Below are 56,917 nucleotides of genomic sequence, written 5' to 3'. Positions count from 1 at the left end.
CCGGGTGCGCCCGAAATGGGATCGCGGTTGAGATCGTCAGGATGAAGGGATGAGCGGTCTTTTGCCATGGTGGCTCCTTTGGAAATGAGGTTGAAGTTGAACGAACAGACTTCATCCTGGAGGTCACGGCAGACCCGGCCGTGGGGCTTCGGCGCGGCTGCTTGTAGGCGCAGTCGGGCCTTGCGCGGATCACTTGCCCGGCGATGTCCAGCGCGCCAGGTAAGGCGCCGTGCGGCTCCCCGCGGCGTTCGCCACGTCCTGCGGCGTGCCGCTCGCCACGATGCGCCCGCCCTCCTCGCCCGCGCCCGGTCCCATGTCGATCACCCAGTCGCAGGCGGAGACCAGCCGCATCTCGTGCTCGACGACGATGACGGTGTTGCCGGCATCGACCAGGCCGCCCAGCTGCGTCATGAGCTTGTCCACGTCGGATGGATGCAGGCCCGTGGTCGGCTCGTCCAGCACATAGAGCGCATCGCCGCGCTGCGAGCGCTGCAGCTCCGTCGCCAGCTTGATGCGCTGCGCCTCCCCGCCCGACAGCTCGGTGGCCGGCTGGCCCAGCCGCAGGTAACCCAGGCCGATGGCCGCGAGCAGCCGCAACGGCCGTTCGATGGCGCCGTCGTCCGCGAAGAAGGTATGCGCCTCTTCCACCGTCATGGCCAGCACATCGGCGATGGTGCGCTCGCGCAGCGTCACCTTCAGCGTCTGCTCGTTGAAGCGCGATCCGTGGCAGGTGGGGCACGGCGCATACACGCTGGGCATGAAGAGCAGCTCGACGCTCACGAAGCCTTCGCCCTCGCAGGTCGGGCACCGGCCTTTCGCCACGTTGAACGAGAACCGGCCGGCATCGAAGCGGCGCGCGCGGGCGGCCTTGGTGTCGGCGAAGCGCTTGCGCACGTGGTCGAAGAGGCCCGTGTACGTGGCCAGGTTGGAGCGCGGTGTGCGGCCGATGGGCTTCTGGTCCACGCGCACCAGCCGGCGGATGCGGTCCATGCCGCCGGCGATGTGGCCGCCGGTGCGGCCCGCGAGGCTGGGCTCGGCATCGGGTTCGTCGTCGGGCGGCGGCGCCTCGTGGCCCAGGTGCGCGGCCACCAGCTCGACCAGCGCCTGGCTCACCAGGCTGGATTTGCCCGAGCCGGAAACGCCGGTCACCGCCGTCATCACCCCGAGCGGAAACGCCACCGAGAGGGCCTGCAGGTTGTTGCGCGTGACGCCTTCCAGCTTCAGCCATTCGGCCATCCCCCGCACCGGCCGCGAAGATGCCGCGTGCGGCGCAAACAGGTACCGCGCGGTGTGCGACGCCTTCACATGGCGCAGTCCCTCGGGCGGGCCGCTGTAGAGAACGAGGCCGCCCTTCTCGCCGGCATCGGGGCCCACGTCCACCAGCCAGTCGGCACGCCGCATCAGGTCCAGGTCGTGCTCCACCACGAACAGCGAATTGCCCGAGCGCTTGAGCGTGTCGAGCGCCACGACCAGCGCTTCGCCGTCCGCGGGATGCAGCCCGGCCGAGGGCTCGTCGAGCACGTAGACCACGCCGAACAGGTTCGAGCGGATCTGCGTGGCGAGCCGCAGGCGCTGCAATTCGCCCGGCGACAGCGTGGGTGTGCTGCGGTCCAGCGAGAGATAGCCCAGGCCCAGCTCGGTCAGCACCGTGACGCGCTCCAGCAGGTCGTGCGCAATGCGCTGCGCGGCGATGCGCTTTTCCGCCGATTGATTGGGCGTGCGGCGCACGTCGGGCGCCGCCGCATGCGCGCCCCCTTTTTCGCGCAAGGCGCTGCGGCTCGTCCCGAGGCTGGACGACGCCGGCGCCTCGCCCGCCGCCACCGGCCGCAACACCTGCGCGAACTGCCCCAGTGGCATGCGCGCGATCTCGCCGATGTCGTGCCCCGCGAAGCGCACCGACAAAGCCTCGGGCTTGAGCCGCTTGCCCTTGCAGGCCGGGCAGTCGCCGCCCACCATGAAGCGCGCGACGCGGTTCTTCATGAGCGCGCTCTGCGTGGTCGCGAAGGTGTGCAGCACGTACTTGCGCGCGCCCATGAAGGTGCCCTGGTAGCTCGGCTCCGTCTTGCTGCGCACCGCTGCGCGCGTCTCGGCGGGCGTGAAGCCGGCGTACACGGGCACCGTGGGCTGCTCTTCGGTGAAGAGGATCCAGTCGCGCGTTTTCTTCGGCAAGTCGCGCCAGGGCCTGTCGACGTCGATGCCCATGGTGACGAGGATGTCGCGCAGGTTCTGGCCGTGCCATGCGGGCGGCCAGGAGGCGATGGCGCGTTCGCGGATGCTGAGGGTGTCGTCCGGCACCATCGAGCGCTCGGTCACCTCGAAGATGCGGCCCAGGCCGTGGCATGTCGGGCATGCGCCCTGCGGCGTGTTGGGCGAAAAATCTTCCGCATAGAGCATCGGCTGGCGCGGCGGATAGTCGCCGGCGCGCGAATAGAGCATGCGCAGCAGGCTGGACAGCGTGGTGACGCTGCCCACCGAGGAGCGCGTGCTCGGCGTGCCGCGCTGCTGCTGCAGGGCCACGGCGGGCGGCAGCCCGTCGATGGCATCGACCGCGGGCACGCCCACCTGGTCGATCAGCCGGCGCGCATACGGCGCGACCGATTCGAAATAGCGCCGCTGCGCCTCGGCATACAGCGTGCCGAAGGCCAGCGAGGACTTGCCCGAGCCGGAGATGCCGCTGAACACCACCAGTGCGTCGCGCGGGATGTCGACGTCGACGTTGCGCAGGTTGTGTTCGCGTGCGCCGCGAACGCGCACGAAGTGGTCGATGTCGTGGGCGGGAGTGCTGGTGGGTTTGCCGGTGGATTTGCTGGCAGGTTTGCGCGCCATGATTTCTTCTTTCTGTCTTCTGCTGTGCACACGTCGGAAGCCTGCAGGTTACGACGGGTCCCGGCTGTGAGAACCGGGCCACCCCGGGCGTCGGACGCCCGCGCACCGCATCTCATACGATCCACGCCATGACGACGATGCCCGATTCCGATTCGCTCGCGCTGATCGACGCCTGCTCAGAGGCCTCGCTCGCGCTCCTGGAAAGCAACCTGACACCGCACGGCATCCTGGCCGCCAGCCGCACCGAGGCGGCCGTGGCGCGCCGCTACACGCGCATCTTCGGGCGCGATGCCGCGATCTGCGTGATGGCCATGTGCGGCAGCGGCGTGCCCGCGCTGGAGCAAGGCGCGGTCGCCAGCCTCGATGCGCTCGCGGCGCAGCAGGCGGCCAATGGCCAGATTCCCAAGTACGTCGACCCCGAGGGCCAGGATGCGGACTTCTGGTACCTGGGCTGCATCGACGCCACGCTGTGGTGGCTGATCGCGGTGGACCACGTGCGCCGCCACGGCAAGGTCGGCCCATCGCATTGGGAAGACGGCGTGGCCCGCGCGATCGGCTGGCTGCTCGCGCAGGAGCACCAGCACTTCCGGCTGCTGCAGCAGAACGAGGCGAGCGACTGGGCCGACATCATGCCGCGCTCGGGCTACGTGCTGTACAGCAACGCGCTCTGGTACGACGTCAAGCGCCGCTTTGCGCTCGACCATGCCGAGGAAACGCAGCACCACTTCAACCACATGTTCAACCCGTTCCAGCGCGACCTGCCCGAGTACCACCGGGCGCGGCTGCTGCGGCACTACGCGCGGCGCGGGCGGCGCGACCCGGGCCTGTACCTGAGCTTCGTCAACTTCGCGGTCGTCGGCGACGAGGGCGACGTGTTCGGCAACGTGCTCGCGCTGCAGGCCGGGCTGGCCGACCCCGCGATGGCCAGCCGCATCGTGGACACCATCGCCACGGCGCGCGCCAGCGACCCGTACCCGGTGCGGGTCGTGCTGCATCCGCTGTCGCGCCAGCACGAACTCTGGCGGCCCTACATGGGGCGCCACCAGCAGAACGACGTGCACCAGTACCACAACGGCGGCATCTGGCCCTTCGTCGGCGGCTTCTGGGTGATGGCGCTGGCCGGGCTCGGGCAGGATGCGCTCGCCTGGGCCGAACTCGCACGGCTTGCGAAGGTGAATGCCCTGGACGACTGGCGTTTCACCGAGTGGTTCCACGGCAGGACGCTGGTGCCGATGGGCATGGCCGGCCAGAGCTGGAATGCGGCGACCTTCCTGCTCGCCCGTCGCGCGCTGCAGGGGCGCGCGGACGCGTGGTGACTCAGCCCTTCGCCACTTCCAGCGTTTCCACTTCACGCGCCAGTACTCGCCCTGGCCGCGCGCCCGTCGGGCCGCCGCCCTGCCACACGACCGCGCCGTTGACGATCACCGCCTCGATGCCGCGCGCAGGTGCCATCGGCGATTCGTAGGTGGCGGCTTCGTCCACGGTGTCGGCATCGAACAGGGTCAGGTCGGCGTAGGCGCCTTCCTTCAGCACGCCGCGGTCCTTCAGGCCGAAATTCTTCGCGGTAAGGCCGGTCATCTTGTAGATGGCGGTCTCCAGCGGAAACAGCCCCAGCAGCCGGCCGTAGTGGCCCAGCACGCGCGGAAAGCTGCCCCACAGCCGCGGATGCGGCGAGGCGTCGTGCGGCAGGCCGTCGGAGCCGATCATGGTCTGGTCGAACTTCAGGATGCGCTGCACGTCGGCCTCGTCCAGCCGGAAGTAGATGCCGCCCGCGGGGCTGAGCTGGCGGATCGCCTCGTCCTGGCTCACGCCCAGCTTCTTCGCGATGACGTCCAGGTCCTGGCCCGCGTACTCGGGCATCGGCTTGGACCAGCTCACGATCACGCGCGACGAGCTCGCGGCGCGGTCGGACGAGAGGATGGTCGATCCGGCCGTGTAGGGGTAGCAGTCCAGGCAGATGGGCTGCGTGGCCATGTTCTTCTCGATGAAGGAGAGCGCCTCCTGCGAGCGGCCGTGGTTCTCGGGCCCGACCACCTTCATGTGCGAGATCACCACCTGCACGCCCACCTCGCGGCCGACGCGGAAGGTTTCCTTGAGCGAGTCGATCACGCGGTCGGCCTCGTTGCGCATGTGGGTGCAGTAGACGCCGTTGAAGTCCTTCAGCGGGCGGCAGGTCTCGATGACCTCCTCGGTCGGCGCGGCGACCGCAGGCTCGTAGTAGAGGCCGGTGGAAACGCCGATGGCACCGGCCTCCAGCGCTTCCTGCACCAGCGCGCGCATGCGCACGATCTGTTCAGCGGTGGCCGGCAGGCCCAGGTCGTCCAGCGTCGCGACGCGCAAGGTGGTGTGTCCCACGAGCAGCGCGCAGTTGGTGGCCGCGGGCTTGGCGCGCAGCTCGGCGATGTACGAGGCGAAGGTCGGAAAGGAGAACCAGCCGCCCTCTTCGTCCAAGAGGTTCAGCGGCGGCGTGACCGGCTGCGTGATGCCGCCCGGCATCGGCGCGAGCGAGATGCCGCAGTTGCCCGCGACCACGGTGGTGATGCCCTGGCTCACCTTGGGCGCCATGTCGGGGTTGGACAGCATGAGGCGGTCGTCGTGCGTGTGCGCGTCGATGAAGCCGGGTGCCGCGATGCGCCCTGCCCGGTCGATTTCCACTTCGCCATGCGAGGCGGAGAGATCGCCGATGCGGGCGATGCGGTCGCCGCGGATGCCGATGTCGCCCGCAAAACGCGGTGCACCGGTGCCATCGACGATGCTGGCGTTGCGGATGAGAAGGTCGAATTTTTCCTGCATCGGATACCTTGAATGCCTTGGATTGAAAGAGAGTTAAAGCAGCGCGCCGCGCGCGGCAATGGGCCACAGGGCCTCCACCCGCTCGCCGCGCACGCAGACCAGTTCGTCGTAGAGATTGACGGTCGGGTCGCAATGGCCGGGCACCAGCATCAACTGGTCGCCCAGGGACAGCGCGGCGGCATCGGACGTGGCCAGCGCGCCGTGTTCGTCGGCGGCTTTCACGTAGCGCAGGTCGGGGCGCTGCCACACGGTGGGCAGGCCCGAATCGACGCTGGAGGCCTTCAGGCCCGCGTCGACCACGGCGCGCTGGGGCGTGGCGCGGCTCATGACGGTGGTGCGCACGAACAGCGCGTGTTCGAACGCGATGTCGTCTTCGCCGCGCCGGTTGTCGCCGTAGTCGCGGTCCATGAAGACGTAGGAGCCGGCCTGGATCTCGTTGAACACGCCCGAGTCACGCTCGTGCTGGAAGCTGCCGGTGCCCGCGCCCGTCACGCGCTCGACTGCGATGCCGCAAGCCTCGATGGCGGCGCGGGTCGTGCGCGCGGCCTCCACGGCACCGGCGATGGCCGCGGCGCGCTCCTCGGGGGCGCGCAGGTGCTGGGCCGGCCCGTGGTAGCAGTGCAGGCCCATGAAGCGAAGCTGCGGCGCGGCGTCCGCGACCTGCAGCGCGAGCCGCACCGCCTCTTCGCCGGGCGCCACGCCGCAGCGGTTGGCGCCGACGTTGACCTCCACGTACACATCCAGCGTCACGCCCTCCTCTTGAGCGACGGCGCGCAGCGCTTCGACCTGCTGCGGATGATCGACCAGCACGCCCATGCGCGCCTCGCGGGCCAGCGCAGCGAGGTGGCGCAGCTTGGTCTGGCCCATCACCTGGTTGGTGACCAGAACATCCTGGATGCCGGCTGCCACGAAAACCGCCGCTTCGCTGACCTTCTGGCAGCAGATGCCAGCCGCGCCCAGGGCCATTTGCCGCAAGGCGATTTCCGGTGTCTTGTGGCACTTGGCATGGGCGCGCAGGCGCACGCCGCTGCCGCGCAACGCCTCGGCCATGCGCGCGAGGTTGCGCTCGAACGCATCGAGGTCGAGCACGAGCGCGGGGGTGTCGATGGCGCCGACGAGGTCGCCTGGCCTTGCGGCTTTCCAGGGGGTCATTGGGAGCGTGCTTTCAGCCGGTTCAATCGATCTTGGCGCCGGAGTCCTTGATGATCTTTGCCCACTTGACCGTCTCGCGCCGCGACAACTCGAGGAACTGCTCGGCCGTGCCGAAATCGGTCTCGGCGCCCAGCAGCCTGAAGCGCTCGCGCAGGCCCGGGTTGGCCAGCGCGGTGCGGATCTCGGCATTGAGCCGCGTCACCACGTCCTTGGGCATGCGCGCCGGCCCGATGATCCCGCCCCAGGCCTCGACCTCGAAGCCCGGCACGCCGGCCTCGGCGATGGTGGGAACGTCCGGGTAGGTGGGCGAGCGCTGGCGCGAGGAGATGCCCAGCGCCCTCACCTTGCCCGACTGCGCGAGCGGGCCGGAGACGGGCGTGTTGACCATCATCAGTTGCACGCCGCCGCCGATGAGGTCGGTCACCGCCGCCGTCGCGGCCTTGTAGGGCACGTGCAGCATGTCCGTGCCGGTCATCGACTTGAAGAGCTCCACGCCCAGGTGCGCGGTGGTGCCGTTGCCGTCCGACGCGAAGGCCAGCTTGCCCGGGTTCTTCTTCGCGTAGGCGACCAGCTCGGTCACGTTCTTCACCGGCAGGTCGTTGTTGACGATCATCAGGTTCGACAGGCGCAGCGTGTTGGCGACCAGCGTCAGGTCTTTCTCCACGTCGTACGGCACGTTGGGCAGCAGCGACCGGTTGGTGGCCAGCGAGACGATGTTGCCGTAGGCCAGCGTGTAGCCATCGGGCGCGGCATGCACCAGGTCCATGGTGCCGATCGTGTAGGAGCCGCCGGGCTTGTTGTCGATCACGATGGGCACGCCCATCTGCTGCGACAGCTGCGCGCCCAGGGCGCGCATCAGCGAATCGGGCGCGCCGCCGGGGGCCGAAGGCACGATCAGGCGGATCGCCTTGTCGGGATAGGCCGCCAGGGCCGGCAGCGAGACCACCGCCATCGCGGCAGCGACGAAGGCACAAAGCAAGGCACGTGGACGCATGGCAGAGAACTCCGGCAGTGAAGAATCGGTGCGCCGATGATCAGTTCGCATGCCGCATTGGACAAGCCACGTTTTCTGGGATTAGCATGAGCTTTCCTCATGCACGGTGGAGGTGCGCCCAGGCAGCACCAACAGGTGCATGCACCAGACTTGTTCTTTTCTCATGACCCAGCACGTTCGCGCCCCTTCGACGATGTCCTTGATGTGCCTGGAGGCCAGCGCGCGGCTGCGCTCCTTCACCGCGGCCGCGCAGGAACTGCGCCTCACGCAGGGCGCCGTGAGCCGGCAGGTACAGACGCTGGAAGACCGGCTCGGCGTGAAGCTCTTCACGCGCCGGCGCGAGGCCCTGGCGCTGACGGACGCGGGCCGCTACTACCTGGGCGAAGTCGCACCGCTGCTGCAGCGGCTGGAGCGCGCCACGGCCAACGTGATGGCGCTCAAGGGGCGCGGCGGCGAACTGTCGCTGTCGTGCGGCGCCTCGGTCGGCAGCTACTGGCTGATTCCGCGCCTGCCGGGATTCACCCGCGACCACGGCGAGATCACGCTGAACCTGGGCACCCGCGTGGGACCGGTGGATTTCGCCGCCACGCCGGTCGATGCGTCGCTCGAATTCGGCGACGGCAAGCGCCCGGGCCTGCACAGCGAGTTCGTGCTGGCGCTGGACCTCTCGCCCTACGCGGCGCCCGCATGGATCGCCGCGCACGGCAAGACGGTCGATGCGAACACGCCGCGCTCGGCGCTGATCCACCACCAGACGCTGCCGGGTGCCTGGGACGAGTGGTTCGCGCGCGAAGGCATCGTGGGCGAAGCAGGACGCGAAGGGCCGCGCTACGACATCATGTCCATGGCCCTCAACGCGTCATTGGCCGGCATGGGCGTGGCGCTGCTGCCGCCCTACATGAGCGACGAGTCGGTGGCATCGGGGCGCCTGAGGCGGCTGTCGCGGCGCAAGTGGCGCTATGCCAAGGGCTATTACCTCGTGTACCCGGAGGAGTCGGCGCAGATGCAGTCGCTGCAGGTCTTCAGGCAGTGGCTCTTGGCGCAGGCGAACGACGCCTGACGGTCACAGCATCTGCACCGTCACCTGCGACATGCCGCGCAGATGGCGCGGGCCCAGGCGCGCATCGTTGGCGGAGATCAGGCACAGCGTGCCCAGGTGCGCCTCGAGCGGCCCCGCGTTCTTCTCGTACAGCACCAGCACCTTCTCGCCGATCGTGCCGTTGTAGAGCTCGTTCCAGCTGAAGACGGCTTCGTAGCCGTCGTCTCCGCGCACGCGGACGATGCAGCGCTTGAGCTCGGGGCGCGGCCTTTCCGAGAGGCCGCAGTGGTCGAGCACGTCGATGAGCCGGGCTCCCGCGTAGCTGTCCACCTGCGCGACGGGACGGCCTGAAAAGCACAGGACCTGCGTGGGCCCCAGTTCGTGCCGGCCCAGCTTCACGAGGTCTTCGATGGTGAAGATGCGCGGCCGGGGAACGCCGCCCAGGATCTTCAGCGGCTCGGTGTCTGCAATGGCAACAACGATGTTCATGGTCGCTCCCGGTCTTGAACAAATGCGACGGCAATCGCGACATCCATCTGCCGCGGTGGCTTCTCGAAAGGCGCGCCGGCGAGCGCGGCGCGCATCGCGCTCTCGTCGAGCACGGGGTACCCGCTGCTTTTCTGCACGGCGAGCGACCCGGAGAGGATGTCGCCGTTCTCGGTCAGGACGAAGCGGATGGTCGGCGCGCCGACATAGCCCGCTTCGCGCGCCTCGGCCGGATAGACCAGCCTGTTCTGGATCGCCCGCTTCAGGCTCGCGAGGTATTTGCGAAGGGCGTCGGCGTCGGCATTGCGCGGGCGCACGGTCTGCTGCACGCGCTCTTCCTCGGCACCGTTCGCCGCGGGCGGCGCGGCGGCCAATGGCGCAGGCAGGTCGGGCGTGCGCTGCGCGGGCGCCTCGGCGGGAACTTCCACCTGGACCGGGCTCGGCGCGGCCTGGCGCATTGCAGTCGGCCGTTCGCGCGCTTCCTTCCTGGTTGCGGACTTCGGCAATGCCGATGCCGGCGGCGCGGGCGCCACCCGCTGCTCCCGCGGTGGCTCGGCCACGGCGGACGCCGTGGGCCGCCCGGCGAGCTGCTGTTCGCTCTGGCGATTGCTCACCATCCCCAGGAGATCGACCCGCAGCTGCTCGTGCCGCGGCGGGCGCGCGGGCGCCCAATCGTTCATCAACCACGGCAACACCAGCCCCGCATGCAGCAGCACCGAAATGCCGAGCCCGACCGCGAACACCAGGCGCAGTCGCCGCTCGGGCAAGGCGCCTACGGCAGTCACTTCGTGCCCACCTCGGTCTGCACGGCCACCCTGGCGAAGCCGAGTTGCTTCAGCACATCGGCCACGTCGATGAAGCGCTGCAGCTGCACCGTCCTGTCGGCGCGCAGCAGGAAGGCGGTCTGCCTGTCCACGGCGGCGAGCCTTGCCTTCAGCCCGTCGGCATTCACGGTCTCCCCGCCGAAATGGATGACGCCCGCCGCATCGATGACGATCGTCTGCGTCTGCGAGGTGTCGGACCGGCTCGCGCTGGCCTGCGGCAGGTTCACCGGAATGCGCCCGCTCGCGATGAAGCTCGAGGTCGTCAGCACGATGGTGAGCAGCACCAGCATGATGTCCACGAACGGGAGCATGTTCATGCTGTCAATCGGCTTTTCGGTCACGCGCGATCTCCCATTCGAGGATCAACACCTGCACCTTGCGCAGCAGCGTGTTGTAGAGCACCACTGAGACCAGCGCCACCGCCAGCCCCACCGCGGTGGCCTTCAGCGCGAGCGCCAGGCCCACCATGATCTTGCCGGTGTCGATGGAGGCGTCCTGCCCCATGTTGTAGAAGGTCAGCATGATGCCGAACACGGTGCCCAGGAGGCCCAGGTACGGCGCGTTGCTCGCCACCGAGGCGATGACGAAGAGCTTGCGCGTCAGCGTCAGCTCCAGCGACTTGATGTCGCGGATGGCGTGCGTGTCGATGCGGCAAAAGAGCCAGGCGCGCTCGATGCCGATGGCCACGACGACCACGCTCAGCACCACCAGGAGGCCGATGACGCCGTAGTCGATGGCGCCGGCGAGCCAGTTCGTGTTCATTGAATTTCTCCTCTCTCGGTTCTTCAGAAAACCACGCCGGCCTGCACCAGCACGCGGGTGCGGCCGTCGCGCGCGATCTCCTGCGGCCGCGACCCGATGGCGCGCGCGACCTGCACGCGCCCGAACAACGAACCGTAGCGCGCCTGGTATCCCACGCCCACGTCCGACAGGCGCACGCCGTGGCTCGTGGCGGTGTAGGCGGCGTTCTGCAGCCAGGCGCGTCCGAGGTCGGCGAACACACCCACCGAATGCGTGAGCCCTTCCGGTGCGGGCAAGGCGTAGCGCACTTCCGCATTGAGCAGGTAGCCGTTGTCGCCGCTCACCCATTCGCGGTACGCCCGCACGCCGTTGGGGCCCGAGATGCTCATCTGCTCGCTGCCGTCCAGGTTCTTGTTGCGCAGCGCCTTCTGCAGGCTCAGTGCGGCGCTTGCGGTCCAGCCCTTGGCGACTTCCATGTTCGCGGCGAGCCGCAGGTTCAGGTGGGCGAAGTCGCCGGCCGTGTCGGCGCCGGCCTTGTTGATCGCCTGCTGCGCGGGGTCGGCGATGTCCAGATGGCCGTAGCTCACCCCGGCGCTGAGGTTCGTGTAGCCCGGCCGGCCCAGCAGGTCGCCCCAGCGTTCGTGCTGCACGCCGAAGGTGGCGACCTTCGCGGTCTTGTTGTCGATGCTCTCAGCCACGCCCACCTCGTCGCGCAAGTGCCGGGACGCGAGATTCAGGCTCAAGGAAAGGTTCTGCTCGCGGCTGCGCAGCAAGGGATAGCTGAAGGTGGCCTCCACGGTGCGCGCCCTGCCCTTCGCCTCGAGGTCGCTGTAGTCGCCGCCCAGGTGATAGGTCGTGCGTGCGGCGGCGAGCTCCAGGCGCAGGCCGCTGACGGTCAATGGAAAGCTGTAGGCCAGCCTGCCGTTGTCCAGGCCCCCGCCTTCGGTGCCCATGAGGTTGAGGCTCAGCTTGTCGGCGACGCCGAAGGGCGAATTGATGTCCAGCCCTGCGCTCAGCCGGTTCCTGCCTGTGTAACTGGAGCCCTGGTTGTCGCCCAGCACATAGCCGGTGAAGCGCTTGCTTTCTCCCACTTCGACATCGAAGTCCGAGGTGCCCGGTGCGTCGCCCGGAGAGATGGTGAGGCGCGGCAAGGCGGCGCCGGGCATGTCGCCGACGAGCAGCATCGCGCGCTCCAGGTCTTCGCGAGAGACGGCCTTGCCGGCCTGCAGCGGTGCGAACACGCCGCCTATCGTGCCGTCGCGCACCAGCGACCGGTTCTTGAACGCGAGCTTTCCGTAGGTGCCCACGAGGACACGGATCACCAGCGTGCCCGCGCTTGCGTCCTGTCTCGGCACATAGGCGCGCGCCACGAGGTAGCCGCGGCTGCGGTACAGCGCCGTGATCTTGCCGGCGGCCTGCTCGATCTCGGCCATCGACAGCGCGCGGCCGCGGTAGGGATCGAGCACGGCCTGCAGCTCGGCGGGCGGAATGGTTTCGGCACCTTCGACCCTGAATTCGCGGACCGCGAGCGTTTCGCCGGCGGGCAGGTTCATCGGCCGCTCGGGCTGCTCGACGATCACCGGCGCAGGCGGCTGGCTCGGGGCCGGTGGACGCGGAGGCTGGGCTTCCCTGAGCGCATCGCCGATGCCGTAGCTGGGCACAGGCTGAACCTGGGCATGGCTTGCGGCTGCGAATGTGCAGAGCACGGAGAAAGCGGCAAGCGCTGGATGCACTCGGCGTGAAGACGAGGCGGGACGGGCTGGGTTCATGTCGCAACGGAACGAAGAAAAGGAATGGAAGGCGGCGTCGGCGAAGGCGTCCCGCATGGGGATGGCGACCTCACCGCGGCGTCGATGGCTGCGCGGCAGGTGCTGCCTTGTTTTCTTCGTCTTCCAGTTCGAAGACCTTGCCGTCGATCTCGATGCGCTGGATGTTGGCGGAGAAGTTGCGCTTGTCGGCCAAGACGATGTTGTCCGCCAGCAAGGCCGCCCGTTGCGCGAGGCCTGCGGTCGCTTCGGCGGCGGGACGCTCCTGTTGTCTCTGTGTCTGGGCGGCGGCGTTCGACGCGAGACGGGTGCCGGTCTCGGCACGGGCCTGCAGCGCCGCAGCCTGGGCGGCGGCTTGGGTTGCGGCCTGTGCAGCGGCGTTGGCCGCAGCCTGTGCAGCAGCGGCGGCCGCGGCCTGTTCCTGCGCCGCCGCCTCGCTCGATGCCTGCGCCGCCGCCGCTGCGGCCGCTTGTGCCGCTTGTGCCGCTTGTGCCGCTTGTGCCGCTTGTGCCGCTTGTGCCGCTTGTGCCGCTTGTGCCGCGGCCTGCGCCGCCGCAGCAGCACGGGCGGCAGCCTCTGCCGCAGCTTGTGCCGCCGCCTCGGCTGCCGCGTCGCGATACGTGCTGTTGGTGATGGCGCCTGTGCCCGTGCCCCCTCCGACCAGGCGGCCCGTGCTGTCGTTCCCCTGCGTGACCGTTCCGGTCGCGTGCGAGTTGTCGATGTTGCCGCCCTCATTGCGGCCCACCAGTCCGCCGGCGAAGCCGGAGTCGGCGCCACCTGTCACGTTGCCGCTGGCTCGCGAGTTGGAGATGCTGCCGCCAGCCGTCTGCCCCACCAGGCCGCCGGCCGCATAGGAGCCAGACACGTTGCCGGTCGCATAGGAGTCCGTGATGACGCCTTGGTTGCCGCCCACCAGGCCGCCCGCGCTTTCGCCCGAGGCATTGCCGGAGGCATACGAGCCGGAGATGGCGCCGCTGTTCGAGCCGACCAGGCCGCCCACGCCGCTGCCGACCCCGCCCTTCACGTCACCGGTCGCGTAGGAGTCGGTGATGCTTGCGCCGTTGCCGCCGCTGTTCCCCACCAGGCCGCCGGCAATTCCGCTGGAAGTCGTCACCGTGCCGCTTGCATGCGAGCCTGAAATGCTGCCGCCGCTGTTGAAGCCCACCAGCCCGCCGTAGCTCTCGGCGCCAGGCAAGACGACCGGCCCACCGGTCACGTTGCCGGTGGCGTAGGAGTTGACGATGCGACCGCCCATGTTGCTGCCTGCCAGTCCACCCACGTTGCCCTGCCCGCCCGCGACGTCGCCCGTGGCATGGCTGTTGACGATGAGGCTGGTGGGGCCGTTGTTGATCCCGGTCAGGCCGCCGACGGAACTCGAGTTGTCCGATACCGTCACCTTGCCCGTGGCGTAGGAGTCGGCGATGGTGCCGCTGACGTTGCCGCCGACCAATCCGCCGATGTTCTGGTTGGTCTGGCCGGAGCTGGGATCACTCAAGGCCGCGACGTTGCCGGTAGCGTTGGAGCGAAGGACCTGGTAGGTGGCACCGAAGTTCCTGCCCAGCAGTCCGCCGATGTATTGGTAGGCCCCTGCGTAGCGGGAAGTTCCCGTCACCGTGGCGGTGGAATAAGAGTCCGAGATGATGCCGTCGCCAACGAAAAACTCGCCCGTCGGGATGTCGAACTTGCTCCCGTTGTAGCCCACCAGGCCGCCCACGTTGGTGAAGCCCTGCACCGCCCCCGTAACGTAGGCGTGGCTGATGCTGCCGCCGATGTTCTCCCCGACCAGTCCACCGACCCGGCCGTAGCCGCTCACGTTGACGTTGAGCAAACCGATGTCGCGGATCACACTGCCGATCTGGGCCGTGCCGACCAGGCCGGTCGGCGTCTGCATGGCGTCGTTGTGTATCGGCTCCAGGATCGTCAGGTTGCTGATCGTGTGGCCGAGCCCCGCCAGCGTTCCCGAAAGGGTGGACACCACCGTATTGCCGTAGGTCTTGCCCGATGCATCGAGGTCGCCCGCGAGTGCATAGCGCCCCGCCGCAACGCCGCCCGTGTCGTCGATAGCCTCCAGGTCGCTCATGCTGTGGATCAGCGTATAGGCCTGTCCATTCATCGCCAGGGTCGCATTGGCACCACTCAGCGTGACCGATGCGCCTTGCGCCGTGTTGATGCTGTAGTCCCTCGTGGAGCCGAAATTCAGGTTCAGCCCTGCGCTCAGTCCCGTCGCGGCGATTGGCGCATTGATGAGGATGTCGTTGGCCGCGGTCAGCGTGAGCGCGGTGCCGGCCGACCAGTTCACGGCCTGGTCAACGTGGATGTGGCCGTCGGCGCCGCTTGCCCCCGTCGAGGCGATCGTCACGTTGTTGTTGCCCAGTTGCGTGCCGAGTTGGGCGCCGCCGATGTTCGCACCCGCGCCAACGGTGAATCCGTCGGAGGTCAGCGTCCACGTGCCCGTGCTGCCGCTCGCCGCCTTGGTGGTGACGGCCGCGTCGTCCATCACCCTGACGCTGCGGCCCGAGGTCTCGATGGTTCCGCCGTCGCCGCCCAGGGGCGCCGATGCATCCAGCGTTCCGCCCACGTTGGCCGTGCCGCGATCCGCGCGCACGACGATGCCGCCCTTCAGGTCGTCCACCGTGCGCGCCTGCACGATGCCGGTGTTGTTCACCTGGCTGCTCAGCAGGTCGTAGGCCGCCTTCGCGGTGAGGATCACCTTGCCGCCGTCGGCATAGATCGCGCCCTTGTTCTCGACCAGCGCGCTCAGCGTGCCCTGGTCGATGCTCACGTTCACCAGTGAATCGCCGTTGAAGTTGAGGCTGATCTTCTCGCCGCTGCCCAGTGCCACCGTGCCCTTGGTCGCGACGATCACGCCCTGGTTCGACACAAGACTGCCCAGCAGCGCCACGTAGCCGCCGTTGACCGCGGTGAGCGTGCCCATGTTGATGACCGAGTTGCTGCCGCCGTTGCCGTTGAACACGTAGCGCCCGGCGTTGAAGTCGGCGTCGCTGATGTCCAGCGTGCTGGCCACGAGACCGGAGGTGTTCACGCTGCTGCCCCGGGTGAACAGCACGCCGTTCGAATTGATCAGGAAGACCTTGCCGTTGGCGTTCAGCACGCCGTCGATCACGCTGCGTTCGTTGCCGACGACGCGGTTGAGCGTGATCGCCGATGCATTGGGCTGACTGAAGTTGACGGTCTCGCCGGCGCCGATGCCAAAGCCCTGCCAGTTGATGGTCGCGCGCTGCGTGCTCTGGTCGATGCGGGTCACGCTGCCCGCCTGGCCGATGGTGGCACCGCCGCTGGTGACCACGCCGCCTTGCGGTGCGGCCATTCCCATCGATGAACAAAGAAGCGCGCAGATGGCTGCGCATACTTTTGAATTCAATCGGGGACGACGGCTTCTGGATTTCTTCGCGACCTGCGTCATTCGTTCACCTGTCTCGTTATATTTCTGAGAGTATAGCGACCGTGATTTTTCATGCGCTATCCGGATGAATCTTGAATCGCATTACCCTGCAATTCAATGCCGATGCATTACCTACATGCGATGCAATCTATATACAAACCTATATAGCGCTAAAGACTCACGCCCAATGCTTCATCCAATTCATCCAGGAGATACCGTGAGAAAACTTTCGATCAAGAAAATTGCGCTGGGCGTTTCCGCGTCCGCGCTGATGCTGGGTTCGTCCGCTACGTGGGCGCAGTCCATCAACGTGGCCGTGGCGGCGAATTTCCAGGGGGCGATGGTCCAGCTGGTCAATGCCTTCGGGGCCTCGGGCCTGCCGTTCTCGAGCAGCAGCTTCACCGTGACTTACGGCGCGACGGGCGATTTCCAGACGGCCATCGGCACCGCGCTGTCGGCACCCGGCGGCACCACGCCGTATGACCTGTTCTTTGCGGCGGACGACACCACGCCGGCCGCTCTGCGCGCGGCTTATTCCAGCGTGGTGCAGGTGCCGTTCCGCTATGCCGAAGGCAAATTGATCCTGTGGTCGAAATTCGGCCCGAACGTGAGCGCCAGCGGCTCGGCCGGTTTCCCCAACCCTGCGAGCTACGCCTATGCGAACGGCCAGGTTGCGATCGCCAACACGGTCACTGCACCGTATGGCACCGCGGCCAAGCAGGTGCTCAGCCGGGTCAACGGCATTGCCTATCCTGGCGGTGCCTATGACGCCAAGTTCAGCCAGTACACCACCATCGGTACCACCTATACGGCGGTGAATGCGAGCAGCAGCGCCACCACGTATCCCAACATGGGGTTCGTCGCCAAATCGCAGGTGTGCAATGGCTCCGGTGCAATCAACCCGCTGCTCACCGGCACGTACTTCGAGTACACGCCCGCCACGGTGAACGGCAATCCGCCGCATGACCGCCTGCTGCAGGATGCAGCGGCGATCCGCGGCCGGCCCGGCTCGACCAATGCCGCGGTCGATGCTTTCATTGCCTACGTGGGCAGCACGGCCGGCCGCACGATCATCCAGAACAACTGCTACATCCTCTGAGGACACGGAGGCAGGCAGCGTCATAAGCCACACCTATCAAGCCATCCGATCAAACGATTGGCACTGAAAAGCCCGTTCGGAAACCATCTCTCCCGGTGCAGCGTTTTGCTGCCACCTCACAACCAGGAGATGAAATTGGCAAAGACAGTGTGTGTGCTTTACGACGACCCGGTCACCGGCTACCCCAAGACCTGCGCCCGCGACGACCTGCCGCATCTGGAGCGCTATCCCGACGGGCAGACGCTCCCCACGCCCAGGCGCATCGACTTCAAGCCCGGCACCCTGCTGGGCAGCGTCTCTGGCGAACTGGGCCTTCGCTCGCGCGCCAGTGCGACGACGCAGTTCAGTTGCCTGATGAACATCGGCGCACCGGCGAGCCGGCCGCGCCGGGGAGGGAGATCAGTCGGTGCCGACCATCACGCTCGATGCCTTGATCACCGCATAGGCCGAGCCGCCCTCGGTGAGGTTGAGCGACTGCGCGGAGCTGCTGGTGATGGTGGAGACGACCTGCACGCCGGGTGCGATTTCCAGTGTGACTTCGGTCGTCACCGGACCGCGGACGATGGAGATGACCTTGCCGGACAGGACATTGCGGGCGCTGATCTTCATGGGGACTCCTTCGGGTTGAAGACCCGAGTCTATCGAGCGCACTCATCCGTGCCGGGGGCAGATCGGGCTGCTGGAGGCACCGGCCTGGCCCGCGTCTTCGACCGGCGGACTCGAGAATGCCGCGGCAAACGACGCGATGCCGGCGCTGCGCAGCGGCAGGTAGCGCACCTGCTGGCGCGTGCACAGGCGCTTGAGGTTGTCGACCGATTCGTGGTCGATGCAATCGACCGGGAAAACCACCACTTCCGCCCACGAGACCGCGGCCGCCAGGAGGCCGCTGCGGTCTTCGAGCGCACCGCCGTGCCGCCGGAGTTCGCCGCCGTGCCGCTGCACCAGGTCGCGGATCGCCGGCGCGGAACTGGGCCGGCCGCCGACGTAGAGAATGCGCCGGCCCTGCAGTTGCTGGTCGAGGCAGGCGTTGGACACGCCCTCGCCCGCATGCATCTTCAGCTGGGTCTCGGCCGCGCCGAGTTCGCGGCCCAGCGCCACCGCGTGCGCGCGAAGGTGCTCGAGCTCCTCGGTGAGCCGTGCCACTTCGGTGGCGGCAAACGCCGAGGCCTGCTCGGCGCGTTCCCGGCGTTCGGTTTGCACCGCGATCAGGACCGCGGCTCTTTCGGACTCCTCGAGACGGGTGCGCGCTGAAACGTCGCCCGGCGCGGAGGCCGGCGCCATTGCGCGGGCTTTCGCGGCGTCGATCAGCTCCTGCTTCAGGTGCAGGATGCTCTTGTCGCGCTCCTCGATCAGTTCCTGCGAGCGAAGCTGGTGGCGGTCCAGCCGGTCGCGCAACTCGACGTTGTCGCGCTCCAGGGCCGCGAGACGGCGGATGTCGGCGCGGTTGGCGGCGCCCACCAGGTGCGACAGCATGTGGATGTCGCCGAAGGCGCGGTTGCGCAACTCGGCCGTGCCCTTGCGGTGCATGAGCACGGCCCAGTACGCGCCCGGAATCTCGCCCTGGTGCAGCGCTTCTTCCCAGTACGCGGTGAGCGCCTGGGTGTCGTGCAGGGTCGACAGGCGCTGGATGGCGGCGGCATGCCGGTGGTCCAGCGCCTTCTGCAGCGCCTTGGTGACGACGGCGTTCTGCGTGGCCAGCCGGACCGCCTCATGGTGGATGTGCAGGTCGCTCGCGCCCTGCACGTCCGCGAAACGTGCGATGAGCTTGCGCAGCTCGGCGGTGGTGAGGCACGTGCCGATCACCGAGCAATAGAAGTTCGTGTCCAGGTCCGAGAGACGGATGCGGCCGTTCGGCGTTTCGTCGCCGCCTTCCGGGGGTTCGCAACAGCCCGCGGCGTGCTGCAGCGCGGGTGCGTCGAGCGTCGCGGGGGCCGTGTTGGCCGAGGCCAGGCGTCTGAAAGGCGGGTTTAGCATCACCGCAATATACGACGCGACATAGCGTGTGCCAAGTCACCTACATACTCAGGCAGATAATCCCCAAGGCAAATCAAGAATCGGCAATACGCTATATTTTTCAGGATATTGCGAAATGCAACTTGAGATCAGCCATGACACCATCTGAAGCCGGCCGCTCCGAAGCCACCGGCGCGAAATTCTCCCTGGCCGCCATGCGGCACGCGCGATCGCTCTCGCAACTCGCCGTCCGGCAGATCGCCTCGGGCATCCGCCCGGGCATGACGCACGCGCAGGCAACCCATCTCGCCATGGCCACGCTGCAGAAGCTGGAGATGGAGCGCAACTGGCACCCGGTCATCGTCCGTTTCGGCGAGGACACGCTCAATACGTTCAGGCAAACCTCCGATCCGGAGCGCGTGCTCGGCGCAGAGGACATCTTCTTCGTCGACATCGGCCCCGTCTGGGAAGGCCACGAAGGCGATGCCGGCGACACTTTCGTGGTCGGCGAAGACGCGCAGATGCAGGCTTGCGCCGAAGCCGCGCGCACGCTCTGGCACGCGGTCGGCGAACGCTGGCGCGCCGATGGCCTGAGCGGCCAGGCGCTGTATGCCTATGCGGCCGAGCGCGCGCAGGCCATGGGGTGGCGCCTGAACCTGGACATCAAGGGGCACCGGGTCTGCGACTTCCCGCATGCGATCTACCGGGCCGGAAACCTGGGCGACTTCGGGCTGTGCCCGGCCACCGGACTCTGGGTGCTGGAGATCCAGATCGCGCATCCCACGCGGCCATTCGGCGCGTTCTACGAAGACCTGCTCATCGCCGACGACGTGGTGCACGACGCCACCGAGCAGCTCTTTTCCTACGGCACGCTGCAGCTGCAGTCGGTGCAGATCGCGACCCTCGGACGAAAGCTCGGCGGCCAGCTCGACCGCCTGCCCGGCTATCGCCTCGACCAGCTGAAGATCGAGGATGCCGGCGTGGTCGCCACCAGCGGCAAGACGCATCACCCGATCATCGCGCCCACCGGCCGCGCCGAAGACGGCGTGGAAGGCGCGGTGTTCGCCCTCACGCCGGCCGAGCTGGCGCAGGCCGACGTCTACGAGGTCAAGGAATACCGGCGCGAGCGCGTGACGCTGGCCTCGGGGCTCCAGGCCTGGGCGTACGTCGATGCGCGTTCCGAATGAAAGGCCTCCTTGCCGGATGCGCAGCGCGGCGCCACGGCGGGCACCCGCAAGGACCTGTTCTCGCGTGCTTGCTTTTTGAAACAAAAGTTAATACTATTGTTTCAAATGATGAACTACGAACACATCCGAGCCAGGTACAACGTGCCCGCCAGGCGAGGTGCACGCGTCGAGTTCCAAGGGCAGCTGGGCACTGTCACATCGACCAGCTCCGCTGCCGTGAGGGTCCGCATGGACGGAATGACGCGCTCCCAGCCTTTCGCGCCGGACGAGCTCCATTGGCTCGACGTGGGCCTCATCCGGCCCGACATCCCTGCCAGCGGATCGGACCGGCTGGCGCGCTGAAACCGGTCAGCCGGCGAGCGTCTCCACCCGCAGCGTCGTCACCGCGCCGGCCACCGCCGCGCTCGCCTGCAGCGCATGCACGGCCAGGTCGATCGCGCCTTGCGCCGCCGGCCCTGTCAGCACCAGCACCTGCGGCGCTGTCTCCGGCTGCCCTGCCGCCAGCACCACCTGCTGCACCGGCACCCGATGGCCCGCCAGCAAGGCCGCGACCGATTCGATATCGCTCGCCGCGCGCACGGGGACCCGCAGGTAGTGCGATGTGTGCACCGCGGCGCGTGGCAGCGCCTTCAGCTCGTTCATCGCATGCGCATGGAAACCCAGGTGCGGCACGCGCTGCGCGGCATGGGTGCCATCGAGCCGCGCCACGTCCACCAGATCGGCGATCACCGCCGATGCCGTCTGCTCCGAGCCGGCGCCGGCACCGTAGTACATCGTCACGCCCGACGCGTCGCCCTTGACCATGATCCCGTTCATCGAGCCGTTCACATGCGCCATCAAGTGCGCGGCGGGCACGAGCGCGGGCTGCACGCGCAGCTCGACGCCCTCTTCCCTTCGGCGCGCGATGCCCAGCAGCTTGATGCGGTAGCCCAACTGCTCGGCGCAGGCCACGTCCGCGCCCTGCAGCGCGGTGATGCCCTCCACCTGCACATCGGCGAAGCGCACCGGCGTGCCGAACGCATTGGCCGCGAGCAGCGTCAGCTTGTGCGCGGCGTCGATGCCCTCGATGTCGAAGGCGGGGTCGGCCTCGGCGTAGCCCAGGGCTTGTGCCTGCGCGAGCGCGGCGGCGAAGTCCAGGCCCTCGTCGCGCATCTTGCTCAGGATGAAATTGGTGGTGCCGTTGATGATGCCCGCCACCCATTCGATGCGGTTCGCCGTGAGCCCTTCGCGCAGCGCCTTGACGATGGGAATGCTGACCGCCACCGCGCCTTCGTACGCCACCGCCACGCCATGCTGCCGGGCCGCCGCGAAGATCTCGGCGCCGTGCTCGGCCAGCAGCGCCTTGTTGGCCGTGACCACGTGCTTGCCATGCGCGATGGCCGCCAGCACCCAGCCGCGCGCCGGGCCGGTGCCGCCGGCCGCTTCGACCAGCACGTCGACGTCGGGGTGCGTGGCGACGCGCATCGGGTCATCGGTCAGCGGGACGCCATCGCCCACGATGCCGGCCGCCCGCGGCAGGTTGCGCGCGGCCACCATCACCACCTCGATCCCTCGCCCTGCCCGGCCGGCAATCTCGGCCTGGTTGCGGGCCAGCACGCGGAAGGTGCCCGAGCCCACGGTGCCGATGCCGATCATGCCCACGCGCAGCGGGCGCATGGCCGCGGGAACACCGGCAAGGGGCTGGAGGGACAGGACTGGATCGCGGTACATGGAGCTTCTCCGAACGAAAGAACAAACAAAAAACCCAGCTGCCAGAGCTGGGTTTCATTCGTTCGGGGAGAAGAGCGATTCACCAGGTGGCTGCCGGAACGGCCACCTGCGCGTGCTCAGGTGGCCGCGGAGGTAATGGAGGTAATCATTCGTGCACCCATTGCCTGCGGGAATGCAGGCGGCATCATCCGGCCCATGCGGGCGGCGGCGGATGCGGTGTGGAGTGGGAGGCACGACATGGAGCGCGGAGTGTACAGGAGCCATGCGGGCACTGACGACAGGGCCCGGGGATCGGGGCACACTAAGCCATGGACAAGCACTTCCTGACCCCGCTCTTCGCGCCCGCCTCCGCCGTGGCCTTCGTCGGCAACGCCAGTGATCCCGGCGGCCAGACCGCATCGGGCCGCCTGCTGCGCGAGGCCTTTCGCGCCGACCGCTTCGACGGCACGCTGCGCTTTCTCGATGTGCGCACCAAGGGCACGCTCGAAGAACTTTCGCAGACGCATGCCGACCTCGCCCTCATCGCACTCGCGCCGCAGGACGTGGCGGCCGCCCTGGAGATCGCCGGGCGCATCGGCTGCAAGGCCGCGGTGGTCATCTCCAACGGCATCGCGCCGGAGCAGGCAGACCAGTGGCGCAAGATCGCGCGCCGCGAAGGCGTGCACCTGCTCGGACCGAATTCGCTGGGTTTCCAGCGCCCGCTGCTGCATCTGAACGCCAGCGTCGCGGGGCCGCTGGCCAAGGCCGGGCCGCTCGCGCTGGTGTCGCAATCGGGCGCGCTCACTGCCTCGATGCTCGACTGGGCGCGGCAGAACGGCGTCGGTTTTTCGAGCGTGGTGTCGCTCGGCCCGCACACCTCGGTGGACATTCCGCAGGTGCTCGACTTCCTCGCCAACGACCAGGCCACGCACAGCATCATCGTGTACCTGGAAGGCATCTCGGACGCGCGCCGCTTCATGAGCGCGCTGCGTTCGGCCTCGCATGCCAAGCCCGTGGTGGTGCTCAAGGCCGGGCGCAAGCCGGCCGGCAACGCGGCGGCGCAGACGCACAGCGCGGCCATCGTCGGCAGCGACGACGTGTTCGATGCCGCCCTGCGCCGCGCGGGCGCCGTGCGGGTGCGCTCTTTCGTCGAGCTGTTCTCCGCCGCCAAGTGCCTGGCCTCGCGCTACCGGCCCGTGGGCAAGCGGCTCGCCGTGGTCACCAACGGCGGCGGCCCCGGCGTGCTGGCGGCCGACTGGATCAACGAGATCGGCCTGGACCTGGGCAAGCTCTCCACGCCCGCGCAAAAACTGCTGCACCCCACGCTGGCGCCGCTCGCATCGCTCACGGACCTGATCGACCTCTCCGAAGACGCCACCCCCGCGCACTTTCGCGCCGCCATCGACATCGCCTCGGCCGACAGCCAGGTCGATGGCGTGCTGGCCATCTTTTCCCCCAAAGCCGGCGCCGATGCAGCCGCCACCGCCCGCGCCCTGGCCGACATCCCGCGCCCCATGAACAAGCCGCTGTTGGCCTGCTGGATGGGCGACGCGTCCGTCGGCCCTGCGCGCACCGTACTGGCGGAGGCCACCATCCCGAGCTTTCGCACGCCCGAGGCGGCCGTGGGCGCGTTCGGCAACATCGCGGCCTTCTATCAGAACCAGCAGTTGCTGCAGCAGACGCCGCCGCCGCTCTCCGCGCTCGCCAAGCCCGACATCGAAGGTGCGCGCCTCATCATCGAAAGCGTGCTGGCAGAGCGGCGCAAGGTGCTGACCGAGATGGAATCGAAGTCGCTCCTGTCGTGCTTCCACATTCCGATCACCCGCACGCTGCTCGCGCGCAGCGCCAACGAGGCCATGATGATCGCGACGCAGCTGGGCTTTCCGGTGGCGCTGAAGATCGACTCGCCCGACATCAGCCACAAGTCCGATGTGGAAGGCGTGGCGCTCAACGTGCTCAACGGCACCAGCGCGCGCGACACCTACGTGGAGATGATGGAGCGCGTCGCCCGCCTTGCACCCGAGGCGCGCATCAACGGCGTGACGGTGCAGAAGATGGTGAAGGCGCGGCGCGGCCGCGAGATCTACGTGGGCCTGGTGACCGATGAGCCCTTCGGTCCGGTCATCGTGTTCGGTGCGGGCGGCACCATGATCGAGCTCATGAACGACCGCGCGATGGAGCTGCCGCCGCTCAACCAGTTTCTCGCGCACCGCCTCATCGAACGCTCGCGCGTGGCCCAGACGCTGGGCGAATGGCGCGGCGCGAACCCGGTGGACATGGAAGCGATCGAGGACGTGCTGCTGCGCGTCTCGGAAATGGTGTGCGAGCTGCCCGAGCTGCGCGAGATGGACATCAACCCCATCATCGTGGACGAGCATGGCGCGGTGTCGGTCGATGCGCGCATCGTGGTGGACAGCAGCCCGCAGGCGGTAGCCGGCCACGTGGGCAGCGGCTACCAGCACCTGGCCATCATGCCGTACCCTGCGCGCTACCGGCGCGAATGGCCGCTTCCGGGCACGGGCGGCGACATCTACACCGTGCGGCCGGTGCACCCGAACGACGCGCAGATGCTGCAGGCGCTGGTGCAGGGCCTCTCGCCCGAGAGCCGGTGGTTCCGCTTCGTCTCGCGCTTCCGCGAGCTCCCGCCCTCGATGCTCTCGCGCTTCACGCTGATCGACTACGACCGCGAGATGGCGCTGGTGGCCGTGGTGATGGAGCGCAGCAACGCGCCCGACGGCACGATTCTCGACAGCGAGCGCATCGTAGGCGTGTCGCGCTACGTCACCAACCCCGACCAGACCAGCTGCGAGTTCTCGCTGGTGGTGGCCGACGCGTTCAGCGGCAAGGGCATCGGCTCGCGGCTGCTGGAAAGCATCATCGACGTGGCGCGCGACCGGGGCCTGGCGGAGGTCGACGGCCTCGTGCTCGCCAACAACCCCGACATGCTCAAGCTGGTGCGCCGCATCGGCTTCACCGTGAAGCCGTTCCCCGAAGACCCGGACTTCAAGCTGGTGACCTACCAGCTGTAGCCAGGCAAGCAGCCAGGCAGGCAGGCCACCGGCGAGGCGCCGCGCTCAGTCCGCGTGGTTCATGTCCGCGCAGTCGTGCGGATCGGCGCGGCACAGCTTCTCGTACGCGACCACCGCCCTCCTGCGCTCGCTCAGGGCGGCCGGCGTGCGGAACGGCGCGAGGATCTCGCCGAGCGACATGCTCACGCCGTTCTTCACCACGTACTCGACGGCCGCCGCGGCCTTCAGGTCCTGCAGCGGATTGCCGCGAACGATCACCAGATCCGCCAGCTTGCCGACCTCCACCGTGCCCAGGTCCTGCTCGACGCGGCTCATCCGCGAGGCGTTGAGGGTCACGTCCTGCAGCGCCTGGTGGTTGGAGGTCGCCATGCCCGCCGCGCGCAGGTTGGTCTGCAGCGCGATGCCCGGCGCGACCAGCGGCGTGTCGGTGCCGATGGCCATGAGACCGCCCGCGCGCTGCACCTTGGCCGATTGCTCTGCGTCCTTGCGCGCGAGTTGCATCGCGGCAGGCGTCGGCGTCGCCGTATTGCGAAGGCCTGTGAGGAAGTTCGGCGGAATCAGCAGCTTGAAGCGGTCGTCGCTGGTCATCAGCGGGTCCTGCCCCACCAGCGCGAGCGAGGAGAACAGCGTGTCGACCAGGTGGAAATCCGCCTTCGCATGCAGGTCGTAGGCGTCCTGGTAGGTGAAGCCGCCGACCGACTTCGACCAGCCATAGCCCATGCGCTGCGTCGCCGACAGGTGCGTGGTGCCGCCGATGCCGGCGGCTGCGCCCGGCGCCAACATGTGCGTGCCGGTCGGCACCCCCATGTCGAGCCCGGCCTGCGCGATCTTCACCATGATCGGGATCGGCGCGCGCACGTACGACTTCAAGTAGTCGACGCCCATGGCCTTGGCCTTGGCGATCTCCAGGTCGGCGACCTCGGGCCTGCGCAGGGTCCGCGCAAAGCTGTAGAAAAGCCGGTTGCCCTCCCACAGCGGCGGCGAGACGAACAGGCGCGGGCCCACGAGGTTGCCCGCCTCCAGCGCCTCGCGCATCTCGATGCTCTGGTGCAGCGGCCCCGCGACCGATTGCGTGGAGGTGATGCCGTAGGCCAGCATCGACGCGGCCACCTGCCCGTACTGCCCGCCCTGGTACAGCGTGAGCGGGTGGAAGTGCGGGTCCCACAGGCCCGGCATCACGGTGAGCGCCGATGCGTCGATGTACTTGCGGGCACGCCGCGCAGCCGCCGGATCGTGCGGGCGGATCGCCGTGATGCGGTTGCCGTTGATGACGATGTCCACGTCGGTGCGCAAGGTCTCGCTGTTGCCGTCCCACAGGCGGCCCGCGCGCACGATCGTGGTTCCGTTCGACACGGCCTGCGTCCACGAGAGATCGAGCGGAATCTCCCTGGCGCCCGAGCCGTCGGCCGCGATGGTCTTGAGCTTGTCGGTCGCCTTGTAGAGGATGGTGCGCGAATCGCCCGCCCACGAAGGCATGTCCGCCGCCTCTGCCGCGAGCTTGATCGGCGCGCCGAAGGGCGAGCCGTCGGGGTTCAGCTGCATCACGTGCAGCACCGAATCCATGATGAAGGCCACCTTGGTGCCGTCGGGCGACACGACCGCGGCGCCTTCCTCGCGGTCGGAGATCTGCATCGGCTCCTTGGCCACCGGGTAGAAGGTGCCGGTCTTGCCCGCGATGTCGATCACGCGCAGCTTGTTGTAGCCCTCGCGGAAGCGGTTGTTGATGCGCTCGTTGTCCACCAGCACCACCCGCTTGCCGTCCGGCAGCCACGAGGGCGTGCTGACCTGCGAGCTCACCTGCGCGATCACCACCTGCGGCGTGCGCGAGGCGATGTCCCACACCTCCAGCTGGCCCGAGCCGGTGGTGTAGGCGATGCGGTCCCCGGTCGGCGACATCTTCGGCGTGACCATCGACTTGGCGGGGATCGCCGCGAGACGCGTGCGCCGCTTCGAGCCGATCTCCACCTGGTCGATGGCCAGCGCGCCGCCGTTGCCCTTCTCGGTCGAGAAGTACACGGCGCGCCCGTCGGGCGTGAACTGCGGGCTGCCGTCGCGCGCCTTGTCGTTGGTCAGGCGTACGGGCGCCTGGCCGATCTTCATCACCCACACGTCGTTCAGGGCCACGAAGGCCACGCTCTGCCCATCGGGCGAGATCACCGGTGCGCTGACGCCGCGCACCGGCTGCGGTCCCATGGTGTCGAAGCCGCGGTCCTTGCGCTTGTCGATGACGGGCCGGCGCACCGTCAGCGTCGCGCTGAACGGCACGTTGGCCGGCGCCTCGCCCGCGGCATTGCGGATCTTGATCTGGCCGTCCGCCGTGTACATGAAGCGGCCGTCCGCGAGATGGCGCACCGGGAACGGAAAGAAGTCCTCGTTCTGCGCGATGTCCTTGCCGCGCACGCTCAGTGTCTTGCGGTCGGTCTGGAACACCAGGCCCGAGCCGTCGGGCGCCCATGCGGGCATGGTGCCGGGAGCGATGAGCTTCGGTGCCTCGGTGCCGCCCACGGGCCGGATGAAGACGCGTGCCGTGTCCACGAAGGCAAGCTGCTTGCCGTCGGGCGAGAGGGCCGGGTTGCTTTCGGCGCCAGGGCCCGAGGTGAGCCTCGTGTAGACATCGTCCAGCGATACGCGCCATATCTTGTAGTTGCCGTCGTTGCTGCGGTCCGATGCGAAGACCAGGCCCTTGCCGTCCGGCGTCCATGCCGGTTCGCGGTCGTCGTAGGGGCCGGTGGTGACGCGCCGCAGGCCCGACCCGTCGGGGTTGACGACCCACAGGTGGTAGTTGCCTTCCGCGTCGTAGTTCTGGAACGCGACGAGGCTGCCATCGGGCGACCACACCGGCGCGGTCGGCTCCATGTCCCAGCTGGTGATGCGCGTGGCGATGCCACCGCGCAGCGGAAGCATCCAGAGCGCGCCCATCGCGGTGAAGGCGATGCGCCTGCCATCGGGCGACGGCGCGGCCGCCATGTTGGTGCCTTCGTGGAATTCCACCGACACGTCCCTGGTCGAGCCCTGCAGCGTGTTCACGCTGGTCACCGGCACGGCGGGCTTCGTGACACCCGTGGAATCGGTACGGGAAACGAGGCCGCTGCTACCGCCGGTTCCGCATCCGGCGATCAGCACCGAAACGGCCGCGGCAGAGGTCAGGGCAATGGCCAGGGCCGGCGCGTGTTTGCGCATCTTCATGAGGGAGGTCTCCTGTTGGTCTTCTTGTTCCGCACCTTCGCCTGCGGACGGGCGGCAGGCCGAGGGCGTGCCGGTTCACTCTGTGTGCGCTTTCTGACAGCGCGCTTACCCGTTACCGGTGGAGACCGGGCGCTCCCGCCGCGTCGTAAGCTTCGGCATTGCATTGCGCACCCGCGTAATGAATTCGTTGCACGTTTCCACCTCCCCTCCATGATCCGAATGCTCCTGCGTTTCTCCGGCCGCCTCGTGGCCTCGCTGGCCGTGCTGATCTCGGCCGCATGGGCCAGCGCGGCCCTGTGGTACCAGTTGCCGGCAACGCCTGCCATCAAGATCGCAGCCGGCGTGCTCTGGGCCGGCTTCGGCCTCGCGGCGATCGCGCTGCTGTGGCGCGGCAAGGCGGCGCGCGCCCTGCTCTCGTATGCCGTGGGCTTTGCCATGGTGCTGGCGTGGTGGGGCACCATCCTGCCGTCGCAGGACCGCCTCTGGGCCGACGACGTGGCGCGGCAGCTCGTCGCACGTGTCGACGGGAACATGGTCACGATGCAGAACGTGCGCAACTTCGACTGGCGCAGCGACACCGACTACACCCCGCGCTGGGAAACCCGCCGCTACGACCTGGACCGCCTTCGCTCGGTCGATGTATCGCTCTCGTACTGGAGCGGCCCGGCCATCGCCCACACGCTCGTTTCCTTCGGCTTCGACGACGGCCAGTTCGTCACCTTCTCCATCGAGATCCGCAAGGAGCGCGGCGAGAGCTTCTCGTCCATCGGCGGCTTCTTCAAGCAGTTCGAGACCAGCCTCGTCGCGGCCGACGAGCACGACATCCTGCGCGTGCGCACCAACGTGCGCGGCGAAGACGTCTACATGTACCGCGTGCGCCTGCCGCAACCGGAGATGCGCTCGCTGTTCCTCGGCTACCTCGGCGAAGGCGCGGCGCTGGTGCGCGCGCCGAGCTTCTACAACACGCTCACCGCCAACTGCACGACCATCGTCTACGCGCTTGCCAGGCACGTCGTGCCCGGCCTCCCGATGGACTGGCGGCTGCTGGCTTCGGGCTACCTGCCCGAGTACCTGCACGACGTCGGCGCCCTCACGCCGCGCCTCAACATGGAAGAGCTTCGCGCGGCCGGGCGCATCACCGAACGTGCGCGCGCCTACGACGCCGACCCCGGCACGGAAAGCTTCTCGCAAGCCATCCGGAACGACTTGCCCGGTGTCGAAATGGCGGTCGATGCCGGGGCCCGGCCATGACGGCTTCGCGCTTCCTCGCACTGCCGGCCCTGCTCTGCGCCGCCGTGCTGCTGTTACTGCTGACCGGCTGCGCGGGCGTCACCGTCGGCTCGATCTCGCCCGCCGAATACCTCGCGCAACGCCGCGGCGACGTGCTCACCACCGGCAAGCTCAGCACCTCGGCAGAGGAGGTGCTGCGGGTGATCGGCTCGGACGCCGACCTGTGCCGCAAGAGCGGCCAGGCCTGCCGCCAGGCCCTGGCCGACTCGGCCGGCATCACCGACGAGCAGCGCCTCTCCGCGCTCTCGGAGGTCTGGCTGCAGGTGGCGCTCGCGGCCGGCAAGACCGGCGGCGCAGGCGCCGGGCCCGCTGCGCCCGAGACCATCCAGGCGTGGCTGGAGACCGCGCGCCATGCCTACGCCTACCTGTTCTTCACCACGCGCAAGCCGCGCGACCGCGCCTTCGAAGACCGCCAGACGCAGGTGCGCGACTACTACAACTACGCGGTGCAGCAGGCCATCACCGGCCTCTTCAGCCGCTATCGCCAGGACGGCCGCCTGGACGATAGCGCGCTGCCCCGCGTGCCGCAGGTGGGCGACTGGCACATCGACGCCGACCAGTCCGCGCTCGAACTGCGCCCGGGCGACCCGGTGCCCCAGGAGCTGATTCCCGCCGCCTCGCTGACCTTCTCGGGCCTGCGCAACACCTACCGGCGCGACGGCTTCGGCGCCGAGCTGGTGGTGGCGACCAACCAGCCGGCTGTCGCGCCCCACCCGGCGACCACTGCGGCCACCACGGCCGAAGACCACACGCCGCCCTACAGCGAAATGCCCTTCCCCGCCCTCACCGCGCTCCTGCGCTTCGAAGGCACGGACCTGCGCGCGGTGCTCGCCACGCGCACCGCCCGCATCGTGGTGTTCGACCCCTACCGCACCTCGACCACGCGGCTGGCCGAGCAGGAGATTCCGCTCGCGGCCAACTTCACCTCCGGCTACGGCCTGTGGCTTGCCCGCTCCGACTTCGCGCGCCAGGCGCTGCGCAGCCTGTTCGGCAGCGCCGACGGGCTCACCCGGCCGCGCATCTACCTGATGCAGCCCTACGACCCGAACCGGCGCACGGTCATCATGCTGCACGGCCTGGCGAGCAGCCCCGAGGCGTGGATCAACGTGGCCAACGAGGTGCTCGGCGACGAAACCCTGCGCCACAGCTACCAGATCTGGCAGGTCTACTACCCGACCAACGCGCCGCTGGCGGTCAACAACCTCGCGATCCGCCAGGCCATCACCGAGACGCTGGCGCACTTTGACCCGGGCGGCCAGGCCGAGGCCTCGCGCAACATCACGCTGATCGGGCACAGCATGGGCGGCGTGCTGTCGCGCCTTCTGGTGTCCTCGTCGGGCGACAGGCTGTGGGACGGGCTCCTTTCCAGCTACCCCATGCAGGGCGCGCAGCAGCAGCGCATCGAGCAGCGGCTCGCGCCCTACCTGCGCTTCGAGCCGCTGCCGCAGGTGAGCGACGCGATCTTCATCGCCTCGCCGCACCGCGGCACGCCGTTTGCCAACAACCGCGTCGCACGCTGGCTGGCCAACCTCATCACGCTGCCGGTGGCGATGCTGGGGCAGCTGAACGACATCTCGCGCGAGCTGATGCGCATCGCGCCCGGCAAGCAGGACATCGGGCCGCTGCGCATTCCCAACAGCATCGACAACCTGAGCGACCGCGATGCCTTCGTGCAGATGTCCTCGGGCCTGCCGATGAACCCGCGCGTGCGCTTCCACTCGATCATCGGCAACGACACGCCGGGCGTCGTGCAGGCGTTGTCCAGCGACGGGGTCGTGCCCTACGAGAGCGCGCACCTGGAGGGCGCGGCCTCGGAGCTGGTGATTTCATCGGCGCACAGCGTGCAGGAGAACCCGCTGGCCATCCTGGAGATACGGCGAATCCTCAGGGAACAACTGCTGCTGACGCCAACTTGTCAGGACACCCCCGTCAAGCGTCCAGGAAGCTCAAGGTCGTCGGCTTCTTCGGTTCCCTGCGAGCGTAATACTGGCGTGCGCTAATAGCCCCCCATGGACAACTTGCAAGCATTGCAGTCGCTCGGCATCACGCTGCCGAGCCCGGCCTACATCTTCGGCGCCGTGCTGTTCGGCCTCGCCGGAATCGCGGCCTACCGGTGGGGCAAGCGCTCCGGCCGCCGGCGCAGCAAGTGGCTCGGCGTGGCGTTGATGCTCTATCCCTACGCGGTCCCGTGGACGTGGTTGCTCTACGTCGTGGGCATCGCGCTGTGCGCGGGCGTCTTCATCGACCGCGACTGAAGCTGGCAGCGCCCCCCCAAAAAAAACGGGCCCGAAGGCCCGTTAAAAGTCGTCCATCAGGCTGGCAGGAAGACAACCCGACTCCGACTCACCTCGAACTCATCCAGTCCGGCCTTCCAGATTTTCTTATCCGGCCTCCAGTGTTTCTTCGAGCGCCGCCGTCGCAACCGGCGACCGCCATCCGAGCTCCGGCGCAATGCGGCGCGCGATGTCGTCCAGGATCTGCTCGTACGCCTCGCCCGCGAAGTTGTAGGGCAGTTCCACGCGCAGCTCGCTCACCTGCGGCAGCACCGGGTCCTTGCGAAGTTGCTCCAGGATTTCGTCGGACGTGCCCACCAGGTCTGTCGCGAAGAGCGTTCGCCGCTCGCCCTGCGGCGTGAGCGTGCGCTCGATGCGGCCCGCGGCGAACTCGCGGTAGCGCCTTCGCGTGGCCGCATCGGCGCCATCCAGCGGCACGATCACGCGGCCCAGCGCCACACGTCCCGCGCGCGGTGCGGCTTCGCTCGCGCGGTAGCGCTCGATGAGCGCCGATTGCGCCTGCAGGAAGTCATCCGTGTGCTCGCCCGAAAGCACGTTGCCCAGCAGCAGGTTGAAGCCGTTGCGCCCCGCCCATTCGGCCGAGCGCAGCGATCCGCCGCCATACCAGAGCCGGTCGACCAGCCCGGGCGCATAGGGCTGCACGCGCGGACGCACGCGCCCGCCGGCCGATTCGACGAAGGTGTCCTCGTCGCCGAGCAGCACGTCCTCCAGGTTGGCCCTCAGGCGCGCCACGCGCTTGTGCGTGAAGTCGATGGTGTTCGGCGCCGCGTCGTAGAAGCGGCTGCCCAGGAGCGCGCCATGCGGCGGCACGCCCGCGCTCAGGCCCACCTGCAGCCGGCCGCGCGAGAGCACGTCGACGGTGGCCAGGTCTTCGGCCAGGCGAAATGGGTTCTCGTAGCCCATCTGGATCACCGCGGCGCCCAGTTCGATGCGGCGCGTGCGCTGCGTCGCGGCCGCCAGGATGGTCGTGGCCGACGACACGCCGCGCTCCAGGTGCCGCTGCCGCACCCAGGCGCTGTCGAAGCCGCGCCGCTCGCCGAATTCGAAGAGCGCGAGCGTCGCCTCGAGGCCGGCCAGCGGATTCGTCTCGGCGTAGTTGCCGGGCGTGAGAAAGCCGATGTGATGGATGGCCATCTTCAGAACTTGGGCAGACCGGGTGGATTGATCTCGGACCTGGGCAGCGCCTCTTCCGTGAGGCTCCAGCGCGCGAGTGCCTTGCCGTAGGTGCCGTTGCGGATCAGGTTGTTGGCCGCGACGCTCAGCGCCGTGGCCAGGCCGCTGCCCTTGCGCGTGGCAATCGCCACGTCCGACTTCAACGGCCAGCCCGCGTTCACCGTGCCGACCAGCCGCAGCTGCCCGTTCTTCGCCGCCTCGTAGGCCTGCGGCGCGTTGGGATTGAAGTTGGCATCGACGCGTTTCGTGGTCACCGCCAGCCAGCGCGTCACATCGTCGTCGTAGTACTGGATCGCGATCGGCTTGAGCCCCGCGGCCACGTTCTGCCGGTCCCATTCGAGCAGGATGCGTTCCTGGTTCGTGCCGGCGCCGGTCGTGAGCTTCAGGCCCGCCACGTCCTTCGGCGCCTTGATGGACTTGATGGTGCTGTCCGTGCGCACATAGAAGCCGTGCAGGCCGAGCCGGTAGGTGGAGAAATCGAACTTCTCCTTGCGCTGCTCGGTCACGCCCACGTTGGAGATCACCGCGTCGTACTTGCCCGAGGCCAGACCCAGCGGCCAGTCGGGCCAGGCGACCGGCTGCAGTTCGAGCTTCAGGCCCAGCGATTCGGCAATGAGGAGCGCGAAGTCGGGGTCGAAGCCCACGACCGTCTTCGCATCGGTGGCGTAGGTGGAGATGGGCGGCGCGAACGGCGCGATCGCGATGGTCAGCACGCCCTCCTTCACGAACTTGAAGCTGGGCGGAATGGCGTTGACCGCCTCCGCGTCCTTGCCCGTGTGCAGGCGCCCCTTCTGCTCGGGGCTGAAGTCGAATTTGTCGGCAGCGTGTGCCGCCGTCATCGCGATGAAACCGAAGGCGACCAGTGCGCCGGCTTTGCTGCTGAAAGACATGGTGGCGCGCCCTCAGTTCTTCGGCAGGCCGGGCGGGTTGGTGCGCGCCACCTCGATCGCCTCGGAGCCCAGGCTCCAGCGCGAGAGCGCCTTGGCGTAGTTGCCGTTCTTGATCTGCGCGTTCAGCGCCACCGTGATGGCCTCGGCGATGCCCGAGCCCTTGCGCGAGGTCACGGCGATCTCCGCATTCAGCGGCCAGCCGCCGGAGACCAGGCCCGCGAGCCGCGTCTTGCCGTCGCGCGCCTCGTAGGCCGCGATGGCGTTGGGGCCGACATACGCATCGGCGCGGCCCGACTGCAGGGCCAGGCGCTGCACCACATCGTCGTCGTAGTACTGGATCTCCACGGGCTTCAAGCCCGCGGCCACGTTCTGCTTGTTCCAGCGCAGGAGGATCTGCTCCTGGTTCGTGCTGGCTGCGACGATGAGCCTGAGGCCCGCGATGTCCTTCGGCTCCTTGATCGCGCCCAGCTTGCTGTCGGACTTCACGTAGATGCCCAGCTGGTCGTTGCGATAGGTGGAGAAATCGAACTTCTCCTTGCGCTCCTCGGTCACCGTCACGTTGGACACCACCACGTCGAACTTGCCCGACTGCAGGCCCAGCGGCCAGTCGGCCCAGGCGGTGGACACGAGCTCGAGCTTGCGCCCGAGGCTGTCGGCCACCAGCTGCGCGATGTCGGGCGCGTTGCCCACGGGCGTCTTGGTGTCGGTCGCGTAGGCGGCGAACGGCAGGCGGCCGGTGGTGGTGCCGACGACGAGAACGCCCTCCTTCTGGAACCTGAAATCCTTGGCGAGCTTGACGGCCTCGTCCAGCTTCTGCGCGCGCGGCCGGCCGGCCTGCTCGGGGCTCAGGTCGGTGGCGGGCTGCGCCGAGGCCGCCAAGGGAAGCAGCGGCAGCAGCATGGCGGCGCCCAGGAGCGCGGAGAGGATGTTCTTGCGATGGATCATTGGGAAGGACTTCAGTCGGGGGAAAAAAAGAATCAGAGAACCTTGGCCAGGAACTCGGCCGTGCGCGGATGCGAAGGCGCGTTGAACACCTTGTCGGGCGTGCCGGTTTCCAGGATGCGGCCCTGCTCCATGAAGACGATGGTGTCGGCCACCTCGCGGGCAAAGCCGATCTCGTGCGTCACGATGACCAGCGTGGTGCCCGAGCGCGCGAGCTCCTTGATGACCGCCAGCACCTCGCCCACCAGCTCGGGGTCCAGCGCGGAGGTGGGCTCGTCGAACAGCAGCACCTTGGGCTTGAGCGCGAGCGCGCGGGCGATGGCCACGCGCTGCTGCTGCCCGCCCGAGAGCTGGCGCGGATAGGCATGCGTCTTGTCGCCCAGGCCCACGCGAACGAGCAGCTCCGATGCCAGCGCCTCGGCCTCCGCACGCGCGAGGCCGTGCACCGACATCGGCGCCTCGACGATGTTCTCCAGCACCGTCAGGTGCGGGAACAGGTTGAAGTTCTGGAACACCATGCCGACATCGACACGGCGCTTGAGGATCTCTTTCTCGTGCAGTTCGTACAGCGTGTCCTCGTCGCGCCGGTAGCCGATGAGTTCGCCGTCGATGGCGATGAAGCCGTCGTCCACGCGCTCCAGGTGGTTGATGGCGCGCAGCAGCGTCGACTTGCCCGAGCCGGACTGCCCGAGGATCACCGTCACGCTGCCCCGCGGCACAGTGAGCGTCACCTCGTCGAGCACCTTGAGCGCGCCGAAGCTCTTGGAGACACCGTGGATCGTGACCTCGCCGCCCAGCGTGAGCGGGTCGGTCCAGCGCGGCACCAGCACCGGTGCGGGCGGCGCGGCCACCACCGCTTCGGCCGCCACCGGCGCCCTCGACCGCCAGAGCCCGCGCGCCACGCCAGCCAGCCGCGAGCGCGGCGGATTGCGCAGCGCGCCGCGCGAGAAATGCCGCTCGATGTAGTGCTGCGCGACCGACAGCACCGTGAGGATCACCAGGTACCAGACCGTGGCCACCATCAGGAGCGGAATCACTTCCAGGTTGCGCCGGTAGATGATCTGGATCGTGTAGAACAGCTCGGGCAGCGCGAGGATGTAGAGGTTCGACGTGCCCTTGGCCAGGCCGATGATGTCGTTGAACGCCGTCGGCAGGATGGTCCGCATCGCCTGCGGCAGCACGATGCGAAAGGCCTGGCGCCTGCGCGAAAGGCCCAGCGCCGCCGCCGCCTCGAGCTGCCCCTGCTCCACCGAAAGAATGCCGCCGCGCACGATCTCCGAGGCGAAGGCCGCCTGGTTCAGCGTAAGGCCCAGCAGCGCGGCGATGAACGGGCTGATCAGTTGCGTGGTCGGGTACGAGAAGAAGGTGATGTCGGTGCCCGGAATGCCCAGCGCCACCGTCTCGTAGAGATAGCCCAGGTTGTTGATGATCAACAGCAGCACGATGATCGGCACCGAGCGGAAGAGCCAGGTGAACACCCACGACAGCCGCGCCAGCAGCGGCGAGCGCGAGACGCGTGCGAGCGCGAGCCCGGTGCCCAGCACGAAGCCGGACACCGCGCCCAATGCCGTCAGCAGCAGCGTGCGGCCGAGCCCGGCGAGCACCGGCTCGGCGAAGAACCACCCGGCGAAAACGCCCCAGCCCCAGCGCGGATTGGTCAGCACCGAATGCAGCGCGATGCCGATGAGCAGCACCGCGAACACGGTGCCCACCGTGCGCGCCGGGTACTTCGCAGGCACCACGCGCAAGTGCGAGTAGTCGCCCTTGGCCGGCGCGGCCTGCTGCGGCGCCGAAGGCTCGGGCCGGGCCACGGGGCGGGTCGGTACCGGGTTTCTCGGCTCGGGGCCGACGTCCAGGAGCGTGGTCGTGTTCATCGCTGCACCGCCTCGCTCGACGCCGTGGCGCTCTGGCCGTGATGGCGCGGCACCACCAGGTGCTTTTCGAACGGCAGCTTGCGCGGAACCTCGGGGTCCGCCGCTTCTTCGAAGAGCGCGGTGTAGCCATGGCCGCGGTACAGGCCCACGGCCTCGGGCTGGCGAAATCCGGTCGTGAGGTAGATGCGCTCGTAGCCCTGGCGCCGCACCTGCGCCTCCAGCTCCAGCAGCACCTTGCTCGCCAGGCCCTGCCGGCGCAGGTCGGTGCGCGTCCATACGCGCTTGAGCTCGGCGGTGCGTTCGTCATGCCGCATGAAGGCACCGCCACCGATGGCGATGCCGTCTCGCAGCAGCAGCACGAAGTTGCCGTGCGGCGGTGCGAACACCTCGGGCGGATAGCGGTCGATCTCTCGCGGCGCGCCGGGCTCGCGCAGCACGTCGCCGTAGCGGCTGTCGTACTCGAAGCTCAGGCCTTCCAGCAGCGGTTGGGCGCGCGGGTCGAGCGGCGTGGTGTAGACGAACTGTTCGCTCATCACGCGGCCTTTCGCGTGGCGTCGATGGCGCTGTCTGCCACCGCATGGCGGCTCGCCTTGCGCGGCAGGCCGAGGTGGTCGCGCAGCGTCTGCCCGGGCAGCTCGCGCTGGTAGCGGCCGCGCGCCACCAGCACGGGCACGACGAACTCGATGAAGTCGTCCAGCCCCTGCCCCAGCACCGGGAAACCCAGGATGAAGCCGTCCGCCGCGCCCTCGTCCACCCAGCGGATGATCTCGTCGGCAATGCGCTCGCCGGTGCCCACGAACTGCGTGCGCGGCGTGGCGACTTCGAGCGCCACCTCGCGCAAGGTCTGGCCGCCGGCCTTCGCCTTGGCCTTGATGCGGTCGGTGGTCGAGCGGAAGCTGTTGCGGCCGATGTCGCCCAGTTCGGGAAAGGCCTCGTCCAGCGGGTACTGGCTGAAGTCGTGATGGTCGAAGAAGCGTCCCAGGTAGGCCAGCGCTTCCTCGATGGTCAGCAGTTCGCGAATGGCTCGGTACTTGGCCTCGGCCTCCTCTTCAGTGGCGGCGACAACGGGGCCGATGCCGGGAAAGATCTTCACGTCGTCGGCCTGCCGGCCTTGCGCCACCGCACTGGCCTTCACCTGTTTCAGGAAGGCGCGCGTTTCCTCGATCGAAGGCGAATGGGTGAACACCGCATCCGCGTACTTGCCCGCGAGGCCCACGCCTGCATCCGACGAGCCGGCCTGGAAGATCACCGGCTGCCCTTGGGGCGAACGCTGGATGTTCAGCGGCCCCGCCACCTGGAAGAAGCGCCCCTTGTGGTCCAGCGCGTGCAGCTTCTCGCGGTCGAAGAACTGGCCCGTCTCGCGGTTGCGCGTGAAGGCGTCTTCGTCCCAGCTGTCCCACAGGCCCTGCGTGACGGCAAGGTACTCATCGGCGATCTCGTAGCGCAGCGCGTGCTCGGGATGGTTGCGGCTGTAGTTCTTCGCGCTGCCTTCCAGCGGCGTGGTCACCACGTTCCAGCCCGCGCGTCCGCCGCTGATCAGGTCGAGCGAGGCGAACTGGCGCGCCACCGTGAACGGATCGCTGTACGAGCTGGAGACCGTGCCCGCCAGGCCGATCTTCGAGGTGACGGTCGCGAGCGCCGACAGGATCGAGATCGGTTCGAAGCGGTTGAGGAAGTGCGGGATCGATTTCTCGTTGATGTAGAGCCCGTCCGCCACGAAGGCGAAGGCGATGCCGTTGTCTTCGGCCTTCTTCGCGGTGCGCACGAAGAAGTCGAGGTTGACGCTGGCATCGGCCGGACCGCCCGGGTGCTTCCATGAATTCATGTGGCTGCCGGCCCCTTGCAGCATGACGCCGAACTTGAGGTTGCTCATCGCGATGTGTTCTTCTGGAGGTGGAAAGGAAACCGAGGTGAAAGCGCTCAGGCCAGCGCGGGTTCGCGTGCCCGAGCCAGCAATTCGACGGCGGTGGCGCGTTCGGCAAAACCGGCCACGGGGATGTCGATGACGAACTCCTCGATGCCGTAGCGCCCGCTCAGCGCATCGAGCTCGCCGCGCACTTCGTCGGCGGTGCCCGCGATCACGTGCGGACGGCGCTCCTCGGTGCGGTAGTCGGTCACGCCGGCCTGTCGCGCGAACTCGGCGGCGGCTTCCAGGCTCCCGAGGTTCACGCTCTGCCCGCCCGGCAGGTGCACCTTGAAGCTGCGCAGCGCACCGACGAGCTCGGCCGCCTTCTCGTGCGTCTCGGCCGCGAAGGCGAAGAGCGCGAGCAAAGGGGCGCGGCCGGTGGCCGAGCGGTAGGCCTCGATGGATTGCCCGATGTTCACCGGGTCGCCGTTGAAGTGGCCTGCATAGACGAACTCCCAGCCGAGACGCGCCGCGAGCGTCGCGCTCTCGGGCGTGCCGCCCAGCAGCACGCGCTGCGGCAGCTGCGGAGGGTTCGGCGTGGCGACCGCGCCGGCCAGTGCATGGTCCGCGGCGACACCGTCGTGCAGGAACGCATCGAGCTCGGCGAGGCGCACCGCGAAGTCCTCCTTCTGCTTCAGCGGATCGTGCAGCCACTGCAACGCCTTGCTGGTCAGCGGCAGGCCACCGGGCGCCTTGCCGACCCCCAGGTCCACGCGGCCCGGCGCGAGCGACGCGAGCACCCGGAAGGTCTCCGCGACCTTGAACGGGCTGTAGTGCTGAAGCATGACGCCGCCGGTGCCCACGCGGATGCGCGAGGTCTTGGCGAGCACGTGCGAGGCCAGCACCTCGGGCGCCGAGCCGGCATAGCCGCGGTTGCCGTGATGCTCCGCGAGCCAGTAGCGGCGGTAGCCCAGGCGCTCGGCGCTCTGGGCCAGCGCGATCGTGTGCTGGAATGCCTGGGCAGCGTCGGCGCCCTCGGGGATCAGGCTCTTGTCGAGCAGGGACAGCGAATAGGACACGGTGTGCAGCAATGACGCCTTTGAAAGAATTGCTGCGAATTCTCTTGGGCATCGCGCGCACCGCTTGCGCTGATTTCCTCTATCGATATCTGCAGAGTGTTCAGGGGCGGACCGCTGCCGCGATCCGCTGCACCGCATCGGCCGCGCCGACGGTGGCCGTGTCGATGACCAGGCGCTGCGTGGTCCACGGCGCGTAGTCGTGCCGCAGCACCGAAGCCCAGTCGGGCAGCACGTGGCCCGGAATGTCGGGCGCGCGCGACTCCACGCGCCGGCGGTGCTCCGCCGCATCCGAACAGACGATCTCCACCTCCAGCACGCGTGACGAAGTGCTCGCTGCGACCGCCCGCCACGCCTGGCGCGTGACCGGCAACGGGTTGACGCAGTCGGCCACCACCGCGAGGCCGAGCGCGAGGTTGGAGCGTGCCAGCGCATGGGCGATGTCGTAGCCCGCGGGCCCGACCTCCCCGATCAAGACCTTCGCCGACACCAGCGCCTGCTCGATGGCATCGATGCGCAGGTAGACGGCCGAAAGCCGCGCCGCGAGTTCGCGCGCGACCGTGGTCTTGCCCGTGCCGGGCAAGCCGGAGAAAACGATCAGCATCTCACCATGAGTGCGGCAGCAAGGCCAGGGCCGTTGCCGCATGGAAGCGCCGCAGGGCGCGAAGGGGCACATGGCCATGCGGCGCGCGCCGCGCCACCTCGTGCGGCGAGGACGGCGCGATGCGCCACGCCGCCGTGGTCAGCGCGAGAACGTGACGGGCCTGGGCCGCCGGGGAAACAGAGGGACTGCGCTGTGGCATGGACGACTTCCGGGTGAACACTGGGGGCGATTCTGCGCAAGCGCCGGTCTTTTTCAAAGAAGGATTGCGAGTTACATGATGCAGAAAATTTCACCGGCCACGCGACGCCGTGACTACGATGTCCGCACACCCATCACAGGAGCACAGACATGTCCAACCACGTCTACAAGTCCCTCGAGCTGACCGGCTCGTCGCCCGTCGGCATCGAGGACGCGGTGCAGACCGCCATCGCCAAGGCCCACGAGACGGTGCGCAACATCCAGTGGTTCACCGTCACCGAGACGCGCGGCCACGTGGTGGACGGCAAAATCGCGCACTGGCAGGTGACGGTGAAGATCGGCTTCACGCTGGAGTAGCCCGCCGCCGGCTTCGCGCGCCGGCCCTAGTCGGCGATCACGTGCAGGCTGTGGTTCTCGCGGTGCGTCCGCGCGCACATCCGCGAGAGCGCCAGCAGGAACTCGAACACCGCCGGCTTGCCCGACAAGGCCGGTGCGACCGCCATGATCTCCTTGCGAAACACAGCCACCTCGCGCCCTGCGATCACCATTTCGGCGGAGGCGCCGTAGTAGTGCTTCCAGAACGTCTGCAGCGTGCCGTTGTCCAGCTCGTCGATGACCAGCGAATAGCCGTCCTCCCAGACGGTCTCGTCCATCGAGAGGGTGTGCAGGCCCGGCATGTCGGGCCCGACGCCTTCGGGCACCTGGATGATTCGACGCATGCCCGGTGCTACTGGCAATTGCCGGGCGCGCCGGCGAGTTCGGGAAACTCGGTGACCACCGTGCCGTTGGCCGCGCCCTCGATGATGAGGCGGCCGCATTTCTCGCCGGCCGTCCCGACCACCTGGCCGAGGTTGGCGTCGTAGCGGATGCGGTTGTCGGGCTGGACCACGCGGGTCTTGTTCACTGCGCCCTGCACCATGCGGCAGAAGTTCTGCGCCGCGGCCGCGTCGGTGCAGTACTGCGGCAGCAGCTGGCTCGCGCCCGACGACGCGGTGCAATGGCGCGCGAAGATGTGCTGGTAGCCGGCCGGCGTGACGACGCACTGCGCATCGACGAGGGCGGCCTCCGGCGCCGGCGCCAGGCCCTGGCAGCCGGCCAGGAAGGCCAGCGCGGCGGCGCACAGCAAGGCAAGTGGGTTCGTTCTTTTCATGATCGTCGTCCTCAGCGAAATTTGATGATGTAGTTGATCGACAGGTTCTTCGGCCGCGTCTCCGAGGTGAGGCGCGCGGGCTTGTTGGGCACCGTGGTCTCCAGGTCGCCCGAGGACTGCCCTGCCGCATTGCCGCTTTGCGACACCGCGGCCAGCGTGACGGCCTTGTAGGTGTGGGTGTGCGTCTGCATGGCGTCGCACTGGTAGGAGCCCACGCCGTTGGCGGTGCCGCTGCCCGTGGGGCCGATGCGCGCTGCCGCATCCGGGTCCATGCCCGAGCCCGCGTCGTTGCCGCGCAGGAACAGGCCCCGGTAGTCGGGAATGCAGAAGTCTTCGCTGCCCCCGCCGTACAGGTTGCCCAGCGCGGCGAACAGCTCCGGATAGGCGCTCACCTTGAGCTTGCGCCCGTCGCACAGCATCCAGCCCTGCTGCTCGAGGTAGCTGATCGGGATGTCGTCGCGCCGGGGCGCGGTTACCGAGTTCTGGCTCGTGCATGCGGTGTTTTTCCAGATGTTGTTGGCGTCGCCCGAAACGGGGTTCACCTGTCCGGCAAAGCCGCAGACGCTGCCGATGAGGCATGCATCGAACATGTCGAGGTCCTTTCAGCCCGGCCCTGGGCGAACGGCGGCAACGCCGCTGCGCTTCGGGCCGGTGGGTGTGACAGGCTGGGCCTCAGGCTGCTTCGAGCAGCTGCAGGAGCTTCTGGTTGGACTGGGCCAGCGTGACCGGGTCGTCCCAGCTGCCGTTGACGTTGAGCGTCGTGGTCAGCGCGTAGACGCCGGTGGGGTACTCCAGGCGCAGCGGGTTGTTGACCGTGCTGACGTCGATCACGTCGCCTTCCATGTAGTCACCGTAGGCGATGAAGTACTCGGGGTGCGGCGAGAAGGTCAGGTTCTGGTTGGGTCGCGCCTGCACCGCGTACACGGTGCTGCCCGACATGGTCACGCCGACGGCGGCCTGCGACTTGAGCGGGATGTTCTTGGTCTCGGCCAGGTAGAAGCGGTCCTTGTCCGCACCCGAGGTCGGGTCGACGAACTGGTAGGCGCCGTTGTAGTCCAGCGTGATCTTGTTCAGCCCGCTGCTAGGGTCGTAGGTCTCGGTCGCGGCGAACTGGATGCCGGGCTTGAGCTCGCCCGTTTCGGCCCACGAGAAGCCGGTGTCCACGGTCCACTCGAACTTGACGCGCGCGGTCTTGCTCGGGTTGGAGTACTTGGCGAACCAGGCGAGCGACAGGGCGTTCGGCGACCAGCTCGTGGGGTCGTTTTGGAACACCATGAAAAAGGCCGAATGGCTTGCGCGGTTGTTGACGGTGACGGAATATTTCTTGCCCATGACGCTCTCCAGAAGAAGTGGTTGGTTGAACAGTTCGCGCCGCCATGGCTGCGAACTGGAACCGACTCTAGGGAGCCGTCGCCCTCAACGGAATTACAGGCAATTACATCAACCGCAGTCTGCGGAATTCACAGCCGTTCAGCCCTGCGCGGCACCGCCCTGGATGAGGAACGGGAAGCTGCCGAACCGCACGTCGCCGCGCCGCCGCTCGACCAGTTGCGCATCGGTTGGCTGCGCGGGCAGCGCATTGAGGATCTGGTGCTTCGCGCGAAAGATCTGGATGTTCACGTACGAGGGCTCCACGCCGAGCATGCGCGAGAGCTCGTCCAGCGCGATCCAGCCCTGGCTCTGCGGCGCGAGGCCGCGTTGCGCGTCCTGCGAGCGCACGCGCGCAAGGGTCACGAGGGTGTAGTGGTGGATGCGCTCGCCAAGCGAGACCGACTTGCCGCCCGTCACCAGGCTCAGGCTCGTGTGCTCCTCGTTCTGGCTCACGTTGAAGTGCAGCGCAACGTCCACGGGCTGCGCCGATGCCGTCGCGATCGTGTTCACCGCGGTCGATTCCAGGTCGTCGCACAGCACGAACTCCCAGGTGCTGCCCGAGGTGCGGACCATCGCGCCATCGCTCAGGCGATCGACACCGTGGATGTGCTCCAGCACCCATTGACCTTCGTGGAAACAGACGTTCGCCTCGGGCTGGTTCGCATCCGGCAGCAGGTTCTCGCGCAGGCTCAATGGCAGCGGAATGCCATGCCCTTCGGCCGAAAAAAGACAGGTGACCGGCGGCGCGAGATCCTCGGCGATCCACACCGATTCCTCGCCCAGGCCGAGGCGCACTTCGGCCCCTGGCGGCAGCACGGTCCAGCGGCCATTCGGCAGGCGCTCGCCGTTCAGCGTGGTGCCGTTGCGGCTCTGGTCGACGATCTCCCAGGCCTGCCGGTTCCAGCGGACGAGCGCGTGGATCTGCGACACGTCTGGCGCCTGCAGCACCGTCTGGCAGGCCGAAGGGCGACGGCCGAACGCATGCAAGGGACGCAACACGGTGCCGCGTTGGTCGAGCTTGTTCCTGAAGAGGGCCATCGTTGCTTTTTCCTTCGTCCCTGCGTCAGACGTAGAGCGCCTGGGGATTCAGCTCGCTCTCCTGCAAAGGGGTATCGCGCCATCCCATGGCGACCGGCACCCGGTACAGGCGCGGGTTGCCGAGTTCGGGCCAGATGTGGCACAGGCCCGGCACGACCACCTTCACGGTGCACAGCGGGATGTCGGGCCGCGTGTGGTCGAGCACCACGGTCTCCATGCCGAGGGCCGAGGCGATGCCGACGCACCGGGCGATCTCCTGCGCGATGTCCGCATGCGCGGTCTCTGCGGTGGGACGCATCGGCGCAGCGTCGCCCGGCAAGAGAAACCGGGGCACGCCGTTCGCATCGCCCGGATGCGAAACAACGAACTTCTTTTCGGCCGCGATCAACTGGCTCATTTCCGTGAGCGCGCGTTCGCAGGCCAGCACGCGATCCGGACTGCAGCCGAAGCCGATGGCCCAGTCGCCAGTTGTTCGGTGGCGACCGATGGCGGCCACCACCGGGATGCCGAAATCGTGGGTGATGTCGAGCGCCCAATAGCGCCACGACGGCCCGAGGCCGCGTGCGATCCGCGCGAGGCTGTCGGCGGACAGCATGCCGAGGTCGATGCCGGGCCGTTGGATTCGCCCATACCACCAGATGGCCGCGGCATCGCGCTCCACGAGTTCGAGGAAGCCTTGAAGGATGGCTTCTTCGCGCGTGTTGCCGGCGGCGCAGCCGTTCGATGTCCATACCGCGTGGCGTTGGCTCTCTGCGGGTGCGTTGGCGTAGCAGAAGGACAGCGGGAGGTAACAACGTTCGTTCGATGTCAGCGACCAGGCCGGTGCCCACCAGGCGGTGTCGTTCGCCGAAGCTGCCTGCGGGGCGACCGCGTGCGGTGGCCTGTGCCCCTCCTCGCGCTGCCGGTCGCTGAAGCGCGCGAGTTCGTGCGCCGGAATGCAACGCGCGTCCAGCGCCGATGCCGCCGCGACGACGGAGGCTTCGTCGCCTTGATGGAAGGCGGCATACCGTTCGATCGCCTCGCACATCGCGCTCGCGCGCGACTGGTCGATGGACATGCCCTTGCCGAGGCACACCTGCACCAGCGCGTTCGCAGAAGGCGTGCCGTGCGCGGCCGGCGTCCTGAAGATCTCGCTGCGGTAGACCGTCAACGCGTCTTCCACTTCGGCGCCCAGCGGCACGACCCGCGCGATGACGCCGCACAGCGGATCGACGTGCGGGGCGAGGCGCTCGAGCGTCGCCGACGCCGGCATCGTGCGCCAGCCGCCGTCGGGCCGCGCGCCGGAAAGACAAGGCGCGAGCGTGACTGGCTGGCGCTGAAGGCGTGCCATGAGCCCGGCGTCTGCGCAGTGCGGACACTGGGGCCGCGCCACGACCGCATGCGGCTGCGCAGGATCGAGCGTCCACAGTTGCTGGCCGCGCCGTGCGACGATGTCCTGCGCCAACGCAAGCGAGTCCTTCAATCGCGCTTCGACGAGTTCGCTGTCGGCCCGCACCGGCAGGCCGATGGCTTGGCCGCCGTGCCGGGTTTGCCACCAGGCCCGAGCGGGCTGGTTCCGGAGCAGCCGGTGCGCCAGGCAATGCCAGCAAGCCGTTGCTTCGTGCGGCGTGAACAACGGTCCGGCCATGGCTTGCTCTCCGCCCGGTTTGACCAGCAGCCAGGGCCTTTTGTCTGCCCGCTGCTGCGCGTCGATCTGGCCGAGCCTCGGATCGAGGTAGTCGTCGCAGAACACGATCGTCAGCGCACCACCGGCTGCCACCTCATGGCTCCAGCGCAAGGCCGCTTCTTCGTCCATCGCCTTCGACAGCACTACGACGTCAGCATGTTCCTTCAAACGCACACGCGTGCCCGGCGACGAGAAATCCGGAACCACGTACCGTGCCGCGCCATCGGCCCGCACCGGCCTCGCGAGGCCCTGCCGCACCAGCGCCTCCAGTGCATGCAGCATCTCCGCCAGCAGCGCGGGCGGCCCCTCGGTCCGGCAATGCGAAGCCAGGCTCACCCCCTCGCGCAGCACGCGCTCGACGGCCAGCACACCCGGCGAGCCGAGCGCGAGCAGTTCCGTCTCGCCCAGCAGCAGCAGGGCGTCCGGCTGCACCAGCGGCGGCAGGTACCTTTCATGCCACTGGAAGACGTCGGTGAAGAGGTCCGTCGGCGTTGGGCTACGCGTCATGCGGCGATCCCAGCGCGAAGCGGGCGACGGTGTAGGGCCATTGGCCGGTGGTTGCCTGGAAGGCGGTCTCGAAGAGCCGGTGCTGGTCGGAGAACTGCGCATACAGGTGGTCTTCGGAGAGCACGCGGATCGACGGATGAATGGCGGCGACGCGTGCCGAGTCTTCGAACCCCGACACCACCGGCAGGTGCATGCCGCCCACCTGCACCGGCATGCGCGCCAGGATCGGGTGGACGTAGTCCATCACCAGCACGCACGCCGCCGAACGCCGGTCGAACCATTCGGCCATGCAGCGCAGCATGGCCTCCAGCGGCGCCTGCGGCAGATAGGGGCACACGCCCTCCAGCACCAGCAGCACGGGCCGCTCGCCGTGCAGCGCCACGGCGTCCAGCCATGCGGGGTCCAGCACCGAGCACGCGAGGTTGCGCTCGCCTTCGCCGGGCGCCGCATGCGCCTCGCGCAGCCGGATGGCGTCCGGCAGGTCGACGTTGAGCCAGCCGACGCCGCCGCGTGCGCCCAGCCGGCTGCGGCGCGTGCACAGCCCCGCCCCCAGCGTGACGCCGATACCGCGCGGATGCGCAGCGAAGAACGCTGCCGCGAAGCGGTCGATCAATGCGGCCCGCAAGACCACGCCCCGCACGAACGCCGCATCTGCCGTGTAACCCGCGAGATCCAGCGCCATCGCCGCGGCGATGCGCTCCGCCTCGGGGTCAGAGAACACCGGCGCCGCGGCATCGTCGATGACGCCGCTCGCGCTGGCCCGTGCGGCCAGCGTCAGCAGCAGCGTCGCCGTGGCGCCTTGCAGCACAGGCGGTGGCGCCACCCCGGCCGGTCGTTCAGCAGGTGAACGGATAGGCACTGCCCGTGTTGTTGTACGCGGTGAGCGCGATCGCGCGCATGCCCTCCTCCACCGGTGGCTGCGGGTAGTTGAGCTTGATGGCGTTCTTGATCAGCGACCCGTCGCTCCCCTTCAAGTTCCACTCGCCGCGCTTGGCATCCCAGGTGAGCTGCGGGTTGGTGGCGATGCGGATCTCGAAGTTGAACGGATTGTTGTAGCCCAGCCATTGGCTCAGCACCGGGGCCTTGTCGGTGCCCGGCGCGCGCGTGAGGTCGGCCAGGAACTCCGGCGACTTCCAGGCGAGCGCAATGGCGCGCAGCACCACGCCACCGAAGGCCAGCAGCGAATCCGCGCCGCCGCCCGGAATGCCCAGGCCGGTGGGCAGTGCACCCTGCACCGGTCCGGGCGGCGTGGGCGGCGGATCGAACGCGGCCGCCGAGCCCATGAAATTCGGGAACACCTGGTAGTAGGCAGCAAGCGCTTCGGGCGCGAGCGCCGACGGCGCCTCCGGCAGCACGATGACGAAGGCATCGTCGGGGCCGATCCAGCCGGCCGTGAGCATCGGCTTCCACTCGGCCCACATCGCGGGATTGCTGTCCACGTGCAGGCTGATGTCCAGTTGCGGCCACAGCGTGGGCAGGCCGAAGTCGCGGTGCAGCAGGGGCTGGATGTCTTCCTGGTCGAGCAGTTCGCGGCGGTACGCATCGTCCTGCCACGATCGCGCGACGGCCCGAAGGTAGGCGAGGCGGAATTCGAGCAACGGCTCGGCACTTTGGCGTTGGGTCATGATGACTTCTTCCTTGTTCAAGAAAAGTGCGCAGGCGGTCGCTTGCGCGGGGACAACTCCGGCCGCATCGCGGCCAGATCTTTCAGGCGTTCGGTGACGTCGTGGCGCGCCCGCGCCGAGGCCTCCAGGGCCTGCAGCGTGGCCAGCGCATCGGACTCGGTGCGGTGCTTGCCGCCCTCGCGCGCCAGCGCGGCCGCGCGCGAGAGGCACTGGATCGCGGTGGCGCGGTCGCCGCCCGCGCCCAGCAGGTAGCGGGCCTTCTTCAGGTGCAGCTCGGCGCTGTAGAGCCCCTCGTTGAGCTGCGCCACCAGCTGCAGGCAGTCGTCGATCCGCGCGATCGCCTCGGCCCATCGCTGGTGGCTCGCAAGGGTCTCGGCTGCGAAGGCGCGGTAGTAGGTCTGGCAGTAGCGGCACCCCATGTTCCACAGCGCCTGCACGGTGCCGTCGGCCCGGGCGATGTCCGCCAGGTCGCCGGTCGACCAGCAGCGGATGATGTCCGCATAGCCCTGGAACGCCGGGAGGCCGTAGCGCGCGGTGATGTCCAGCAGTTCGGTCGTGCTCGCGAGCGCCGCCGCCCGGTCGCCGCGCGCCTGGTGGCCCAGGCTCTGGTAGAGCAGCGCCATGCTCAGCGAGGGAATGTGCGACATCTCGCGGGCCCACTGCACGGCCTGCGCGGCATCGGCGCGCGCGGCCTCGTCGTGGCCGGAGAACCAGCGCACCAGCGAGCGCCCCGTGGTCGCCCACACGCGCGTGTCGAAACCGAATTCGGCCGCATGGTGCGCATGCGCCTCGGGGCTGTAGCAATCGATGGCGTCCGAGAGCGACACCTCGGCCACGGCGAAGCGGCCATCGGAATAATGCGCCAGGCCCAGGTAGGTCTGCGCGGCGACGTACACGCCCTTGTCCTCCTGCTGCCGCGCGTGGCCCAGCAGCCGGTGGCTCAGCCGCCGCACCTCGTCGCGGTTGCTCGCGACGTGGTGGAAGGTGATCATGGTCCACAGGTGCTGCACCTGCTTCTCGCGCGCCACGGTGTCGTTCAGCAGTTCCTGCGACAGCGCGATGCGGTCCACCACCTGCGCATGGGCCCAGCCGTGCTTGTTCATCATCGCCTGCGTGACGTAGCTGTTCACGTCGAGCCGGGCCTCGCGCTGCGCATTGCCCTCCAGCCGCGCGACCCAGCCGTCGATGTGCTGCGCATAGGCGATGGTTTCGTCGTTGAGCGAGCGATGCTGCGTGAGGCGCAACTGCCGCACCGCATGCGCGACCGCCTGCGCGTGATCGCCCGCCTCCGCCCAGTGCTGCGCGACGCTGCCGGGTTCGCTGGCCACGCGCTGCGGGTAGCGGCGCATCAACGTCTGCGCCACCCGCTCGTGCTGCTGGCGGCGCTGCGCGACCAGCATGCATTCGTAGGCGGTGTCGCGGATCAGCGCATGCCGGAAGGTGAAGGCGCCGCTCTCCGCGGCGGAGGCCTCGGCCGGCATGACGAGCCCGGCCTCGCGCAGGGCCCGCAACTCCCAGTCCACCGACTCGCGGCTCCTGCCCGAGCAGGCGGACAGCAGTTCCGCATCGAACTGCCGCCCGACGGTGGCGGCCAGCTGGAGCAGGCTCTTGGCCGCGCCGAGCCGGTCGAAGCGGCTGACCAGCGAATCGCGCAGCGTGACGGGAATGGCCGCCGGCTGCACCGCGTCCTTGAAGACCCAGGTGCCGTCGACCTCCACCAGGTAGGTGTCCAGCAGCATGCGCGCCATCTCTTCCACGAAGAGCGGCACGCCGTCGGTGCGCGCGACGATGTTGCGGACCACCGCGGCATCGACCGTCCTCGGCGCGAGCACCTGGCGGGCCAGCTGGGTGGCCTGTGCATCATCGAGCCTTCGCACCTCGATGCACTCGGCCGCGAGGCCCGGCGGCTTGGTCCATTCGGGCCGCGCGGTCAGCACGAGCAGCACGCGCTGGTCCACGAGTTGCGCGACCAGGCTTTCGAGAAACTCGACGCTCGTCGGATCGGCCCAATGCACGTCTTCGACCACCAGCAGCAGCGGCGACGTCGCGGCCATATGCAGCAGCCATTGCGCGGTCGATTGCAGCAGCAGCGCCTTCTGCATCGCGGGCGACATCTGGCTCGCTTCGTGCGCACCCAGCGGCAGCGACAGCCACGCGCAGAAGATGGGGACCACGGCCTGGGCATCGCAGCCGGCGGCCTGCAACGCCTCTTGCAGGCGATCGCGGCGGCTGTCTGGCGACGCACTTGGTACTGCATCGAGCTGCTGGCGCAGCAGCGAGAGAAACGGCGTCAGCGCGTTGTTCTGGTGTTCGGGCTGGCACTGCGCGCCCACGGACCTTCGGCCCTCCTGTGCCACGTGCTCGCGCAGCACGTCGACGAGGCAGGACTTGCCGATGCCCGGCTCGCCGCGAATCCACACCGCCCGCCCCTGGCCTTGGCAGGCCTCGGCCCACTGGGTGCGCAGCAGCTCGAGTTCCGGGTCGCGCCCGATGCACCGGTGGCCCAATGCGCCCGCAACGGCGATGGGCGGCGAGAAGGACGGCCTCTGCGGGTTGAGCCGGTAGGTCTGGATGCCGGCCGATTGCCCCGGCAGGCTCACGCTGCCGGCCGCATCGAAATGCGCGTGGCGCGACAGCAGGCGGTAGCTGCTCTCGCTGGCCAGCAGCGTCCCCATGTCGGCCACGCCTTCCAGGCGCATCGCGACGCTCACGGCATGGCCCGAGGGAATCTCGCCCGCGGCCACCACGGCCATGCCGGTGTGCATGCCCATGCGGATGCCCAGGTGCGCGCCGTGCGCCTGGCGGATGGCCTCGGCCCGGCTGTGCCCGAGGGCCGTGAGCTCCAGCGCGGTCATGCTCGCCTGCCGCGCGTCGGTGTCGCTCGCATGCGGATAGCCGAAGAGCACGATCATCCGGTCGCCCAGCGTGCCCGCCAGCAGGCCGCCGCGCCGCGTGGCCACGTCGGAGAAGCGGCCGAGTTCCTCGCGCTGCAGCAGTTCCAGTTTCTCGATGTCCGACGGGGGCACGGCGCCTTCACCGTCCTCGCCGTTTTCGCTGTCTTCGCCCTCCCCGGCATCGGGCCAGACCGCGACGCTGCAGCACAGCACCGTCAGTTGCCGTTTCTCGGAGAAGGCCCGGGGCGAAGCCGCGGTGCGCGTGAGCGGATCGTTGTGCAGCTGTTGTTGTTGCTGCGCGGACCGCAGCGCGCCCACGAGGTTGTCCAGCCGCAGCCGCCCGAGTTCGGCCAGCAGCGTGGCCGCCGAGCCGCAACGCTCGTCGGCCTTCTTCTTGAGCGCATGCCGCAGGAGCGCCGCCACGGGATGCGCGGCGATTTCCGCCGGAAGCGGCACCTCCAGCGGACTGAGTTGCTGGTGAAAGATCTCGGCGGTCGATTCGCCGCGCACGGCGGGTGCGCCCGTCAGGCATTCGAGAAACATCAATCCCCAGGCATAGAGGTCCGAGCGCACGCTGGGTGGCTCGCCGCGCAGTTGCTCGGGCGCCGTGTACGACGGCGTGCCCAGGCACTCCTCGGCCATCGTGAGCGTTGGAAACTGAAGGCCCTTGTGCAGCGGGATCACGGTGCTGATGCCGAAGTCCAGCACCTTCGCATGCGGCATCGCGCCGGTGAAGGTGACCATCACGTTGTCGGGCTTCAAGTCGCGGTGCACGATGCCGGCGCGGTGCGCGCAGTCCAGCGCATCGAGCACCTCGGCCATGAGGTGCCCGGTTTCCGTCGCGGTCAGCGAGCCTCTGCGCCGCACCAGGCTGCGCAGCGTTTCCCCGGGCACGTATTCGAAGACGCCGTACACGCAGTCGCCCTGCTCGCCCTTGTCCAGCAACTGCACGATGTGCGGGTGATGCAGCGCGGCGCAGAGCCTGGTCTCGCGGTGAAAGCGCGCGACGCGCTGCTGGCCGTCCTGCACCTTCACGACCTTCACGGCGACGACGGTGCCCGTGTGGCGCTGCATCGCGCGATAGACCGTGCCGTAGCCGCCCGCGCCCAGCACGTCCAGCAAGTCGTAGCCGGGAATGTGCTGTGCGACCCCTTCGGTTGCGTCACCGAGGCCAATGACGGCGTCCTGCATTTCAGCCCCCATCTTCTTGTTGATCGGCAAACGCCATCCGACGGTCGCCGCAACAAGGATTGCCACGCAACACCATCGTTTGAAACACGATTTGTTACTGTAGCTGACGAGGGGATTTTTCCGGTCGAAAAATCTTTAAAAGAAGCCGCCGCGCAAGGGCTCTGGCGGTCTTTCTATTACGTGTGCGACTGCTATTACGCTGAAAGAATTCGTGCGCGCGGCCACCGCGTTCAGGCGAAGTCGGTCGACGGTTTTTCCCAGAGATTCACGCCGCCTTCCACCGCGTACTTGTCGATCTCCGCGAGCTCTTCGGTGCTCAGCGGCGGGTGGCGCAGCGCTGCGACGTTGTCCACGATCTGCTCGGGCCGGCTCGCGCCGATGAGCGCGGAGCTCACGCGCGGATCGCGCAGCGTCCACGTCAGCGCAAGCTGCGCGAGGCTCTGGCCGCGGCGCCTGGCGATCTCGTTGAGCGCGCGTGCGCGTTCCACGTTGTCATCGGACAGGTGCTCTTGCTTGAGCGAGCCGCCGCCGGGCCGATTGATGCGCGCATCGGCCGGAATTCCCTGGAGGTACTTGTCGGTGAGCAACCCCTGCGCGAGCGGCGTGAAGGCGATCACGCCCGCGCCGAGTTCGCCGGTGGCATCGAGCAGGTCCTTCTCGATCCAGCGGTTGAACAGGTTGTAGGCCGGCTGGTGAATGAGCAGCGGCACCTTCCACTCGCGCAGCAGCGCCGCGATCTCGCGCGTCTTGCCGGCGGAGTACGACGAGATGCCGATGTACAGCGCCTTGCCTTGCTGCACGGCCTGGGCCAGCGCGGAGGCGGTTTCTTCCAGCGGCGTGTGCGGATCGAAGCGGTGCGAATAGAAGATGTCGACGTAGTCCACGCCCAGGCGCTTCAGGCTCTGGTCGAGACTTGCGAGCACGTATTTGCGGGAGCCGCCGCCCTGTCCGTACGGGCCGGGCCACATGTCCCAGCCGGCCTTGCTGGAGATGATGAGTTCGTCGCGATAGGCCTTGAAGTCCTCGCGCAGCAGGCGCCCGAAATTGGTCTCGGCGCTGCCGTAGGGCGGGCCGTAGTTGTTGGCCAGGTCGAAGTGGTTGATGCCCAGGTCGAAGGCGGTGCGCAGCAGCTTGCGCTGCACGTCGATGGGCGTGCTGTCGCCGAAGTTGTGCCACAGGCCGAGCGAGATGGCGGGCAGCACGAGCCCGCTGCGCCCGACGCGGCGGTAGGGAATGGCGTCGTAGCGCCCGGGGGCGGCAAGGTAGGTCATGGAATGCGGAAGAGAGTGGGAAGGGAGCGACATGATGCCCGCGTGTTTGCGCATATGCATGCGCGGTTTTCTTCGTTGGTGACGCGGGCAGGGCTTTCTAGGATCGTCGCTTCCCAACCAGCCCCACCGCTCCCGTGCCGGAGCGCGCCGTCATGCCCAACGAGTCGCCCTCTTCCATTCCTTCGCGCCGCGTGGCGCTCAAGACCCTCGCATCGCTGGGCGCCATCGGCGGCCTGGCGCTCGCGGGCTGCTCCCGCGAAGACGGCAGCAAGGCCGCCGCCGCCAGCGGCCCGGCCGTGGTGAAGAAGACCGGCGACAAGGTGGCCTTCAAGTACCCCAACAACCCCTCGTTCGACCTCATCTACCTGGCCGACGAGCTCGGCTACTTCGAGGGCACCAACACCCGCCCCGAGTACGTCGGCAAGATCGCCGCGCCGCAGATCATTCCGCTCGTGGGCACGGGCGAGATCGATTTCGGCAGCCGCATGGTGCCGCTGGTGATCTCGGCCATTGCGTCGGGTGCGGACCTCAAGGTGGTGGCCGCGGGCGGCAAGACGCTGCAGGAAGCGCCGCACATGAAGTACTTCGTCCGCAAGGACTCGGGCATCCGCAACCCCAAGGACCTCGAAGGCAAGACCATCGGCTTCAACAGCTTCGGCGCCTGCGCCGAGTTCGTGACCAAGAAGTACCTGCGCCAGCACGACGTGGACGTGACGAAGATCAACTTCGTCGTCATTCCCGACGAGCAGGCCGAGCAGACGCTGGTGACGGGCAACACCGACCTGGCGATCATCCACGCGCCCTTCTCGGGCCGCGCCGACAACGCCGGGTCGCTGGTGCGCCTGTGGAGCGATTTCGACCTCGATGGGGGCCTGGGCGGCATGGCGCCGTACAGCGCGCACGGCCAGTTCATCCGCCAGCACCCCGAGGCGGTGCGCGACGTGGTCGCGGCGCTCGCCAAGGCCGGCAACTGGGTCAACGCCAACACCGAAGAGGCGCGCAAGCTGGTGGCCAAGCGCATCAACATGGACCTGAAGAACGTCGACCGCTACGCCTACGTCGACGACCTGGTGGTGACCGAGCCGCCGATCCAGTACTACATCGACATCCTGCAGTCCGAGGGCAAGCTCGCCGCGGGCAAGGTGGCGGTGAAGGACATCTACACCAACGAATTCAACCCCTTCGCGCAACAGGCCGCGAAGTCCTGATCCGCGCGCGCCATGAGCCTCAAGATCTCGGCCCGCGACGTGCGGATGGACTACGCCGCGCGCGGCGCGAGCGAGCGCGTCCGGGTGCTCGAAGGCTTCGACCTCGATGTGCGCGAGGGCGAATTCCTCTCGGTGCTCGGGCCCTCGGGCTGCGGCAAGTCGACGTTCCTCGGCATCCTGGCCGGGCTCACCGAACGCACCGGCGGGCGCATCGCCATCAACGGCCAGCCGCTCGCGGGCATCAACCGCAACCAGGGCGTCGTGTTCCAGGGCTACGCGCTTTTTCCGTGGCTCTCGGTGCTGGACAACATCGCGGTCGGGCTGGAGATTCGTGGCATCGGCAAGACAGAGCGCCGCCGCACCGCGCACGAATACCTCGAACTGGTCGGCCTGCACGGCTTTGCCGACCGTTACCCGCACGAGATATCGGGCGGCATGAAGCAGCGCGTGGCCATTGCCCGCTCGCTCGCCTACAAGCCCGACGTGCTGCTGATGGACGAGCCCTTCGCCGCGCTCGATGCGCAGACGCGCGAGATCCTGCAGGGCGAGCTGCTGCGCATCTGGGAGCAGTACCGCAAGACCATCGTCTTCATCACGCACAGCCTCGAAGAGGCGGTGTATCTGTCGGACCGGGTGGCGGTGATGACGCAGCGGCCCGGTCGCATCAAGGCCATCATCGACATCCCGCTCGCGCGCCCGCGCTCGGCGGAGATTCGCCACACGGCCGAATTCGCAGCCCTGCGCCAGCGCGCTTGGGAAGTGCTGAAGGACGAAGTGCAGGCCGGGCTGCGGCCGCGCTCGCTGGAAGGTGTGGTGTCATGAGCGCCGTACTCGACGCGCCCGCAGCGCGCACGCCCCATCGCTTCATCAAGCTCGCGCGCGGCTTCGCCCGCGTGGCCGAGCGCGGCATCGGCATCGTGATCTTCCTGGCGCTGTGGGAGGCGCTTCCGCGCCTGGGCATCGTGAGCGACGCCTACCTCAGCCCGCCCTCCGCCGTGATCGCGAGCATCGCGCAACTCGTGGACACCGGCCAGCTCTGGAAGCACCTGGCCGCAAGCCTGCAGCGCTCGCTGTGGGGCCTGCTGCTCGCGAGCTTCCTTGGCGTGGTGCTGGGCCTCTCGATCGGGAGTTCGAAGCGGCTGGCAGCCATCGTCGATCCGGTGCTGCAGCTGTTTCGCCAGACCTCGGCCTTCGCGCTGTTCCCGGTGTTCATCCTGTTCCTGGGCATCGGCGAGCTCTCGAAGGTGGCGATCATCTTCTGGGCCTCGTTCTGGCCGGTGCTGCTGAGCACGGTGAGCGGCGTGAAGCAGGTGGATCGCCTGCTCGTCAACTCGGCGCTGTCGATGGGCGCGTCGCAGCGCTTCATCTTCTTCAAGGTGGTGCTGCCGGCGTCGCTGCCGTCGATCTTCACCGGCGTGCGGCTGGCGGGGGCCTACAGCATCACCGCACTGGTCGCGGCTGAGATGATCGGCGCGCATTCGGGCCTGGGCTTTCTCACGCTCAATTCGCAGGAGACCTTCCAGATTCCGACGATGTACGCCGGCATCCTGCTCCTGGCCGTGCTCGGGCTGCTGCTCAACTACGTGCTCGCCTTGCTGGAGCGGCGGCTGCTGCGCTGGCGCAAGGGGCTGAGCCTCGATGACTGAACGCAAGCTGGCGCTGGCAGGCGCGGCGCTTGCCGCGGCCGTGGCCGTGGCGCTCGCGGGCATCGGCGGCGCATGGGTCTTCGCGAAGCCCTCGCTGTCGAGCCTGCCGAAAGGCCCGGTGCTCGCCCGCGCCATCGAACGCGGCAAGCTCATCGTCGGCGTGCGGCGCTACCCGCGCCCTGCCCCGCCCGAGGCGCCGACGCCGCCCGAACCCGACGGCTTCGACGCCACGCTGGCAAGGCAAGTGGCGGATTCGCTCGGTGTGCCCCTGGAACTGGTCGGGCTCGATGCGGTCGCGCAAGAAGCCGCGCTGCGCGAAGGCCGCATCGACCTGCTGGTCGCCGGCGTGCCCATGCAATCCGCGCAAGGCATCGCCGCCGCACCCGGCAGCTACGACATCGGCCAAGGCCTCGTGGTCGCGCTGCGGCGCGGCAAGGTGCAAGAGGCGTCCGCGCTTCGCGGTGCCACCGTGTGTGTCGGCGAAGGCTCGGGCTATGCGGGCGCGGTGTCGCAGCGCTACGGCGCCGAGCCACGCAGCTACCCTTCGTCCGTGCATGCGGCGTCGGCCTTCATGGCCGGTGAATGCGCAGCGCTCGCCGAGGACGGCGAGGTGCTCGAGCGGCTCATGCAGAACGAGGAATGGCGGTTCTACAAGCCGCTGGAGAGCGACCTGCGTCCGCCCTCGGATGCAGCCATCCGCCTGCCGCAGGGCGATAGCGTGTCACGCGATTACCTGGCGGCAGCACTGCGCCAATGGCGCGCCGACGGCACGCTGGCCAAGGCGCGCGGTGCACGGGCGGGTAACCTGCAGTTCGAGATCACGTTGCTCAAGGATGGCTTTGTCTGCCACTCCTAGGCTGAGGACCGCCGATATTCAGGCTCCGCGTGACGGCAGAATGGCCGCCATGGATGAACTCATCGGACTCCTCTTCGCCATCCTGCTGTGGCGCGTCGTGCTTGCCGCGCTGTTCGGGTTCGCGGCCGGCATGGCGCTGG

At 68.4% G+C, this 56,917-nt stretch carries 48 protein-coding genes and 1 pseudogene (2 of these 49 only partly in view); 15 read left to right on the top strand and 34 right to left on the bottom strand.

Translation table 11 applies throughout. The features are described 5' to 3' along the window. Together BM133_RS07070 and BM133_RS07065 are read right to left on the bottom strand one after the other, a co-directional pair. On the bottom strand, window positions 1–68 hold the start of the coding sequence (locus BM133_RS07070; protein WP_093432597.1) for a ferritin-like domain-containing protein. The gene continues 913 nt to the left of window position 1, outside the view; the window shows 68 of its 981 coding nt (coding positions 1–68); it begins with the start codon at window positions 66–68; its stop codon lies beyond the left edge, outside the window. 121 nt (window positions 69–189) lie between these two features. Continuing rightward, on the bottom strand, window positions 190–2,826 hold the full coding sequence (locus BM133_RS07065; RefSeq protein ID WP_143100091.1) for an excinuclease ABC subunit UvrA: 2,637 nt from the start codon (window positions 2,824–2,826) through the stop codon (window positions 190–192). Between the two features lie 128 nt (window positions 2,827–2,954). Here BM133_RS07065 and BM133_RS07060 point away from each other — a divergent pair, with 128 nt between their 5' ends. Further along, complete coding sequence (locus BM133_RS07060) at window positions 2,955–4,142, top strand: glycoside hydrolase 100 family protein (RefSeq protein WP_093432595.1); 1,188 nt, start codon at window positions 2,955–2,957, stop codon at window positions 4,140–4,142. Window position 4,143: 1 nt separating this feature from the next. Here BM133_RS07060 and BM133_RS07055 read toward each other — a convergent pair whose 3' ends face one another. The 3 genes from BM133_RS07055 to BM133_RS07045 are packed head-to-tail and all read right to left on the bottom strand — an operon-like array spanning window position 4,144 to window position 7,765. Further along, entirely contained in the window at window positions 4,144–5,619 is a 1,476-nt protein-coding gene (locus tag BM133_RS07055) for an N-acyl-D-amino-acid deacylase family protein (RefSeq protein WP_093432594.1), read from the bottom strand. 33 nt (window positions 5,620–5,652) lie between these two features. Then, window positions 5,653–6,771: a DSD1 family PLP-dependent enzyme gene (locus tag BM133_RS07050; protein ID WP_093432592.1), complete on the bottom strand. Its 1,119-nt coding sequence runs from the start codon at window positions 6,769–6,771 to the stop codon at window positions 5,653–5,655. A gap of 22 nt (window positions 6,772–6,793) precedes the next feature. Then, complete coding sequence (locus tag BM133_RS07045) at window positions 6,794–7,765, bottom strand: Bug family tripartite tricarboxylate transporter substrate binding protein (RefSeq protein ID WP_093432591.1); 972 nt, start codon at window positions 7,763–7,765, stop codon at window positions 6,794–6,796. A gap of 163 nt (window positions 7,766–7,928) precedes the next feature. Here BM133_RS07045 and BM133_RS07040 point away from each other — a divergent pair, with 163 nt between their 5' ends. After that, window positions 7,929–8,825: a LysR substrate-binding domain-containing protein gene (locus BM133_RS07040; RefSeq protein WP_256219076.1), complete on the top strand. Its 897-nt coding sequence runs from the start codon at window positions 7,929–7,931 to the stop codon at window positions 8,823–8,825. Window positions 8,826–8,828: 3 nt separating this feature from the next. Here the strand turns inward: BM133_RS07040 and BM133_RS07035 are convergent, their stop codons facing one another. From BM133_RS07035 to BM133_RS07010, 6 genes are all read right to left on the bottom strand, one after another. Next, window positions 8,829–9,293 (bottom strand): molybdopterin-binding protein, encoded by a 465-nt coding sequence (locus BM133_RS07035; protein ID WP_093432588.1) that lies wholly within the window; start codon window positions 9,291–9,293, stop codon window positions 8,829–8,831. Further along, window positions 9,290–10,057, bottom strand: coding sequence for a cell envelope integrity protein TolA (locus BM133_RS07030; protein WP_093432587.1), 768 nt, complete (start codon window positions 10,055–10,057; stop codon window positions 9,290–9,292). Before BM133_RS07030 ends, BM133_RS07035 begins: the two co-directional genes overlap by 4 nt. A 14-nt stretch (window positions 10,058–10,071) precedes the next feature. Continuing rightward, the gene (locus BM133_RS07025; protein WP_218158347.1) at window positions 10,072–10,431 is read right to left on the bottom strand and encodes an ExbD/TolR family protein; all 360 of its coding nucleotides are present in this window, start codon (window positions 10,429–10,431) and stop codon (window positions 10,072–10,074) included. A gap of 4 nt (window positions 10,432–10,435) precedes the next feature. Further along, complete coding sequence (gene exbB / locus BM133_RS07020; protein WP_093432584.1) at window positions 10,436–10,876, bottom strand: TonB-system energizer ExbB; 441 nt, start codon at window positions 10,874–10,876, stop codon at window positions 10,436–10,438. Between the two features lie 23 nt (window positions 10,877–10,899). Further along, window positions 10,900–12,516 (bottom strand): ShlB/FhaC/HecB family hemolysin secretion/activation protein, encoded by a 1,617-nt coding sequence (locus BM133_RS07015; protein WP_177224737.1) that lies wholly within the window; start codon window positions 12,514–12,516, stop codon window positions 10,900–10,902. Window positions 12,517–12,694: 178 nt separating this feature from the next. Beyond that, complete coding sequence (locus BM133_RS07010) at window positions 12,695–15,949, bottom strand: GLUG motif-containing protein (protein ID WP_177224736.1); 3,255 nt, start codon at window positions 15,947–15,949, stop codon at window positions 12,695–12,697. Between the two features lie 292 nt (window positions 15,950–16,241). Between BM133_RS07010 and BM133_RS07005 the strand changes: the two genes are divergently transcribed. Next, window positions 16,242–17,123: a substrate-binding domain-containing protein gene (locus BM133_RS07005; protein WP_177224735.1), complete on the top strand. Its 882-nt coding sequence runs from the start codon at window positions 16,242–16,244 to the stop codon at window positions 17,121–17,123. Window positions 17,124–17,258: 135 nt separating this feature from the next. Next, window positions 17,259–17,441, top strand: a pseudogene (locus BM133_RS35430) (NAD-dependent formate dehydrogenase); the annotation flags it as partial. An 81-nt stretch (window positions 17,442–17,522) separates the two neighbouring features. Here BM133_RS35430 and BM133_RS06995 read toward each other — a convergent pair. Then, the gene (locus BM133_RS06995; RefSeq protein ID WP_093432578.1) at window positions 17,523–17,732 is read right to left on the bottom strand and encodes a TOBE domain-containing protein; all 210 of its coding nucleotides are present in this window, start codon (window positions 17,730–17,732) and stop codon (window positions 17,523–17,525) included. 42 nt (window positions 17,733–17,774) lie between these two features. After that, a complete protein-coding gene (locus BM133_RS06990) occupies window positions 17,775–19,097 on the bottom strand; it encodes a DUF2325 domain-containing protein (RefSeq protein ID WP_093432576.1) in 1,323 nt (440 codons plus the stop codon). Window positions 19,098–19,231: 134 nt separating this feature from the next. Here BM133_RS06990 and BM133_RS35725 point away from each other — a divergent pair, with 134 nt between their 5' ends. Continuing rightward, the gene (locus BM133_RS35725; RefSeq protein WP_093432575.1) at window positions 19,232–20,263 is read left to right on the top strand and encodes a M24 family metallopeptidase; all 1,032 of its coding nucleotides are present in this window, start codon (window positions 19,232–19,234) and stop codon (window positions 20,261–20,263) included. Between the two features lie 348 nt (window positions 20,264–20,611). Here BM133_RS35725 and BM133_RS06975 read toward each other — a convergent pair whose 3' ends face one another. Then, window positions 20,612–21,973, bottom strand: a complete 1,362-nt coding sequence (locus tag BM133_RS06975; protein ID WP_093432573.1) for a homoserine dehydrogenase — start codon at window positions 21,971–21,973, stop codon at window positions 20,612–20,614. Between the two features lie 308 nt (window positions 21,974–22,281). Between BM133_RS06975 and BM133_RS06970 the strand changes: the two genes are divergently transcribed. Next, entirely contained in the window at window positions 22,282–24,981 is a 2,700-nt protein-coding gene (locus BM133_RS06970) for a bifunctional acetate--CoA ligase family protein/GNAT family N-acetyltransferase (RefSeq protein WP_093432572.1), read from the top strand. A 45-nt stretch (window positions 24,982–25,026) separates the two neighbouring features. Here the strand turns inward: BM133_RS06970 and BM133_RS06965 are convergent, their stop codons facing one another. Next, window positions 25,027–28,167 (bottom strand): amidohydrolase family protein, encoded by a 3,141-nt coding sequence (locus BM133_RS06965; protein WP_093432570.1) that lies wholly within the window; start codon window positions 28,165–28,167, stop codon window positions 25,027–25,029. 210 nt (window positions 28,168–28,377) lie between these two features. Here BM133_RS06965 and BM133_RS06960 point away from each other — a divergent pair, with 210 nt between their 5' ends. Genes BM133_RS06960 through BM133_RS06950 form a run of 3 tightly spaced genes read left to right on the top strand, consistent with a single transcriptional unit; the run spans window position 28,378 to window position 31,712 of the window. Further along, entirely contained in the window at window positions 28,378–29,418 is a 1,041-nt protein-coding gene (locus BM133_RS06960) for an Lnb N-terminal periplasmic domain-containing protein (RefSeq protein ID WP_093432569.1), read from the top strand. Further along, complete coding sequence (locus BM133_RS06955; protein ID WP_256219075.1) at window positions 29,415–31,457, top strand: esterase/lipase family protein; 2,043 nt, start codon at window positions 29,415–29,417, stop codon at window positions 31,455–31,457. The genes BM133_RS06960 and BM133_RS06955 overlap by 4 nt, the downstream gene beginning before the upstream one ends. Window positions 31,458–31,466: 9 nt before the next feature. After that, window positions 31,467–31,712, top strand: a complete 246-nt coding sequence (locus BM133_RS06950) for a hypothetical protein (RefSeq protein ID WP_093432567.1) — start codon at window positions 31,467–31,469, stop codon at window positions 31,710–31,712. A 126-nt stretch (window positions 31,713–31,838) separates the two neighbouring features. On the opposite strand, the gene BM133_RS06945 is transcribed toward BM133_RS06950, so the two are convergent. The 9 genes from BM133_RS06945 to BM133_RS34515 form a co-directional block, all read right to left on the bottom strand. Further along, complete coding sequence (locus tag BM133_RS06945; RefSeq protein WP_093432566.1) at window positions 31,839–32,885, bottom strand: LLM class flavin-dependent oxidoreductase; 1,047 nt, start codon at window positions 32,883–32,885, stop codon at window positions 31,839–31,841. 2 nt (window positions 32,886–32,887) lie between these two features. After that, window positions 32,888–33,814, bottom strand: a complete 927-nt coding sequence (locus BM133_RS06940) for an ABC transporter substrate-binding protein (protein WP_093432564.1) — start codon at window positions 33,812–33,814, stop codon at window positions 32,888–32,890. Window positions 33,815–33,826: 12 nt separating this feature from the next. Beyond that, window positions 33,827–34,759: an ABC transporter substrate-binding protein gene (locus tag BM133_RS06935; protein WP_093432563.1), complete on the bottom strand. Its 933-nt coding sequence runs from the start codon at window positions 34,757–34,759 to the stop codon at window positions 33,827–33,829. Between the two features lie 32 nt (window positions 34,760–34,791). Then, window positions 34,792–36,630 (bottom strand): amino acid ABC transporter permease/ATP-binding protein, encoded by a 1,839-nt coding sequence (locus BM133_RS35690; protein WP_093432561.1) that lies wholly within the window; start codon window positions 36,628–36,630, stop codon window positions 34,792–34,794. Beyond that, window positions 36,627–37,163, bottom strand: a complete 537-nt coding sequence (locus tag BM133_RS06925; protein WP_093432560.1) for a GNAT family N-acetyltransferase — start codon at window positions 37,161–37,163, stop codon at window positions 36,627–36,629. The genes BM133_RS35690 and BM133_RS06925 overlap by 4 nt, the downstream gene beginning before the upstream one ends. After that, the gene (locus tag BM133_RS06920) at window positions 37,163–38,503 is read right to left on the bottom strand and encodes an LLM class flavin-dependent oxidoreductase (protein WP_371286308.1); all 1,341 of its coding nucleotides are present in this window, start codon (window positions 38,501–38,503) and stop codon (window positions 37,163–37,165) included. The genes BM133_RS06925 and BM133_RS06920 overlap by 1 nt, the downstream gene beginning before the upstream one ends. 47 nt (window positions 38,504–38,550) lie before the next feature. Beyond that, on the bottom strand, window positions 38,551–39,555 hold the full coding sequence (locus BM133_RS06915) for an LLM class flavin-dependent oxidoreductase (RefSeq protein ID WP_093435116.1): 1,005 nt from the start codon (window positions 39,553–39,555) through the stop codon (window positions 38,551–38,553). A 100-nt stretch (window positions 39,556–39,655) separates the two neighbouring features. Further along, the gene (locus BM133_RS06910; RefSeq protein ID WP_093432558.1) at window positions 39,656–40,156 is read right to left on the bottom strand and encodes a P-loop nucleotide/nucleoside kinase family protein; all 501 of its coding nucleotides are present in this window, start codon (window positions 40,154–40,156) and stop codon (window positions 39,656–39,658) included. Between the two features lies 1 nt (window position 40,157). Next, window positions 40,158–40,355 (bottom strand): hypothetical protein, encoded by a 198-nt coding sequence (locus BM133_RS34515; RefSeq protein WP_143100089.1) that lies wholly within the window; start codon window positions 40,353–40,355, stop codon window positions 40,158–40,160. Between the two features lie 149 nt (window positions 40,356–40,504). Here BM133_RS34515 and BM133_RS06905 point away from each other — a divergent pair, with 149 nt between their 5' ends. Continuing rightward, a complete protein-coding gene (locus BM133_RS06905; protein ID WP_093432557.1) occupies window positions 40,505–40,711 on the top strand; it encodes a dodecin in 207 nt (68 codons plus the stop codon). 26 nt (window positions 40,712–40,737) lie between these two features. Here BM133_RS06905 and BM133_RS06900 read toward each other — a convergent pair whose 3' ends face one another. The 10 genes from BM133_RS06900 to mgrA form a co-directional block, all read right to left on the bottom strand. Continuing rightward, window positions 40,738–41,073: a hypothetical protein gene (locus BM133_RS06900; protein ID WP_093432555.1), complete on the bottom strand. Its 336-nt coding sequence runs from the start codon at window positions 41,071–41,073 to the stop codon at window positions 40,738–40,740. Window positions 41,074–41,081: 8 nt separating this feature from the next. After that, on the bottom strand, window positions 41,082–41,504 hold the full coding sequence (locus BM133_RS06895) for a hypothetical protein (RefSeq protein ID WP_143100088.1): 423 nt from the start codon (window positions 41,502–41,504) through the stop codon (window positions 41,082–41,084). Window positions 41,505–41,515: 11 nt separating this feature from the next. Then, window positions 41,516–42,094: a phage tail protein gene (locus BM133_RS06890; RefSeq protein WP_093432552.1), complete on the bottom strand. Its 579-nt coding sequence runs from the start codon at window positions 42,092–42,094 to the stop codon at window positions 41,516–41,518. Window positions 42,095–42,176: 82 nt separating this feature from the next. Beyond that, entirely contained in the window at window positions 42,177–42,836 is a 660-nt protein-coding gene (locus BM133_RS06885) for a hypothetical protein (RefSeq protein WP_093432550.1), read from the bottom strand. A 138-nt stretch (window positions 42,837–42,974) separates the two neighbouring features. After that, the gene (locus BM133_RS06880) at window positions 42,975–43,913 is read right to left on the bottom strand and encodes an FHA domain-containing protein (RefSeq protein WP_093432548.1); all 939 of its coding nucleotides are present in this window, start codon (window positions 43,911–43,913) and stop codon (window positions 42,975–42,977) included. A gap of 25 nt (window positions 43,914–43,938) precedes the next feature. Continuing rightward, complete coding sequence (locus BM133_RS06875) at window positions 43,939–46,086, bottom strand: TOMM precursor leader peptide-binding protein (RefSeq protein ID WP_093432546.1); 2,148 nt, start codon at window positions 46,084–46,086, stop codon at window positions 43,939–43,941. Beyond that, the gene (locus BM133_RS06870) at window positions 46,076–46,909 is read right to left on the bottom strand and encodes a class I SAM-dependent methyltransferase (protein WP_256219074.1); all 834 of its coding nucleotides are present in this window, start codon (window positions 46,907–46,909) and stop codon (window positions 46,076–46,078) included. Before BM133_RS06870 ends, BM133_RS06875 begins: the two co-directional genes overlap by 11 nt. Window positions 46,910–46,922: 13 nt before the next feature. After that, window positions 46,923–47,711, bottom strand: a complete 789-nt coding sequence (locus BM133_RS06865; protein ID WP_256219073.1) for a BMA_0021/BMA_0022 family TOMM bacteriocin — start codon at window positions 47,709–47,711, stop codon at window positions 46,923–46,925. Window positions 47,712–47,728: 17 nt separating this feature from the next. Further along, window positions 47,729–51,862, bottom strand: coding sequence for a TOMM system kinase/cyclase fusion protein (locus BM133_RS06860; protein ID WP_256219072.1), 4,134 nt, complete (start codon window positions 51,860–51,862; stop codon window positions 47,729–47,731). A gap of 164 nt (window positions 51,863–52,026) precedes the next feature. After that, window positions 52,027–53,067, bottom strand: a complete 1,041-nt coding sequence (gene mgrA, locus BM133_RS06855) for an L-glyceraldehyde 3-phosphate reductase (RefSeq protein WP_093432545.1) — start codon at window positions 53,065–53,067, stop codon at window positions 52,027–52,029. 152 nt (window positions 53,068–53,219) lie between these two features. On the opposite strand from mgrA, the gene BM133_RS06850 reads away from it, so the two are divergent. The 5 genes in view from BM133_RS06850 to BM133_RS06830 are tightly spaced (at most 49 nt apart) and all read left to right on the top strand, a layout consistent with a single transcriptional unit that may run on beyond the window. After that, complete coding sequence (locus tag BM133_RS06850) at window positions 53,220–54,275, top strand: ABC transporter substrate-binding protein (RefSeq protein ID WP_093435108.1); 1,056 nt, start codon at window positions 53,220–53,222, stop codon at window positions 54,273–54,275. A gap of 12 nt (window positions 54,276–54,287) precedes the next feature. After that, the gene (locus BM133_RS06845) at window positions 54,288–55,097 is read left to right on the top strand and encodes an ABC transporter ATP-binding protein (protein WP_093432543.1); all 810 of its coding nucleotides are present in this window, start codon (window positions 54,288–54,290) and stop codon (window positions 55,095–55,097) included. Then, window positions 55,094–55,921 carry an ABC transporter permease gene (locus BM133_RS06840; RefSeq protein WP_093432542.1) on the top strand — a complete coding sequence of 276 codons (828 nt, stop codon included), beginning with the start codon at window positions 55,094–55,096 and terminating at the stop codon, window positions 55,919–55,921. The genes BM133_RS06845 and BM133_RS06840 overlap by 4 nt, the downstream gene beginning before the upstream one ends. Continuing rightward, complete coding sequence (locus tag BM133_RS06835) at window positions 55,914–56,777, top strand: substrate-binding periplasmic protein (RefSeq protein ID WP_093432540.1); 864 nt, start codon at window positions 55,914–55,916, stop codon at window positions 56,775–56,777. Before BM133_RS06840 ends, BM133_RS06835 begins: the two co-directional genes overlap by 8 nt. Window positions 56,778–56,826: 49 nt before the next feature. Continuing rightward, on the top strand, window positions 56,827–56,917 hold the beginning of the coding sequence (locus tag BM133_RS06830) for a hypothetical protein (protein ID WP_143100087.1). The gene runs 383 nt beyond the window's last position; 91 of the gene's 474 nt are visible here — the first part of the coding sequence; it begins with the start codon at window positions 56,827–56,829; the stop codon falls past the right edge of the window.

The sequence above is a fragment of the Variovorax sp. 770b2 genome, assembly GCF_900115685.1.
GTDB lineage: Bacteria > Pseudomonadota > Gammaproteobacteria > Burkholderiales > Burkholderiaceae_C > Variovorax.
The sequence above is the reverse complement of the archived record's forward strand: the minus strand, read 5'-3'. Positions and strand labels throughout refer to the sequence as shown.

What these genes read in the sequence shown, in the direction of transcription:
- BM133_RS06885 (WP_093432550.1), bottom strand. Translation starts at nt 42,836, where the DNA reads ATGGGCAAGAAATATTCCGTCACCGTCAACAACCGCGCAAGCCATTCG.
- BM133_RS35690 (WP_093432561.1), bottom strand. Translation starts at nt 36,630, where the DNA reads ATGAACACGACCACGCTCCTGGACGTCGGCCCCGAGCCGAGAAACCCG.
- BM133_RS06960 (WP_093432569.1), top strand. Translation starts at nt 28,378, where the DNA reads ATGATCCGAATGCTCCTGCGTTTCTCCGGCCGCCTCGTGGCCTCGCTG.
- BM133_RS06910 (WP_093432558.1), bottom strand. Translation starts at nt 40,156, where the DNA reads ATGCTGATCGTTTTCTCCGGCTTGCCCGGCACGGGCAAGACCACGGTC.
- BM133_RS06840 (WP_093432542.1), top strand. Translation starts at nt 55,094, where the DNA reads ATGAGCGCCGTACTCGACGCGCCCGCAGCGCGCACGCCCCATCGCTTC.
- BM133_RS06865 (WP_256219073.1), bottom strand. Translation starts at nt 47,711, where the DNA reads ATGACCCAACGCCAAAGTGCCGAGCCGTTGCTCGAATTCCGCCTCGCC.
- BM133_RS35725 (WP_093432575.1), top strand. Translation starts at nt 19,232, where the DNA reads ATGACACCATCTGAAGCCGGCCGCTCCGAAGCCACCGGCGCGAAATTC.
- BM133_RS07025 (WP_218158347.1), bottom strand. Translation starts at nt 10,431, where the DNA reads ATGAACATGCTCCCGTTCGTGGACATCATGCTGGTGCTGCTCACCATC.
- BM133_RS06990 (WP_093432576.1), bottom strand. Translation starts at nt 19,097, where the DNA reads ATGCTAAACCCGCCTTTCAGACGCCTGGCCTCGGCCAACACGGCCCCC.
- BM133_RS06905 (WP_093432557.1), top strand. Translation starts at nt 40,505, where the DNA reads ATGTCCAACCACGTCTACAAGTCCCTCGAGCTGACCGGCTCGTCGCCC.
- BM133_RS07010 (WP_177224736.1), bottom strand. Translation starts at nt 15,949, where the DNA reads ATGGCCGCACCGCAAGGCGGCGTGGTCACCAGCGGCGGTGCCACCATC.
- BM133_RS07060 (WP_093432595.1), top strand. Translation starts at nt 2,955, where the DNA reads ATGACGACGATGCCCGATTCCGATTCGCTCGCGCTGATCGACGCCTGC.
- BM133_RS06950 (WP_093432567.1), top strand. Translation starts at nt 31,467, where the DNA reads ATGGACAACTTGCAAGCATTGCAGTCGCTCGGCATCACGCTGCCGAGC.
- BM133_RS34515 (WP_143100089.1), bottom strand. Translation starts at nt 40,355, where the DNA reads ATGCCACAGCGCAGTCCCTCTGTTTCCCCGGCGGCCCAGGCCCGTCAC.
- BM133_RS07050 (WP_093432592.1), bottom strand. Translation starts at nt 6,771, where the DNA reads ATGACCCCCTGGAAAGCCGCAAGGCCAGGCGACCTCGTCGGCGCCATC.
- BM133_RS06995 (WP_093432578.1), bottom strand. Translation starts at nt 17,732, where the DNA reads ATGAAGATCAGCGCCCGCAATGTCCTGTCCGGCAAGGTCATCTCCATC.
- BM133_RS06940 (WP_093432564.1), bottom strand. Translation starts at nt 33,814, where the DNA reads ATGTCTTTCAGCAGCAAAGCCGGCGCACTGGTCGCCTTCGGTTTCATC.
- BM133_RS06835 (WP_093432540.1), top strand. Translation starts at nt 55,914, where the DNA reads ATGACTGAACGCAAGCTGGCGCTGGCAGGCGCGGCGCTTGCCGCGGCC.
- BM133_RS06945 (WP_093432566.1), bottom strand. Translation starts at nt 32,885, where the DNA reads ATGGCCATCCATCACATCGGCTTTCTCACGCCCGGCAACTACGCCGAG.
- mgrA (WP_093432545.1), bottom strand. Translation starts at nt 53,067, where the DNA reads ATGACCTACCTTGCCGCCCCCGGGCGCTACGACGCCATTCCCTACCGC.
- BM133_RS06880 (WP_093432548.1), bottom strand. Translation starts at nt 43,913, where the DNA reads ATGGCCCTCTTCAGGAACAAGCTCGACCAACGCGGCACCGTGTTGCGT.
- BM133_RS07055 (WP_093432594.1), bottom strand. Translation starts at nt 5,619, where the DNA reads ATGCAGGAAAAATTCGACCTTCTCATCCGCAACGCCAGCATCGTCGAT.
- BM133_RS06890 (WP_093432552.1), bottom strand. Translation starts at nt 42,094, where the DNA reads ATGTTCGATGCATGCCTCATCGGCAGCGTCTGCGGCTTTGCCGGACAG.
- BM133_RS06975 (WP_093432573.1), bottom strand. Translation starts at nt 21,973, where the DNA reads ATGTACCGCGATCCAGTCCTGTCCCTCCAGCCCCTTGCCGGTGTTCCC.
- BM133_RS06895 (WP_143100088.1), bottom strand. Translation starts at nt 41,504, where the DNA reads ATGAAAAGAACGAACCCACTTGCCTTGCTGTGCGCCGCCGCGCTGGCC.
- BM133_RS06845 (WP_093432543.1), top strand. Translation starts at nt 54,288, where the DNA reads ATGAGCCTCAAGATCTCGGCCCGCGACGTGCGGATGGACTACGCCGCG.
- BM133_RS06935 (WP_093432563.1), bottom strand. Translation starts at nt 34,759, where the DNA reads ATGATCCATCGCAAGAACATCCTCTCCGCGCTCCTGGGCGCCGCCATG.
- BM133_RS06875 (WP_093432546.1), bottom strand. Translation starts at nt 46,086, where the DNA reads ATGACGCGTAGCCCAACGCCGACGGACCTCTTCACCGACGTCTTCCAG.
- BM133_RS06850 (WP_093435108.1), top strand. Translation starts at nt 53,220, where the DNA reads ATGCCCAACGAGTCGCCCTCTTCCATTCCTTCGCGCCGCGTGGCGCTC.
- BM133_RS06970 (WP_093432572.1), top strand. Translation starts at nt 22,282, where the DNA reads ATGGACAAGCACTTCCTGACCCCGCTCTTCGCGCCCGCCTCCGCCGTG.
- BM133_RS07040 (WP_256219076.1), top strand. Translation starts at nt 7,929, where the DNA reads ATGACCCAGCACGTTCGCGCCCCTTCGACGATGTCCTTGATGTGCCTG.
- BM133_RS07045 (WP_093432591.1), bottom strand. Translation starts at nt 7,765, where the DNA reads ATGCGTCCACGTGCCTTGCTTTGTGCCTTCGTCGCTGCCGCGATGGCG.
- BM133_RS07065 (WP_143100091.1), bottom strand. Translation starts at nt 2,826, where the DNA reads ATGGCGCGCAAACCTGCCAGCAAATCCACCGGCAAACCCACCAGCACT.
- exbB (WP_093432584.1), bottom strand. Translation starts at nt 10,876, where the DNA reads ATGAACACGAACTGGCTCGCCGGCGCCATCGACTACGGCGTCATCGGC.
- BM133_RS06925 (WP_093432560.1), bottom strand. Translation starts at nt 37,163, where the DNA reads ATGAGCGAACAGTTCGTCTACACCACGCCGCTCGACCCGCGCGCCCAA.
- BM133_RS06965 (WP_093432570.1), bottom strand. Translation starts at nt 28,167, where the DNA reads ATGAAGATGCGCAAACACGCGCCGGCCCTGGCCATTGCCCTGACCTCT.
- BM133_RS06920 (WP_371286308.1), bottom strand. Translation starts at nt 38,503, where the DNA reads ATGAGCAACCTCAAGTTCGGCGTCATGCTGCAAGGGGCCGGCAGCCAC.
- BM133_RS07035 (WP_093432588.1), bottom strand. Translation starts at nt 9,293, where the DNA reads ATGAACATCGTTGTTGCCATTGCAGACACCGAGCCGCTGAAGATCCTG.
- BM133_RS06900 (WP_093432555.1), bottom strand. Translation starts at nt 41,073, where the DNA reads ATGCGTCGAATCATCCAGGTGCCCGAAGGCGTCGGGCCCGACATGCCG.
- BM133_RS06955 (WP_256219075.1), top strand. Translation starts at nt 29,415, where the DNA reads ATGACGGCTTCGCGCTTCCTCGCACTGCCGGCCCTGCTCTGCGCCGCC.